Consider the following 57671-nt stretch of genomic DNA (forward strand, 5'->3'; position numbering starts at 1 on the left):
GGTAATGTAAGGCCTTTGGCCATTGAATATGGTTTGACGGGTTATCGAGGATTGCCGCCAGGCATTGCAAAGCAAGTTGGTCGGGGTAAACCACTTCCTCCAGGTATTGCCAAAAAAGCGTTACCTTCAGCTTTTTTAGCTCAATTACCCGTTTATGTTGGGTATGAATGGAAAATCAGTGGCCAAGATCTTGTTTTGGTTGCGATAGGAACAGCGATAGTCGCAGAAATTATTGAAAATGTTTTCGAATAAAAAAAACGACCTTGATTTCAAGGTCGTTGTGCAAAATAAATGCAATTAACGCTAATGATTAGGTAACTAAAAGGTCTGATTGACTAAAAAATGATTAACTCGCTTACATAAAACGTTTAGACAGTAATTCAACAACTTCTTGCACACTGCTGATAAATTCTTTGATGCTGTTCATCGATAACTCCAAATTAAAATGTGATCCAGATCACGTGAGAGCATTTTAGCCATTAACATGTTAATGTCAAGTTAATATTAAAAATAATTTTAAATATTAAATTATTTTTTAAAGGAATGTCTGGCACTTGTTTTTGACTGCAAGTTGTTACCACAAGACATGCAAAAATCCATAAATGGGCACAAAAAGTGTGAAGAATTGAAAGGTAATTTTTATAATATGGTGTATGGTTAATCAGAGGTTAGGTAATGATTTGTTTGATAAAGGAATATAACTCATGATTGCTTATGTGAACGGCCAGTTTTTACCTGAAGAAGACGCATCAGTATCTGTTTTTGACCGTGGGTTTCTATTTGCGGATGCAGTATATGAAGTGACAGCAATAATTAACGGTAAGCTCGTTGACTTTGATCGTCATATGGCTCGTTTACAGCGTTCTTGTGCTGAATTACAGCTATCACTACCTTATGATTTAGCAGAATTAAAACAAATTCATCTTCAATTAGTTCAGAAAAATAATATCGAAGAAGGGCTTGTATATCTTCAGTTGACCCGTGGTAATGCACACCAACGCAGTTTTTTATATCCGGATAAACAGACGAAGCCAACATTAGTCTTATTTGCACAAAAGACACAGATTGTTGAAAATGAAAAATCAAAATATGGAATAAAAGTTGTCACTGTAGATGATATTCGTTGGCAGCGTTGTGATATTAAAACAGTTGCTTTATTAGCAGCTTCGATGGCAAAAGAATACGCTAAACAGCAAGGTGCAGACGACGCTATATTTGTTAAAAACGGCTATATTACTGAAGGAAGTTCCAGTAATTGTTTTATTATTAATCAACAAAACCAAATACAAACACGGGGGTTAAATAATGAAATATTGTCAGGTATTACTCGCCAAGCGATATTACAACTTGCTAGAGAACAACAAATAGACATTGTTGAAAAGCCATTTAGTATTGATGAAATGTTAGAAGCCAAGGAAGTCTTTATTACCTCGGCGACAACATTAGTTTGGCCAGTTATTATGGCGAATAACCAATTCATTGGGGAAGGTAAGCCGGGGAAACTAGCTATCCGGCTACGAGAGATATACTTGCAAAAATTAAAATAATCACATGAGATATCTAAATGTTATTTTAATTGCATAAATTCTTTAACTGAAGAAATGGTTACCATGCCATCCAATGCCTGAATACTTTGCTGGTGGAGTTCTGGCGTTGGAGCGGCACATAAATCCTCAAGTACTGTAACAAAATACCCTAAATCATGAGCCTGTCTAGCCGTGCTTTGAATGGCCTTTACGGTACTAACTCCGCCAATAAACAACTCGGTAATATCATTATCGGTAAGCCATTTATGGAAATGATTTCCTGCAAATGCAGAAACCCCTTTTTTAATCATTACTGGGTCACGAAATGCCACTTCAAGGTCATGAGCCCAATGACACCCAGTGCCACTTAATTTTAAGGCTCCAAGTTTTTTAGCTTGCTGAAACATAGGGGAGCCAGCAGGAACATCGTGATAATTGTCTGAAAACCCAACCTTAACCCAAATCACGGGAATATGATGGTTTCTTGCATATTGTGCCGCTTGATTAGCTTTTTCAACGATTTTTCGCGAGCAAGTTTGCTGGTAACTTGAATTAGATAAGCCATTTTTACCAATTATCTCTTCAATGAGATCAATAATTACTAATGCCTTGGACATTATTGCCTCTTTTAGGTGTAAGTATATTAACATATAAAAGGCGTATACTATCTGGAAAAAAGCGTGAATGCTGTTAACTCAATAACATTATTCGATTTAGGGTAAGTCAATAATAAAACCAATACCTTGATTGTCTAATCCATCAGTAACTCTAATTACAGCACCGATTTTATGGGCTAAATTCTGGGCAATTGATAAACCTAAACCGCTTCCGGTTTCCATTGTTCCAGGTACTCGATAAAAGCGAGAAAATATAAGCTGGCGACTGTCTTCTGGAATTCCTCGGCCGTTATCTTGAACAGAAATAGTCCCACCAAATGGGGTAAGGTCTTTCAAAATGACCTTGATTTTCCCTTTTTCAGGGCAATATTTAATCGCATTTTCAAGCAGATTAGTAAAAATATTACTTAATGCGAGTTTATCTGTGAGGATATAAAAAGATTTTGGGCTTTGGAGTTCGACATCAATATCTTTGTTAATGGCGTAAGGTATGTGTGAAGATATTAAATGGCTGATTAATGCAGGCAGGTCAACTTGTTCTTTATTTAGCAAGAAATCTTCAGTTTCTAAACGAGCTAAGTCAATTAATTGATGTGATAGAGAGGCCGCACGATTTAAAGTTTCTTGCATATCATTAATAATTTCGCCTTTTTCTTTTGGATTATCAATTTGCATTAACAAATGCAATTGAGCAATAACAGCCGCAATCGGCGTCCGTAATTCATGTGCGGCGTCTGCCATGAAGCGCTTTTCACGTTGATTCGCAGCATCAACACGAGACATAAGGTTATTTATTGCAGCAATAATAGGCCGAATTTCTTTATATTGCTCTTTTGTTTCTATAGGAGTTAAATTACCCGGCTGACGGCTGGAAATGAGTTTTGCTGATTGTCTTAAAGGCCGCAAACTAAAATAAGCGGTAATTAAAATTGCTAGCAACATAATACCTAAAATGAAAGCGAGGGGAATGGCTGTTCCTTCGGCTGGATTACCTAATAAGGATTTACGAACACTATAAGATTCAGCAATGACAACCTCAAAGGTTTTTTGATCATTCCATGCAGAAGTAAAGTGCCAGTCTTTATGTAATGCAGCGAGCTCAGAAACGGATTTAAGGGAGGGAACATGTAATTTGTCGCTGTTCCGGTAATAGACATTCCCTTGTTTATCTCTGACAACCATAAAAGGCCGATAACTAATATTATCGCCACTTTCCATTGCGCTAGAATAAAGTTCTTGTAGGTTGTCGGCTATTTTATTGAAATATTCAGGTTTATCAGCAACCACATCAAGTGTTTTAGCAAACCCTTGAGTGACGATATTCTGTTGTGCATTTAACTCATCATGAATTGATGGCCAATAAAAAAACTGGAGCCAGCCAACTAATAATAACCAAAGAAAAATAACGGAACTGATTTGTAGCCCGAATGTATAAATAAAAAATGATTTAACTTTCACTTAGTGGCACTTCTTTTTTTAATAAATAACCAATGCCACGGATAGTAATTATACGGTCTTTACCTATCTTTCGGCGTAAATTATGAATATGAACCTCTAAAGAGTTACTTTCTACATCATCCAATCCAAATAGACGCTGCTCTAAATCCGTTTTTCTGACAACATTATCTGCATTTTTTATTAATTCATAGAGTAATAGGTATTCTTTCCCGGATAGCAGTAGCAATTGCTCATTAAGGGTTACTTGATGATTAAGTGGATTTAATTGCAGGTTACCCAATTGCCATATTTCAGATGAAAACCCAGCCATACGGCGACTAACGGCTTTCACTCGGGAAATAAGTTCAGGCATAGCAAATGGTTTTGTTAAAAAGTCATCAGCACCTGAATCTAAACTAGAAACTAAGTTATCCATTTGGTTTCTTGCCGTGAGAATGATTATTGGAATAGTTTCGCCCATATTACGCCAAGCTATGAGCTCGTCATGACCATCGCCATCAGGTAAGCCCAAATCTAAGAGCATTAGGTCAAAATTGCGAGATGCGAGTTGTAACTTTGCATCAGCAAGTAGCCTTACCCAACAAGGATTAAAACCTGCAAGCTCCAGCCCACGACATAGTGCTTTTCCCAATTGAAGATCATCTTCGACTAATAGGATATTCATATTATCACCTCTACTAGCCAGTATAAGCAGGCAGTGAGCGTCAGACAATATGAACAGTTCAAGTTTGAAGCGTATTTAAGCATATCTTAAGGTTGGTTTAACCCATCTTTAAGGTACAAAAAAATAGACTGTTTATTATCGTTTTATCATTCAAGCAATAAGAGCATTGATAATGAAACACGCATTTTATGAGGTGCCATTGTTTATAGTCGCAATCGCGCTTGCTTTAATCTTTATTGGAAAAGATTTTAATAATACGTCCACAGTTAGTTTATCACCCCTAAAACTAAATGAAATTTCTACTTGTGCAAATATTACTAACTGTATTTCGCAGGTTAGAACAACTAATGAAGAGAATGAAAAGTTGAATCCAGTGAAACAAATTAAAACCTTTCTTAGGCATAAAATCTATTAATTAAAAATGAGTAAAATTTAGATATAAGAAATTTAAAACAACTAGCTGCTTTAATAATCAGTGTGTTACCTTGCAGTTGTTCTCTGGCTGATGAAAGTACTTTTGTTGTTGGAGGGGGGAGTCAATATTGCGCCAGTTTATGAAGGTGTAAAAAGCCTCACGTATTAGTAAAAAAGGAATGTCATAGGGTAAAACATTCCTTTTAAGTATTTGGTTAATCCTCTGTTGTTTCTTCTGGGACCCAACCATCATCCATCCATATTTCTTCCAGTATTTCTTCAATACGAGTTTTATCCTCCGCTATTTTTGTTCCTGAAATATTAACGCGTTGTTGTGAGCTAAACCCAACCCGAGTTACCATATCAGGATATTGGTTCTGAAGTTTGCGTAAAATCTCAGTTTCAAGAGCTTGTAAAACCACTGAACTGGGTTTTTGCGGAGCGTTTTTATCAAATAATACTTCGATACGTAACATGATAGCCTCTAGTAAAGACTGTATTAATATACAGTATTTTTAGAACTATTAGGCAAAAAAGTCAATATAGAGCTGCAAATATTTTTATCAGTAAATTGAGTGAAAAAATAATATCAATATAAAACAAAAAGTTAATCTTATGAGCGTTTGATAAAATAATTGTCAGAAAATTAAAAATAGGTATTCTATAAAATATATTTTATGAAGGTGAGTTTCGATTAAATGTTACATGCTTTAAGAATTAAAAGTGAAGATAGCCAAGCGATAGCAATGATTAACCAGTTATATGACACCGCTTTTCCGTTATATGAACAAAGAAGCTATCAGGGAAGAAAGGCAATATTGAATCATAGCGATTATTATTTGCTCAATTTCAAAGAAAATGACATTTTCATTGGCTTTATTGGTTGTTGGAAAATCGAAGGTTATTATTATATTGAACATTTTGCTATTTCCCCCGTATTAAGAGGGCAAGGTTATGGGCAAAAGGTACTAAAACAGTTTTGTCATGATGTAGGTAAAGTGATTCTAGAAATAGACCCTATTATTGATGAAATCAGCCAAAAACGTTGGTCTTTTTATCAGCATTGTGGTTTTCAACAAAATGAATACGTCCATGCTCATCCAAGTTATTACCCAGAAAATAAGCCGCATGAGCTTAGGGTGCTAAGTTATCCAGAAGAGATTGCTCAAGAAACGTATCAGCAATTTAATCACATCTTACAAACGGTTGTGATGGATAAAACGATATTATAGTTCTTCATATCGATGGTGTTAATCAGGTATATAGCAATAGATAAGTTCGGGATCATTATCATCTAAATTTTCAATGTAGCCACTAGGAACAAAGCCAGCTTTTATTAAAAGCTGTTGAGTGGCTGTATTTGATTGATTTGTAGAAGTAAAAATCTTTTGGGGTTTACTCTTCATTTTTAGTTTATTAATTAAAATGAGGCCAAGGCCTTGTCGACGATGGTTTTTATTTACCATTAATAGCTCTATAAAGGCATGGGAATAGAAATGATAATGTAGAACGCCATAAGCCAATATTTCGTTGTTGGATTCCAGTACATAACATATTCCTTGCTCGCTCCATTGGGTAATGTCTTTATAGCGTTCTGCGGTCGCAATGGTATCTATGGAAAATATAGCATTTATATCAATTGGTGTTGCTACTCTAAAGTTAGTTTTCATTATTAATCAGTTAGTTGTCAATGCTAAATGTATTAATTCAAAAATATTATAGTATAGGATGGTTTAAATAAAAGGTTAATATGAAAACTTAAAGTAAGCTCATTACAATTATTGGTTTTTAACCTATTGAATTAAAACAATTTTAATATTATGGGTGGTTAACTAAAAATCTACCATAAAGCTCGCTCTTTGCTATCATTGAGTCGTTGTTAATCTATACAGTGGTAATTCTTATCAAATTTAAGAAATATAGAATATGATTAGCCTAATTTTCTTATTATTGGGGAATAAACCATGTCTCAAAATATTTATGATGACCCTGATTTTTTTGCAGGCTATGCAACATTGCCTCGCTCAGTTGAAGGGCTAAGTGGTGCACCAGAGTGGGATGCAATACAACGGTTATTACCAGATTTAAATGGGAAATCTATTATAGATTTAGGTTGTGGTTATGGCTGGTTTTGTCGGTGGGCAAGTGCTCAAGGGGCAACACAGGTAACAGGCGTTGACCTCTCAGAAAAAATGTTAACAAAGGCGATTTCAATGACAGATGATTCCGCTATAACATACTTACGTGCTGATTTGGAAAAGTTGAGCTTACCTACTGAACAGTATGATTTAATCTATAGCTCGCTGGCTCTACATTATGTGGTCGATATTTATTCTCTATTAACTAAGTTATATCAAGCTCTAAATCAAGGTGGGAGGGTGATTTTTTCTGCAGAACATCCAATATACACCGCACCACTTATTCAAGAATGGTGTATAGATAAGTATGGTAATAAAGCCTGGCCGGTTAATCAGTACCAGCAAGAAGGCAATAGAATTAGCCATTGGTTTGCTGATGGTGTCGTAAAGCAACACAGAAAATTATCCACTTGGATTAACTTATTAATTTCTGCTGGGTTTGAAATAATTGAACTGGATGAGTGGGGGCCATCGTGCGAGCAAATTATAAAAAATCCAACATTAGATGAGGAAAAAGAGAGACCAATGATATTTATTATTAGTGCTCAAAAGCCATAATTAAAACCTTATGTTTTGGTAAAGTTTAATACACATCACAAGGCGATTTATTATGGTTCAATGAATCGTTAAAGACTGTTGTTGGTATAATGCACGCAACGGCTTATGACTAGTTACTATGAGAAATATAGTCATGGGTAGTAATTGGCAGGTATGTGTAATGATTGTTTGTTAGTAAGAGTAGTAATAGCGGATATAAAATGAAAAGAGAAATGTTGTCACCTGCCTACACGACAAATTTTGATGAATTAGCAGTGGTTAAAGTTAGAAAATAAGTTGGATTTTTCCCCGACTTTTGCCCGCTCAAAATTTAGGCACAAAAAAACCAACCGTAACAGATTGGTTTCTCTATAAAAAGTTGGTCGGCATGATAGGATTTGAACCTACGACCCCCGACACCCCATGACGGTGCGCTACCAAGCTGCGCTACATGCCGAACTTTGATTAATACTACTCAATTTGCTTCTAAAAGCAATAGACTTATGATGCGACTGGTTGATATTTAAGCACTAATTTTCATTAAAACGCTTTAATTCAGTAAAGATTTTCAACAACTCAGCCAAATCAGGTTTTTCATTTCGTTCTATGGCACCTTGTTTATCGTAGATATTAAACTGGCCATTTTGATCCATGTAGAGAGTGGCATTATCTGTGGTAATGACAACATCGTCGTTGTCACCCGTGATCACCCATGGGTAAGTACGTTTAACACTAAATAAATCTTCACCTTGGCTGTAATCATCAGGTGGATTACTGACATGTAATAAACGCTGCATCAGTGTTGTCATCACATCTTGATGGCTTGTTAGCTTATCTATCTGCTGTGCAGGTGTGTTTGGCCAATAAATAAACAGTGGTACCTGCATATTATCACGGTTGAAGCGTTTACCATCTAACCATTCGTTTTCTGCTTTTCCTTGGTTATTGTAATTTGCCGTCACAATAACAATGGTATTTTGCAAGCGATTATCACGCTGTAATGCGGCCATTACGCGATTGATTTGTTCATTCGTTTTTGCACTTCCAGGTGTTCCTTTAATATTCAGGAAAGAGAACCAAGGCGAGCCGTTCTTAAGGTTATCTAGCCAGTTATTCCACTGTGTAACTGTTAAGTTGTCATTATCTGCAGTTTTTGCAGGTAATGAGTAATCAGCTAAAATAGCTTGTCTGAATAATGGAGAATTAAAGCCATCTGTTGAGAATAAACCAAACTGATACCCTTGATGTTGTAAGGCTTCAATTAGCGCTGATGGATGGCGGCCATTGAGAATATTATCGAAATAAGTCGATGAAATACCATAGAATAGGCCAAATAGCGCAGTATCGTTACGTAGCCCAGCCGTGTAGTGATTCGTAAACTGTGTACTGATTTCTTTAAATTCGTTTAACGCCCGCATAGAATCTTGTTGAGATTTATCCCCTAGATCATCAATGACCAACAATAATAAGTTGTAATCAGCGCCTTGGTCATAATAACTTAAAGGTTTCAATGGGTAGTTTAATTTAAGTGCCGTTGGGCTACCTTGTTGGAATACACGATTTTGATGTTCGGTTAAGTCTAATAGGCCATACCTATCAAGGAGCTTGCGAGCTGTCATGGGTTGCGACAATGGATAATTGTAGCGTTGCATGGTGATAGGGCGATAAAAATTAGCGTCCGCCCATGCATACATCAGGTGTGACATAATAAAAGTCACAATAAAAATAGCCGCCAGAGGTTTGCCGAATGTTTGGCGGTTTAAACTACGTAGTTTTTGCCAACTCCAAGTCGCAAATAACATTTCAACAAGAAAGATAATGGGAATACTGATAAACATCAGTTGCCACTCACGAGCCATTTCCCCCTTAGTTGGGTTGATGACCAAGTCCCAAACTTGCGGTGTTAAATGCAAACCGAATTGACTAAAAACACGGATATCAAAGATTAATAGTGTTATTCCTGCCGTTGCAAGGGCAACACAAAGTAGCCTCAGCAACCGCTGAGACATAACAATAAAGGTCAGTGGAAAAATAATTAGCAAGTAAGTCGCAAAGACCACAAAACTAAAGTGACCTAACCAACTGACGAAAGCATAAATTCGGCCAGTTAAGGTATCTGGCCAATCAAAAATAAACAGATAGCTGCTACTTAACACAAGGCTAAGCAGTATATTGAATAGTGCAAACCAGTGCCCCCAACCAATCATGTTAGAGACTTTGTCACGGTAGCGCAGGTGGGTGACCATACTGTTTATTTCATTAATCAATTAGTGTGATTGATCTTCTTTAACAGAAGAAAGTAATGCATTTGCGAATGATTCTGCAATCATTTTACGTTGCGCAGGCGCAACCGACGTATTCAGCAGATTCGTTACCATATTGCCTAACACCATGAGGGAAAGGTCAACAGGGGTGTGATTTTTTTCTAACACACTCACGAGGTCAGAAAGTAAACCTTCAACTTTTTCATCACTATAGCGAGATGATTGTGGCATAAATTGAGACATCCTAAATTAATGAAAGCTACATATCATAGCGTATCACAGTTGGTTTTTCTTCTTTCTTCGCAACAAATTTTTGTTTAAATGGGAATAATGTTAATTCAGATTCATAAAGTGCGTATTAGTTCAGCGTAATCAGGCTAAAAATAGAACAAATGATGGTTTCTGTTGCAGATGAATAATATCAATGTTTGAATACGCGCAACATTATTTTCGCTATAACGAAGGAGCCAACAATGAGTCTGGAAATTAACCAGATAGCTTTACACCAGCTAATTAAAAGAGATGAGCAGACCCTAGAGGTGATGTTGCGGGATTCTTTATTGACAGCAGATGGTGTCGTACAAGACATGATGGCAGAATTACACCGCGTCTATAGTGCTAAAAGTAAAGCATTTGGTGAATTTAACGAAGAAAGTGAACTTGCTGAAGCGTTAAAGTTATTGCGTAAGGGCGAAGAAGAATTTTTAGGTTTCAGCCGTGCGATGACGGTTCGCTTGAAAGATGAATTAGCCAAATATCCTTTTGCGGAAGGGGGCGTGGTTCTCTTTTGTCAATACCGTTACCTCGCGGTCGAATACTTATTAATTGCGGTGCTCAATAGTTGTGACAGCATGTTTGTCACAGAATCATTGGATTTAGGCACGACACATTATTTAGATATTCCTCATGCAGATATTGTCGCACGTATTGATTTAACCGAATGGGAAACCAATCCTGAGTCAAAACGCTATTTAACTTTCTTAAAAGGTAGAGTGGGGCGGAAAGTTTCTGATTTCTTTATGGATTTTCTGGCTGCATCTGAAGGGTTAAACGCAAAAGTTCAGAATAAAGGCTTGGTTCAGGCACTTGATGATTTTTGTGACAATGCACAAATGGACAAAAATACGCGCCAAGCTTATCGCCAGCAAGTACATAGTTATTGTACAGAACAATTACAGTCTGGAGAGGAAATAGAGCTACAGGCGTTGGCAAAAGAGCTGCCAATGGTTGAAGAACAAAGCTTTGACGATTTCGCTCGCCAAAATGATTATCAACTCGAAGAAAGTTTCCCTGCCGATAGAGGAACGTTAAAGCAATTAACGAAGTTTTCGGGGAGTGGTGGCGGGATCACGATTAGCTTTGATGCGATGCTCATGGGGGAGCGTATCTTTTGGGACCCTGTCACTGATACGTTAACCATTCGTGGCACACCACCTAATTTGCGTGATCAATTACAACGCCGTGGTACTAAATAGGTTGTGGTGTTGAAGAGGTAGAAATAAATAACGCCGCAATTGCGGCGTTATTTACTCGGCGTCCCGAAAATTTCTAAAGCTCGGCTGTGGGCTTTAATTAAGCGCGCAGGAAGTCAATGTGCGTCACTTTTGGCTTAAATGGGTGACGTTGAACAGCCTGAACTTTTACTTTTGTTTCTTTACCATCGATAACCAGATTCAGAACTTCGTAAAATTCTGCTTTGCTTTCTTGGTTGATGATTTCATCGTGGTTAAGAGTTACAGAGATAGCTTCTTGGTTGCCACCGTAAACGATAGCTGGAAGCTGGTTATCTCTGCGCAGGCGGCGGCTCGCACCCTTACCCTGCTCTTTACGTTCAATTGCATTGATAGTTAACATTACTATTTCTCTATAAAAAGAAAATATAAATTCCTGCTACAGGCGACCCAGCAGCAGGTTCGAGATTTGGCCTAGGATAATCTATTCATAGAACAAGATATCGGAAGGCGGGCGGCATTTTAACGAAAAATCGGCCATCCAGCAATCATTATGATCATTTTCGCGTTATGACAGGGGAGCAGCAACGCGAAAACGCCCTTGATAATCGAAGATTTTCTCTCGAATTTCCCAAAAGCGTTCTTTTTTGCGCGCGACAATAAATTGGGGATATCGTAATAAAGATTGTTGCACTAATATATCATTTGCATTATTCCACTTAAACGGAACACCTGGGGCACGCTGATGCTCACGTAAAAAACGATATTCGAACACGCGTTTTTGTGCGGGAGTGGCTAGGCGAAAACGTTCTGAAACAGAAGTTCCGTCTTCATCATAATAATTGATTTTAATCCATTCACCTTTGTTATCACTCCCTGTTATGAATTGCATACCACCACAACGAATAATTAACGCATCTTTGAGTTTTAAGGCGGCTTTTAGCATATCGTCAGGGTCGGTAAGCACTTCTTGGCATTTTTGACAGCGACGAGCCGCTATATCATTTTCTGTACCACAGTATGGACATTGTTTAAACCGAAAACGAAATTCACATTGTTTTTTCTGCTTATTTTCATCTTCTTCCCAGCCTTGGCAGCGCCGGCCGTAATGTTCAATAATTTGCCCATCAGAGGTACATTTTCCCCAAAAAATATTCGCAAATTGGCATAATGGGCAAAAAACTTGCACAGGCACACTGGTTGAATTTGGTTGACTTGAACCCACTTCAGGCCGAAATAAATCGTGTGGATTACCTGCGTAATCTAAGATTAAACAGCGTGTTTTTCCCTCATAAAGGCGTAATCCTCTGCCAACAATTTGTTGGTATAAGCTGACTGACTCTGTTGGCCGCAAAATAGCAATCACATCGACATGAGGCGCATCAAACCCTGTTGTTAATACTGAAACGTTAACGAGATAATGTAATTCTTTATTTTTAAATTGCTTAATAATTGCTTGCCTATCAATTGCTGGGGTTTCAGCCGTCACTAATGCCGCACTATTCTTCGGTAGATAACTCAGAATTTCTTTGGCATGCTCGACCGTCGCAGCAAAGATCATGCAGCCTTGTAACGGTGTTGCATATTCAATAACTTGCTCAATAATTTTAGGCGTAATGCGTTGTTGTTTTTTTAATGACAAATTAAGTTCTTGTTCGTTAAAAATACCCGATGATGTTAGTGAAACTTGGCTAAAATCATATTGTAAAACAGGCATGTCTAAGCGTTCAGGTGGAACTAAGAATTTGTTTTTAATCATATAGTGTAGGGGGAGTTCATAAATACACTCTCGGAAAAAACAATTTTCATCACCACGTACCATGCCATGGTAATGGTATTGGTAAATCCAGCCACTGTTAAGGCGGTAAGGGGTGGCTGTTAATCCTAAAATACGTAATGAAGGGTTATTAGCTTGTAAAACTTGAATAATTTGTTGGTATTGGCTCTTATCATTCAAACTTATACGGTGACACTCATCAATAATCACTAGGGAAAAATGTGCGTCAAATGCCTTAAGATTGCGAGCAACGGATTGCACACTACCGAAAACCACTTTGCTTTGAGATTCTTTGCGGTTCAGGCCTGCGGCAAATATATCGGCTTGTAGGCCATATGCGAGGTACTTAGCATGGTTCTGCTCAACTAATTCTTTCACATGGGCTAATACCAACACTCGCCCACGAGCAAGCCGAGCCAATTCGGCAATCACTAAGCTTTTACCTGCTCCTGTTGGTAAGACAATCACGGCAGGGGCAGTCTGCTTGCGGAAATAATCAACTGTCGCATCGACAGCTTCTTGTTGGTAAGGGCGTAATACAAAAGGCATATTATTCAGTATTATGTAATTAAATCAGGTGAATGACGTTAAATTTAATTTAAAACGATGACTCTGTCTAAAGATGTAAGTTGCTGCGGTGAAACTATCACTTCACAGGGGTTATTGTTATAATGAATTATGTGATAGCAATCACAACAACCTTTCACTCTATATTCTGACAGTTGAGCGTTATTGTACGCTTCGCTGGCATTCCATCAAGTTAAGAGAATCTATGCGACTGGATAAATTTTTGTCCCAGCAATTAGGGATAAGCCGAAGTTTGGTAGCGCGAGAATTGCGCGCAGGGCTCGTAACGGTTGATGATGAAATCGTTAAGTCAGGGGCCTTTCAAGTTACGATTGATCATGAAGTCGCTTATGATGGTAATGTCCTCGTGCAAGTTACTGGGCCGCGTTATTTTATGTTACATAAGCCACAAGGCTATATTTGCTCAACAGATGACCCAACACATCCAACAATTCTTTTTTTTATTGATGAGCCTCTCGCACAAAAACTGCATTCAGCAGGGCGTTTAGATATCGATACAACGGGGCTTGTCTTATTAACTGATGATGGTCAGTGGTCACATCGCATTACTTCACCGAAGCATCATTGTGAAAAAACATACCGAGTTCAATTGAGTGACGATATCGCCAATGATGTTGCCGAGCAGTTTACTCAGGGCGTTATGCTTAACGGGGAAAAACACCTAACTAAACCAGCAAAACTGGAAATTATCAGCCCTAGAGATGTCAGGTTGACGATTAGTGAAGGGCGTTATCATCAAGTGAAACGCATGTTTGCTGCGGTGGGGAACCATGTTTGTGGGTTACACCGTGAACGCGTTGGTGAAATTTGGCTCGATGAGACTCTTGAGCCCGGAGAATACCGTCCACTGACGGAAGAAGAGATCAACAGTATTAACGTACCACGTAAATAAATAGCAGGAGTTTAAAGAGTGCAACAGCAGCGTTCATCCTATTTGGGGCTGATACTAATTCTAGGTTTATTATCGATGTTAATGCCGTTGGCCATCGACATGTACCTGCCAAGCTTTCCGACGATGATGCATTATTTTAATGTAGATGAAGGGCGCATTCAAATGACGCTCAATAGCTACATTTTTGGTTTTGCTATAGGGCAATTATTTTATGGGCCGATGGCAGATAGCATTGGTCGTAAACCTGTTATCTTGGGGGGAGTCGTTGTTTTTGCAATTGCTTCAGCGGCTTGTGCTATCACTGAGTCGATTGACTCACTGATTTGGTTGCGTTTTTTACATGGTTTTGCCGCGGCAGCTGCAAGTGTTGTGATTAATGCACTTATGCGGGATATGTTTACCCGTGATGAATTCTCAAGAAGTATGTCTTTTGTTGTCTTAGTGATGACAATCGCACCGTTATTAGCCCCTATTTTAGGGGGAGAGCTAATGCGCTGGTTCTCATGGCATGCAATTTTTTGGAGCATCGCTATTGCTGCGGTTATCGCCGTTATTTTAGTGAGCTGTTTTGTGCGGGAAACACTCCCCGTTGCCAAAAGGCAAAAATTTCATGTTGGAACAACATTAAGGCAATTTGCGACTTTATTTAGAGCAAAACAAGTATTGTTCTATATATTAGCGAGCTCATTTTCCTTTGCAGGGATGTTTTCGTTCTTAAATGCAGGCGCTTTTGTGTATATCGATTTAAATGGGGTATCTCCACAGAATTTCGGCTACTATTTTGGTATCAATATCATCTTCCTGTTTATTATGACGACCATTAATAGCCGTTATGTAAGGCATTTTGGCGCGGAGAAAATGCTTTACTTTGGCATTATTATTCAATTTGTGATGGGCGTGTGGTTGCTTGTTACAACGGCATTTACATTAGATTTTTGGACATTGGTTATCGGTGTTGCAATCTATGTTAGTGGAATAGCGATGATCACTTCTAACGCAATGGCAGTGATCTTGGATAATTATCCACATATTGCAGGAACCGTTTCTTCATTGGCAGGAACAATAAGGTTTTCAATTGGCGCACTCGTTGGAACTTTGTTATCACTAATACCTGCTCAGAGCGCATGGCCAATGGTCGGCTCTATGGTTGCTTGCGTGGCGCTCTCAATGTTATTTGTTTTACTAGCCAAAAAAACAAAATAAATCATATGTTTTCAAGTTTCATGGATGAAACTGAGAACACTCAATTATCTTCTTCATTATTTATAACGGACTAATCAAAGTTTGTTCTAGTTACTTTCCCATATAATTCATTTATCTATTAGAGATAAAAGTGATTGCTCGATAAAGCCGAGTGATAACGCAGTGGTATTAATAATCTTTGGTGAAAAATGATCTAAATCAATTATCATTACAGCTGAATTTGTTAAATTTATGTTTTGTGATTTGATATGCATTGCAACATTATTCATTAATAAAAATTTGGATTTACTTCAAAAATAAACTGTTTTTTACTATTTTCTTTTCACAAATGTAAAAAAAAGTTAAGTGTTTTATGCAAGATGTTAGGATGTAGCGATCAAAATTAGTTTATATTTTAAGATATTTGCTATTAAAATGAATATGCAATGATTTATGTCACAAAAATTTAACGACATTTTGTTTTTTTAATGTTATATTTAAGATTCGATATTTAACATTCATGTTACTTTTTGGATAACTTAAAGTTCGGTTTGAACGATGAATGAGCGGCTTAAGCCCATGTTAGGTCAAGTAAGAAATTAAATATCAATACTTGGCAAAATACTAGAATGTATCAATAGGATATCTTTGTGGAAAAATTAGGTCTTTCGGTGGTGCACAGGCTACCGCAAAGCTACCGCTGGTTATCAGGCAAAATAGGTACGGATGTTGAAGTTGTACCTATGAATGATGCCGATAGCGATAAGCTTGTGGGGCTGAAATTACTTAGCCATGACTGTGCGACAGATTGTATTGCAATGCAACAATTGTCTGAATCATTATCAGATATGCAGATTGCCAACGCGATCTTAGAGTGGCAAAAAGAAATTTGCCTATTTATTCATGCTAATGATGAGTTGGCAGCTATGTGCCGTTTAAAAGCCTCTGGCGTTGCTATTGCAGAACTTTCTTCTGGTTTTTATAGTGCTTAGTTTTGAGTATATTTAATATTTTATTAGTTGTTATAGTGGCTTGATTACTTATTATTATTTTAGTTACAGGTTTTATTCGGTTACGTGTTTAAAGCTTGTTTTTGAATGAGTATTATCGCGAGGTGGGCTTGGTGTTTTAGTTGTTTTTTACCTAAAAATCAAATAGCTATCACTAAGTTTAGTCAAAAAATTCCCAATAAAAAAGCTTCCATCAAATGGAAGCTTTTTTATTGGGAAGGGATATAGGATATTATAAAAACTTATGAGCCATTAATAATGCGCCTGCTGGCATAATATCTTTTGCTCCAGTATGAGTTAGTCATTTCAGAAACGATAACACCACTACTGGTTGATGCATGGACAAATTTTTGGTCACCAATATAAATGCCAACATGCTTCATAGTACGGCCTGTTTTAAATAAAACAATATCACCGACTTTTAGATTATTACGTTTTACGCTTTTGCCGGAGGATTCTTGTTCAGAGGTCGTACGAGGGAGTTCAACACCAAATTGTTCAAGAAATGTTCTCTGTACGAAGCTTGAGCAATCAACACCTTTCTTTGTTGTGCCGCCAAGACGATAAGCTACGCCTTTCCAGCTTGCGTATTGATCCATTATTTTAGATTTAGTATCAACACTTTGTACTAACTCTTCGAATTCATCTTGAGATGCCATCGTCAACGAGTCACCCGCAGAACCATTTAGCATACGAGTATCTGATTTAGCAGTATATTGTGTGTTTTTAGCTGACTTTGGGTTGGTACATGCTGTGAGCGTTACGGCGATTGCAATTGCCGGAACAATGCGCCAAGCATAGCGCTTAAGTTTTTCAGAGGTTAGCATTCTTATATATATCCCTTACCATTTTTCTTTTTAGTACTTTATTGTGTAAAAAGACACAAAAAAACTAAACTTATCCCTGTGAAAAACGCATTATAGATGGCAAAACTGTGTTTTTCGCAGAAAGTGTTTATCGTAGTACCACTAAACTTCGAATGTACTAGTCATATTTAATGACTTATTGAGTATAGGAGATAAGTCAATATTTACTAAATTTACTAAGACATTCTTTACATTTTTTTGTTTAGAAGATTCAGCATCGTAGTAGTACCAAATCAAACCTTTAAGAGCATACATAAACAAAAGCAAAATGGCGAGTTAATAGGGGTGAAATTTACAAAACATTAGATAAAAGTGCCTATTTGCCATTGGTTTATGTGACAATTGTCTACAATGAAGGATATTACTTATAAAGATGGTATTTTTAACTAGTAAAATATGAACTAAATCACACTTTTCTATGTGTTATTTCAGTGAATTTGCATAATTAAGGACTTTTCAAACTAGAAGTGTAAAGAAGTTTAAGTTTTTATTTAGAGGGAGTGTGTTTGTACTCAAATAAACAGCTCAATTTTTGTTAAGAAAGTCCATTAGAATAAAAAACGCTCAGAAAATAATTTAAAAAATAAAAGTACTGTATGTATATCAGTATTTTTTGGTTGTATTTATTAGCAATTCTCCACAATATTAATATCGACTAGTGAGTAGCATTCTACCATAACCATTCATAACCAATGTATTGTTAGAGCAACTCTAATAATACGTCAATATAACTAGATATTTAATGGTGACAGCAAAATAGGGGGCGAGGAATGTGTCTATATCTTAAGATTATAGTCACGATAAAGTCGTTGTTCGAAATCAGCAAACCGGCGATTTAGGGTGGAACGAGCAATTCTAGTTGAGAAATAATCAATGGGGATTAGGTTAGATGAGCCAAGGTTATCTATAATAATAAATTGACCATAAGGTTTATAGCCTAGTTGATAAACGATGTTATAAGTTTTGAGCGCCATCGTGGTAATAGCCTCTTTGTATATGTTCTTTTTAAATTGCTCATAAGCAATTTTCATGTTTCTTTTATGTTTCAAAAAAACTTGTTTATTTTTTAGATAATAATCTAAAGTATTTGAAACATTTCCTGTCTTATCTTTGATTAATTGGAATACGTACCCTAGCCCCCGATCAGTTTGCTGGGTGCCATAGTAATGAGAAATCGTTTTTACGGTAAGATTCCTTTTATACAAGCGTTTATAATAGCGAACCTCTCTTAATGTTTCTTTATCATCTCGCCCACTTAAATGAACTTTTACACATAGGTGATTATACTCAGGATGCTGATAACAAGCACGTTGCCTGCCTGATGCGATCAAGTTTTCAGAAGGTAATAAAATTTTTTTATCTAAGTTCATATTAATGATAATAAACACTTTTTTTAACAAGTTTAAGGTGTTTGATATATAGATATACCTAAAATGGCATAGCGACGATTTTTATAAATTAATTGACCAATGCTAATAGATTATATTTATAAAGTGTTGCATTTTGTGTGGTTAATTAAGTGTGAGGCAAGTCATATATTTTGTTTTGATAAATAATAAAACAAAAAATAAAAAACTACGGCTATAAATGAAATTATTAATATCCCTTTGGAATTAGTATGTCGTCCTCAGGCAATTCAGCCAAATAAATACTTTAACTGTAAATAAATTACAGGAAGTGACGATAACATAATTTTAAACGGGAATTTCGTTATGAATAGCTCAGTAAAAAAAATGGTAATGGCTTTTTTAGCAGTAACAGCATTGAACTCAAGCTTTTCAGTATTTGCATCTGAAAACAGTGAGGTAAAACGCAGCAATACAGGCGTTATTCGATTTACTGGAGCTATTGTAGCAGCGCCTTGTATTGTCGAAGCCAATGCGAATAAAGTAGAAACCAAATGCTGGAATGATAGTGGTAAGTTGGAAACCGCATCTGCAGATATTCGTAAACTAAAGAATCAAGAAATGTTGCTTCCGAATCAAAAAGGTACTCAACAATTCAACTGGATTAATAAAGATAAAACCCTAGGTATTTACACAATAAAATACGATTAATTTTGAGACGAACACAAATTGAATATAGCAAACTAAGATGAGAAGGTATGCAATGTTTAATTTTAATGACATATGCCTATGAACAATAAATTCATAGGCATATAAAGGCTTATTTCTTTCAAATCAAAAGCAGAAATTAATCACAACGGCCCATATAACGACGCTCAGCGATATGAATACGAATTTTTTCACCGGTTGTTAAATATTCAGGAACCTGAACTGTTAACCCTGTAGCCATCGTTGCAGGCTTAGTTCGTGCGCTAGCCGAAGCCCCTTTAATTGCTGGGGTTGTCTCAATAATGACCATATCAACCGTTTGCGGTAACTCTAAAGCAAGAACTTGCCCATCCATTGTTAACACTTGCATTCCTGGTAACCCTTCTTCAGGAATGAAAAGTAATTCTTCTTCAATATCGGCTTTTTTGAAAAGGTAGGGAGTATAGTCTTCATTGTCCATAAAGACATATTCATCACCATCAATATAAGAAAAGCTCACTCCACGACGGGTTAGGGAAATTGTTTCTAAAATATCATCGCCTTTGAAACGCTCTTCAACTTTCTGGCCCGTTTTGATATCAGTAAAGCGCATTTTATATAATGTACTCGCTCCACGAGCACTAGGTGCTTGAATATCAATGTCTTTTACAAGTAATAATTTGCCATTGTAGTTAATTGCTAAACCACGTTTGATTTCGTTGGCCTTGGCCATAAATAACCTTCTTTAGGGTTGTCAAAAAGAGTGCGACAAAATTACTCGCAGATAAAGAATTAGGCAAGATGCTGAAGTCAATTTTCAGTGAAAAATTTTTAGGTGACATATCAGTGTGGATATAACCAGAGGGCGATATCCACACTGAAAGGGTTAATAAATAGGTAGTAAGCCAGATAGTGACAATAAATGAGCAACCGCATTAATTAATCCAAAGAGGATCACAAAGCCAATAATAAAGCTCCCACCTGGTGCTTTGTAGCTGTTGTTAGGGTAACGTTTACGACTTGCTTTCGCCATCAGCGCAGGGACAATGACTGCCCAAATAGTAGCTGCCAACCCTGCAAAACCAATCGCATAAATAAACCCATTAGGAAAAATCAGTGCGAGTATTGTTGGTGGTAAAAAAGTGACTAAGACAGATTTAAGGCGCCCAAATTTGTTATCTGCAAATTTGAAAAAATCAGCAATAAAATCAAATAACCCTAAAGACACGCCTAAGAAAGAACTCGCTAGAGCCATATAAGAAAACAGGTTCAAAAATTGAGATATAAAGCTGCTCTGGGTAGAAATATTCATTTGAGCCAGTAATGCATCAATATTGTTGCCATTTTCTCTGATTTCAATAAATGACGTTCTTGGAATATTTCCTTGGATCGCATACTGCCACAAAATATAGATAACAACGGTAATGGTAGCCCCATAAACTAGGCTCTTAACAACACTACGGCTATCTTTATTATAATATTTAACTAATCCAGGAACATTACCGTGATAACCAAATGAGGTTAATAAATAGGGTAATGCGGCTAAGGCATAAGGAAGATATTGGCTTTCACCATGCTCAGTTTGGTTGAATAGGATAGCTGGTGATGCGGTTGAAATCATTCCACCGATTGACATAACAAAGGTGATGACCATCCCGCCAATTAAAATGGTACTTAACCTATCGACAGCACGAGTAGAAAGCCACACAAAAAAAGCCACAATAAATGCAAAAATAAAGCCTGCACCCGCTTGTGGTATTTGTATTTTTTCTGACAAATTCGCGGTGATGATAGAGCTTCCTGCAGAAATATAGGCGTAAGTAAGAATATAAAGCACAAAAGTAACGGATAAACTGTTAATAGAATTCCATGTCGTGCCTAATAAGTCTTTGACCATAGTATGGAAACTGGCGCCAGCTGGGTAATTCATATTGGCTTCTAAAATCATTAACCCAGAAAGTAACATGCAAATAAAGGTATAAATTAACAGTATGACAGAGCCTGTGAACCATACGCCGGAAGTCACCATAGGAATTGAAAACATACCTGCACCCACCGCAGTACCGGCAATGATCATCGCACCTCCTAATATAGAAGGATTTTTTTGTTGTGTTGTTCCATCAATAGCCATGGTGGCTCCTAAATATATCGTTTCACTGTACTAGCTAAATGATACGGTAAGAGTGCAGTATTGTAAATATAGTAAATGGAATAAAATAGGGAAAAATGAGTAATTAGAAAGGGATGGATGATAAACGTACAAAAAGAGGATGTTGTACGTTTACACTTGATTAGGCTTTGTGGTGATAGAAACGTTGTGTAAGCCAGAGGTCAACAGCATTGCGGCTAGCTTCAAAATGAGGCTCTGGGAGCTTATCAGGTGAAACCCACATTAAGTTTTCACATTTATCTGCTTCCATAATTCGAGGTTCAACCTCACCGTTATATTCAACATGCATACAAATAGAAACGGTATGTTTACCTTCTTGTTGATAAGTCTGTAAATTATTGCTGATACCAAAAACAGTCGGAGCTTGGATATCAATACCAATTTCTTCTTTTATTTCACGAATGGCACAATCTTCAAAGGACTCACCAGGGTCCACATGTCCCCCGAAAATGGACCAATAGGGCGCATGTTTACTACTGCGTTTGCCCATCAAAATTTGTCCCTGTTTATTAGTGATTAGAACACCAACACCGGCGACGACATGAGTATGCTGAGACATATATTCTCCTTATTATTTTATTTTTCAGCGCGCTGATCCTGACATAATCTTGTAGAAAAACAAGCAGGAAAAAGTACAAATATCACTGAAAACAATATGCTTTAATGTTATAACTATAATTAAATTTAAAGACACGATAATCATGATAAGGGAGATTAGTGGTTATGACTCGCCGGGTTGCTACAATTACATTAAATCCTGCTTACGACCTTGTGGGCTTATGCTCTACTATCGAAGTTGGTGAAGTCAATTTAGTCAAAACCGCTAGCCTCAACGCGGGTGGTAAAGGTGTCAATGTCGCAAAAGTGCTCCGTGACTTAGGTATTGATATCACTGTTAGTGGTTTTATGGGAAAGGATAACCAAGAAGAGTTTCAACATTTTTTCAGTGAAAATGGCATGGCGAACCGTTTTAGTATGGTGCCAGGGCGTACACGGATTAACGTGAAACTCACGGAAAATAATGGGGAGTCAACGGATTTTAACTTTTCAGGCTTTGAGGTCAGTAAAGAAGATTGGAACCGTTTCTCTACCGAATCACTTAATTGGTTAGGCCATTTCGATATGGTCGTTGTCAGCGGAAGTTTACCAAGTGGTATTGACCCAGAAGAATTCACTCGTTGGATGACTCGCCTTCGCCAATTATGCCCATGTATTATTTTCGATAGTAGCCGAGAAGCCTTAAAGGCAGGTTTGAAAGCGTCACCATGGCTAGTAAAACCTAATCGTCATGAATTAGAAAGTTGGGTTGGCCGAAAACTGCCAGATTTACAAGATGTTGTAGCCGCAGCGCATGAGTTAAGAGACAAAGGAATTTCTCATGTTGTTATTTCATTAGGAGAAGAAGGGGCTCTGTGGGTTAATGCTTCGGGTTCTTGGCTGGCGAAACCGCCACATTGTGAAGTGATAAGCACGGTTGGGGCTGGTGACTCGATGGTAGCAGGGCTAGCTTATGGGTTACTCAATGGTGAGTCCAGCGAGCATACATTACGTATGGCGACCGCAATTTCTGCACTATCCGTTTCTCAGCCAGATGTCGGTTTAAAAAATAGAAACAAATTAGCGGATATGATGGCAAAAATTGAAATGAAATCGTTATAGTTAATGAATTTCAAACGACCCCCACATGATAATGCGGGGGTTTTTATATTAGAAAGCCAATAATTAGCTACTTTGCTGTGCTTTCAACCATGCAATTTCTTGCGGCCAAATATCGGGGTTAATGGTTTCTAAAATCAAGGGGATACCATCGAAACGGCTATCTTGCATAATATACGTGAATGGGACAAAACCAATATTCCCTTCACCTAAACTATGGTGGCGGTCAACACGACTGGCAAATTCACTTTTAGCATCATTAAGGTGCATTCCCTTTAGAAACTCAAAACCAACAATGTCTGCAAATTGGCTAAATGTGTTGTCACAATCTTCGGCTGTGCGTAAGTCATAACCTGCGGCAAATGCGTGGCAAGTATCAATACAAACGCCTACACGGCTTTTATCTTTCACCCGTTCAATAATTTTTGCAAGATGCGTAAAGTCAAAGCCTAAGTTAGTGCCTTGTCCCGCCGTGTTTTCAATTACAGCGGTCACGCCTTCGGTCTCAGCAAGGGCAATATTAATAGATTCAGCAATGCGAGCTAAACAATCGTCAATCTCAATTTTCTTTAAATGACTACCGGGGTGAAAGTTAAGTAAATCAATACCTAATTGTTCACAACGCTGCATTTCATCGATAAAAGCGACACGAGATTTCTCTAGAGCCTCAAATTCGGGGTGACCTAAATTGATCAAATAGCTGTCATGAGGAAGGATTTGGTGTTTACCGTACCCATATTTTTTGCAGTTATCTTTAAATTTCTTAATTACGTCTTCGCTTAGTGGCGCAGCTTTCCATTGGCGCTGATTTTTTGTGAACAAAGCAAAAGCGGTTGCATTGATTTCATGTGCGCGAATAACAGCTTGGTCAACCCCACCAGAGGCGCTGACATGTGCTCCAATATATTTCATTTTTGACTCCTTTTTGTTGGAGTATGCCATTAATAAGCAAATAAATGAAATCAACAAAAAAGCCACCCATTGAGGTGGCTAAAAGTGAGGAGAATATATGCTAAAAAATGCTTTGAATCAGTATGTTAATTAAGAGCCCACCGACAATCAACCAAACAAACAGGATAAGTGCCATTAGTAATGGCTTAATACCCGCTTGGCGAATAGCACTAACATGGGTAGTTAACCCTAAAGCAACCATTGCCATAGCCAGTAAAATCGTATCCAAGGCTATGATTTGTTGTACGAATACATGGGGCAGTAAATTGAATGAATTGAAACCTGCGACAACAATAAAAAATACGGCGAACCAAGGAATCGTAATTTTACTTTTCTGAGTGTTTGTTGTTTGGTTTGCGGCTGTTTTACGGCTTAAGAAAGCCGATAAAATAATCAAAAAAGGCGCAAGCATCATTACACGGATCATTTTGGCGATGACAGAGGCATTTTCTGCCTCAGTACCAATAGTGTGGCCTGCTGCAACAACCTGTGCAACTTCATGTACTGTTGAACCGATATAAATCCCAAAAGTTTCTTCTGTTGCAGGAAACCAGCCAAAGTGCGCATTTAATTGGTAAATCCAAGGATAAACAAAAATACAAATAGTCCCAAAGATAACAACCGTTGATACGGCAACTGCAACTTTACTTGCAGAAGCTTTCACAACGGGTTCAGTAGCCATGACTGCGGCTGCGCCACAAATACTACTACCTGCACCAATCAATAACGTGGTTTCTTCATCAAGACCGAACACTTTTTTACCTAGCCAATATGCTAATAAAAAAGTTGAGGTTAATGTTAAGGCATCAATGATAACCCCTGTAGCACCTACATCCGTAATTTGTTGGAAAGTAAGGCGAAAACCATACAAAATTATACCCGCACGGAGAAAATAGTGCTTAGCAAATTTAATGCCGGCATCACAAGATTGACTGGCTACGGGGTAAAAAGTATTCCCTACAATAATTCCTAATAAGATTGCGAGGGTTAATGCACCTAAGCCGATATCCATAAACCAGGGTTGGTCACCTAGGTAAATTGCAATAGCAGTCAGAATACCGGCTAAAATAATACCGGGTATCAGTTTTAATATAGGATTTAGGTTATTCCGCTCAAGGGTGCTGGTGTCACTTTTATTCATGATAATGCTCTTTATTACCGCTTATAAGATTTAGTAATAAGGATATAACAAAATCAATAATAATTTAAATTGATTATCTTCATATAATCTACCACTAAAATAGATTAGAAAGTTTCTTCTGGAATATTGCAAATAAATCGTTAATATTAACATTATTATTACAAATACTAAAAATCACGTTGGGGCTTACCTTTATGCGAATTACACTTAGGCAACTTGAGGTTTTTACGGAAGTATTAAAGAGTGGCTCCACGACGCAAGCATCTCAGTTATTAGCGCTTTCACAATCTGCAGTCAGTGCGTCGCTAACGGATTTAGAAGGTCAATTAGGCGTTCAATTATTTGACCGTGTGGGTAAACGACTTGTTACTAATGAGCACGGAAGGCTTTTATATCCAAAAGCGTTAGCGTTATTAGAGCAAGGGTTAGAAGTTGAGCAACTCTTTAAAAAAGAGATGGGCGCCGTGCGTCTTGCTGCCAGTACAACGATTGGTAATTATATTTTACCCGAAGTCTTAGCGGGGTATCGTCATGACCATCCTGATATTCCTTTAGAGCTTTTTATTAGTAATACAGAAGAAATTATTAAGGCAGTCATGGAATTTAGGGCGGATGTTGGGTTAATTGAAGGTGTTTGTCATAGCCCTGAATTAATTTCTAAAGCATGGTTAAAAGATGAGCTCGTTATTTTTGTTTCTCCCCAAAACCCATTAGCGAATAAAAAAGTCTCTTTAAAAGATTTGCGTGACGCGCCTTGGATTTTGCGTGAAAGGGGGTCAGGTACACGGGATGTCCTTGACCAACTATTATTTGCACATCTTCCGGGCTTTCATATTTTGATGGAGCTAGGAAATTCAGAAGCTATCAAGCATGCAGTTCGTTACGGAATAGGTATAAGCTGTTTATCACGCCGAGTGATCGAAGAACAATTAGAAAATGGCTCTCTAGTCGAATTAAAAATAGACGAACTTCATTTAGAAAGAACGCTATATTTGATTTATCACCGTCAAAAGCATATTTCGAGTGCGATTACTAATCTTCTGTCTTACTGTAATTAAAAATCCTCGTCATCTTTTAACCTGTCGCGTTGTTGGCTGCAATCGACGACCCAAGTCACATACTAATGTATGCTCCTTGGATAGTCTCAATTGCCGCCTAGCGACACGCTAAAAGCTATAGAGGATTGCAGTGAATGTGTTGCACTTGTGACAGGCTATCGCGTTGTTGGCTGCAATCGACGACCCAAGTCACATACTAATGTATGCTCCTTGGATAGTCTCAATTGCCGCCTAGCGACACGCTAAAAGCTATAGAGGATTGCAGTGAATGTGTTGCACTAGTGATAGGCTATCGCGTTGTTGGCTGCACTTTTTATGTGCCTTGAACAGTCACATTTGCCGCTACAGACACGATAAAGAGAATAAAACGTCGTCCTCTTATTAAGAGGGTATACTGAATTTTTTGAGATAACGCGTTTTACTTATAATTTTGTATGAATTATGAAGGTATCTTATAACAGTGAAGAGTTGCTTAGTTCTCACAGTCTATTTTGCTAGAATCCATGCGATATTAGCTGAATAATAAAATACAGGGAACAAATGTCAGAACAACATACCAATACTATCTCGCAGGGCGGCCCACAAAGACTACGCCGTGAGTTAAAGGCGCGCCATCTTGCGATGATTGCTATCGGTGGATCTATCGGTACCGGTTTATTCGTTGCATCCGGTGCAACGGTTGCACAAGCAGGCCCCGGTGGAGCACTCCTTTCTTATGCTATCATTGGCTTAATGGTCTATTTTTTAATGACCAGTTTAGGTGAATTAGCCGCTTATATGCCTGTCTCAGGCTCATTTGCAACCTATGGTGCAAAATATGTCGATGAAGGTTTTGGTTTCGCACTAGGGTGGAACTACTGGTACAACTGGGCTGTAACAATTGCAGTTGACTTAGTTGCTGCTCAATTGGTGATGACCTATTGGTTCCCAGATACCCCAGGTTGGATTTGGAGCGCTATTTTCCTTGCGATTATTTTCTTACTGAATTTCATCTCTGTGAAAGGGTTTGGTGAGGCGGAATACTGGTTCTCATTAATAAAAGTCACCACAGTCGTTATTTTTATTGTTGTTGGCGTATTAATGATTTTTGGCATCATGAGCGGTGCGGAAAATGCCGGGTGGCATAACTGGGAAATTGGTGATGCACCTTTTGCGGGTGGTTTTTCAGCAATGATTGGCGTGGCAATGATAGTTGGGTTCTCATTCCAAGGAACTGAATTAATCGGTATTGCTGCGGGGGAATCGAAAGATCCTGCCAAAAATATTCCCAAAGCAGTACGCAAAGTATTTTGGCGGATATTGTTATTCTATATCTTTGCAATCTTAATTATTAGTTTGATCATTCCTTATACTGATCCAAGCTTACTGCGTAATGATGTAAAAGATATTAGTGTGAGTCCATTCACTTTAGTATTTGAAAATGCAGGTTTATTATCTGCTGCTGCGGTGATGAATGCGGTTATCTTAACGGCAGTATTATCGGCAGGTAACTCGGGTATGTACGCATCAACGCGTATGTTGTATACCTTAGCGCGTGAAGGTAAAGCACCACGTATTTTCGCTCGTTTATCTAAAGGTGGCGTACCTCGTTATGCGTTGTTAGCAACGACGGTTATTGCGGGCTTATGTTTCTTGAGTTCCATGTTTGGAAACCAGACGGTGTACTTGTGGCTATTAAATACATCGGGGATGACAGGGTTTATTGCTTGGTTAGGTATTGCAATTAGCCATTATCGTTTCCGTAGAGGCTATATTGCACAAGGGAAAGATCTTAATGACTTACCTTATCGTTCAGGTTTCTTCCCAATTGGTCCTATTTTTGCCTTTATTTTGTGTTTAACAATTACATTAGGCCAAAACTACCAAGCCTTTTTAGAAGATAAAATTGATTGGGTAGGGGTTACGGCAACTTATATTGGAATTCCGCTGTTTTTAGCAATTTGGTTTGGTTATAAGATAGTGAAGAAAACAACGTTTATTCGCTATAAAGATATGAGCTTTCCAAGTTACCGAGAAAATTTAGATAAATAATATTCTTAGAATATCTATCATAAAAAACAGCACTCTTTATAGGGTGCTGTTTTTTTATATATAGCGCAACAAACCTGCATTTTGGCGGTAAAATAGGCTGAATGTTTGGCTTTACGATAATGGTCACAGAATTCCATTGATGAAAGTCATGATTAAACTAATAATCGTATTGATAAGTATTCTTATTTGCTTTATTGTTACCGCATAAAAAAAAGGTAAGTCAATGAGGTTAATAGTGGAGCTTAATACTATGTCGTCGGTAGCCAAGAAGTCTGTAGCTAGGTCGGTAGTAAAAGGAATAGGTTTAGCGTTATTAGCAAGTGCCAGTATGAGCGCTTGGGCTGCAACAGTGACTGATATTGCAGGCCGTACTGTTGAGGTTCCTGATAATGTTAATCGCATTTTATTAGGTGAAGGGCGCCTGTTTAGTGCAATAGCTCTGCTGGAAGGTGATAAACCTATTGACCGAATTGTCGGTTGGCAAGGTGACCTTCGAAAACTAGACCCTCAAACCTACGCTGTTTATAAAGCTAAATTCCCTGAAATTGACAATATTCCACTGATTGGTAATACCAGCGCAGATAGCGTCAGTTCAGAAAAAGTATTAACCCTAAACCCTGATATTGCGATTTTTGGTTTGTCAGGCCATGGGCCGGGTAAAAACAGTGAATTAGTTAACCAGCTTGAGAAAGCCGGCGTGCCTGTCGTATTTGTGGATTTCCGTGATAAACCACTGGAAAACACATTACCAAGTATGCGTTTACTTGGTAAAGCGTTGAACCGCGAACAGGCAGCAAATAAATATGTCGATTTTTATGAAAGAAACCAAAAATTAGTCACTGATATTACTTCTAAAATACCAGAAGATAAAAAACCAAGTGTTTTTATTGAGTTACGTGCAGGAGCATTTGAAGATTGCTGTGGTACCGCTGGCGATGGAAATATGGGGAACTTTATTGATTTAGCTGGTGGTAAAAATATTGCTAAAGGCGTTTTGCCGGGCGCGCTTGGTACGATGAACTTAGAGAAAATCATTGCTGCGGACCCAAATATTTACATTGCATCTGGAGCAAAAGCACCGGGAAGTAAAGATGCAGGCGTTCAATTAGGGGCGCAAAGTTCATTAGCTGATGCGAAAGAAAGCCTGAAAAAAATAACTGAACGTAAAGGAATTAGCTCGCTATCAGCTATAAAAGATAAGCAAGATTATGCTATCTGGCACAATTACTATAACTCTCCATACAATGTGATTGCGACACAAGTTTTCGCCAAATGGTTTTACCCAGAACGATTTACCGATCTTGAACCGCAAAAAACACTGGATGAATTACATAGAGAGTTTCTCGCTATCGAACCAACAGGTGTATATTGGGTCAGCGAAAAGTAATGAAAATGGGTAAGAATTGATGAGTATCACGAGCGAGCCAATAGTTGCGGCTGAAAAAGCAGCGATTCAGGCTGACAACAATGTAAAACAACATTATCAAAATATGTTGCGTCGTCGATTGACATGGATAGCTGTTATCGTCGCTGCGATTTTATTATCACTGGTTATTGATTTCACCTTAGGTCCTTCAGGGTTATCCCTTGAACGCTTATGGCAAACCTTAATGACCCCAGAAGCAGTTGATGCAGGAACTCGAGTCATTGTTTGGGATATCCGTCTGCCATATGCATTGATGGCCGTGGTGATTGGTATGTCATTAGGACTTGCTGGTGCTGAGATGCAAACGATCCTTAATAACCCGTTAGCGAGCCCATTTACACTAGGGGTATCTAATGCGGCGGCTTTTGGTGCCGCATTGGCGATTGTTTCAGGGATTGCAATTCCAGGCGTGCCTGACCAATGGGTAATATCAGCCAATGCCTTTATTTTTGCATTATTAGCAGCCTTGATGTTAGACGCGGTAACTCGCTGGACGCGTGTAGCAACCTCAGGTGTCGTATTGTTCGGTATTGCACTTGTGTTTACCTTTAATGCATTGGTTTCTATGATGCAATTCATCGCAACAGAAGATACCTTGCAGGGTTTAGTCTTTTGGACGATGGGCAGTTTATCAAAAGCAACATGGGTAAAACTTGGTGTGATGGCATTGGTTTTCGCGCTTGTTTTCCCGGTTGCCATGATGAGTTCATGGAAATTAACGGCTTTAAGGTTGGGTGAAGATAGGGCGATCAGTTTCGGTATTGATGTGCGCCGTTTAAGGCTAACAACATTATTACGTATTAGTATTTTATCGGCTTTAGCGGTGGCGTTTGTGGGGCCTATCGCCTTTATTGGTTTAGTCGCACCGCATATTGCAAGGTTGATTTTTGGTGAAGATCACCGTTTTTATCTGCCAGCAAGTGCATTAATTGGGGCGTTAATCTTATCAATGGCCTCAATAGCGTCGAAGAATATTATTCCGGGTGTGATTATTCCTGTTGGGATTGTGACATCGTTAGTGGGTGTGCCGTTCTTCTTAAGCATTATTTTACGTCATAGAGGGAACGTATCATGAGTGGCCTGATTATTAACCAATTTAATGCAGGTTACCCAAAACGCCCCGTAATTGAGAACCTATCGACGGATATCTTACCTCGCGGCAAGATCACGGTATTACTTGGGCCCAATGGTAGTGGCAAATCCACATTATTGCGTTCTTTGGCGGGGTTAAATAAAGCTACAGGGCAGCTGTTACTGGATGGCCAGGACTTAACTCAACAGAGTTTTGCCCAGCGAGCACAAAATGTGGTGTATTTACCGCAAACGTTACCTGCTGGTGTACATCTGTATGTTTTAGAGTCAGTGATTGTTGCTCAACGTGCTTCAGGCGGTTTGAGCAATGAGAATAGTAAAGACGAAGTGATGGGGTTATTACGTCAATTGGGTATTGAACATTTGGCGTTAAGTTATTTAGACCAACTTTCAGGTGGTCAAAAACAATTAGTGGGTTTGGCACAATCTTTAATTCGTCAACCCAACTTATTGTTATTAGATGAACCTTTAAGTGCACTGGATTTAAATTACCAATATCATGTGATGGATTTAGTCGCGAAAGAAACGAAGCGTCGAAATATAATCACGGTTGTGGTGGTTCATGATATTAATATTGCACTCAAACACGCAGAACATGTATTAATGCTGAAGCAAGGTAATTTAATTGCTCAAGGTGAACCTGCTGAGGTAATTACCCCTGAAAGCCTTGCTGAGGTCTATGGTGTACGCGGTCGTATCGAACGTTGTTCGCAAGGTGTTCCGCAAGTCCTAATAGATGGGCTGGTTGATAAATTAGCAAGTTAATATCGTAATGGAATAATGTGCTTGCAGCACTCGGCAAGCACATTAAATAAAATGAGAGGATGTAATATTAAAAAAAACAAATTAAATATTAATTAATAGTAATTACCCACAGGAAATTTAATTGAATTATATAATGGTTTTTTACCATGGATTTCCTATGGGTATTTAAATACCCCAATAATAAAAAATATTTTTTGATTCAATGAAATCAATGTGAGCAAATCAATTCATATATAAAACAAAATATCTCTTGGAGAGTTGGGAATGGTTGTTTTTAATAAAAGAAAAGTGGCAATTAGCATTATTGCGGCTATTGCTGCGGCACCTGCATTTGCTGATGACAGTAAAGATAAAATCTATGTAACAACAGCATCAGGTTATCAACAGAAAATTGAAGATGCACCTGCGTCTATTTCTGTAGTAACTCGCGAACAACTCGAAACTAAAGCTTATCGTGATGTGACTGACGCATTAAAAGATGTACCGGGTGTTTTAGTCACTGGAGGCGGCAGTAGCTCAGACATCAGCATCCGTGGTATGGATGCTAAATACACCATGATTTTAATCGACGGTAAACGCGTTGATACACGCAGCACTCGCCCAAATAGTGATGGTTCTGGTATTGAACAAGGTTGGTTACCACCATTACCCGCCATTGAGCGTATTGAAGTAGTACGTGGCCCAATGTCATCGCTGTACGGTTCAGATGCGATGGGAGGGGTTATCAATATTATCACTCGTCGTGTTCAACAAGAGTGGACGACCAGTTTACGTGCAGACGCAACAATTACGGAACGTAAAAATTCAGGTAATACAGGGCAAGGCAGCTTTTACACCTCAGGTCCATTAATTGATGGTCTACTGGGTGTGAAACTACAAGGACAATATTCACATCGTGGTGAAGATAAAATCATTAATGGTTTTAACCGTCAAATCATGGCGAGTGGTGGAGCAACGGTATCGTTGACTCCAGATGACAAAAATACCTTCGACGCAGAATTTAAACGTGATAACCAACATCGTGATGACCGTGAGGGTTATACCAGCAAAAGAGGCGACGGTAGCGGTTTTAGCAAATATGAGTTGACTCATATGGCATTAACCCATACGGGTATTTATGATATTGCATCAACAGATACCTATGTTCAATACGATGAGACAAAAAACCCAGGCCGTAAAATGACGGCAGAAGACCTTGTTTTCCGTAATCAAAGTGTCTTTTTATTGGGGGATCATAGTTTAAGCCTTGGTGGTCAATATCGTAAAGAGAAGTTGAAAGACGAAGGTAATAAATTTAAACAGTATAATCAGCTTGAACGATATAGCTGGGCGTTATTTGCAGAAGATGAATGGTTAATGACCAATGATTTTGCGTTAACCGGTGGTATTCGTATGGATAAAGACGAAAACTACGGTTCACACTGGACTCCACGTTTATATGGTGTGTGGCATGCTGATGAACAGTGGACAATTAAAGGTGGGGTAACTACAGGTTATAAAGCACCAAGCTTGCGTGAATCGTCCGCAAACTGGGGACAAGCAACAGGCGGTAGTGCAGGAAATGCCGTTATTTATGGTAATCCTGATTTAAAACCAGAGAAAAGTATTACTGAAGAAATTGGTGTTATTTGGAACAATCAGGATAATATTACTGCTGGGATAACTATCTATAACACTGACTTTAAAGATAAAATTACTGAAGTTAGGCGTTGTGAAGAAAATAGTAGCACAGTAAGAGCATGTACAGTAGCTCAAGATGGTGAAGGTGACAAGCCTAACAAACCGTATCGTTTCATCAGCGATAAAGCGAACGTTGATAAAGCAAGAATGCGAGGTGTTGAACTAACGTTCAACTGGCGTATTGTGGATGACTTAAGCTTTGCAGCTAACTACACCTATACTGATACTGAACAAAAAAGTGGTGTAAATAAAGGTAAGCCATTAAATAAACAGCCTAAACATATGGCTAACTCCACTCTGACATGGCAAACTACTGAAGATTTAGAAACATGGACGCGTATGAATTTCCGTGGTAAAACCTCTGAATACCAAGGTCGTGGACAAAAAATGTCAAGTGGTACAGCATCTTATGCTTTATTTGATTTAGGTGCGAGTTATCAGCTTAACAAAAACGCGAACATTGTTGGTGGTGTCTATAACGTCTTAGATCGCCGAATCGATAATGCGACTTACGGTGCCGAATTAGAAGGCCGTCGCTACAATATCGGTATCAACTACAACTTCTAATCGAATAATTAATCTCGATTAATCCAAACCCTTTGGCTTCCACCAAAGGGTTTTTTGCTGATTAAAACGCGATAAAAACGCTCAGAAAAAAAGATATAAGCAGATAGGGGAAAAAGTCAGAAATAATCAAAATTTCTCATGGAAAATAGGGTGATTTGTTAACAATTTAACTTGCTATTTGTGGTTATGGCGTGCAAAATGCGCGAACTAAAAAATAACTGATGCTTAATCAAATGAAGCATCGGTTTTTTTGTTTTTAGGAACGTTCATTCTAGCGGGGCCGGACATAGAGCCGGAGAGATAATTTTAATATTTACGTGTAGCAAACATTTTACGCTACCGATTTGAGGAATGCTTTTATGGCTTACTTTTTCGCATTCGCAGCAGGGCCAGGCGCTGGCGGCTGCCGTATCGATGACTACGGGGCTCTCGGTGGCTTCGCTCACACGCCTTTCTCCCTCTCTTCGTTTTTCTCTGCCTATAGGCAGATGCAAAGTCTTCCCAGTAACTGTCGATTAAGCCGAAGTAGTATGCAATCGAAAGTTATGGGAGGGCTTAGACGTGCAAAATAACACACCAATTCCATTAGACATCGGTCACAATCAAACGGGTGCGAATAACCGCGTACAACTTGCAAAAACCTTAACATTGGTGCAAGTGGTCATGATCGGTATTGCGTATATCCAGCCAATGACGATATTTGATACCTTCGGAATGGTGTCAGATAAAACCGGTGGACATGTTCCAACTTCATACATTATTGCACTTGCTGCGATACTGTTTACTGCTCTGAGCTATGGTAAATTGGTGAAACGTTTCCCATCAGCCGGTTCAGCGTACACTTATGCCCAAAAATCAATGAGTCCACATATTGGCTTCTTGGTGGGTTGGACATCCTTGTTGTCCTATATTTTTATGCCAATGATCAACATCTTATTGGCTAAAATTTATTTACAAGATATCTTCCCTAATGTTGAGCCAGCGATTTTTGTTGTGGGATTAGTCATATTAATGACAGCAGCAAACTTACGCGGTATCAACGTGATAGCGAATTTAAGTACTGTGATTGCGATTATCCAAATTGGGGTAATGGCGGTCTTTACGGGCTTAGTGATTCACGGCGTTTCAAATGGTGAAGGTTCAGGTGAGATTTGGACATTTAACCCATTTGCTAATGAAAAAACCGAAGTGATCCCGCTTATTGCTGGGGCAACAATCCTTTGTTTCTCATTCTTAGGTTTCGACGGATTAAGCTCACTGTCAGAAGAAACACCTAATGCAGGCAAAGTGATCCCACGTGCTATTTTCTTAACCGCGTTAATCGGTGGAATTATTTTTATTACTGTTTCTTTCTTCTTACAGCAGTATTTCCCTGATGTTTCACGTTTTAAGAATATTAATGAAACACAGCCAGATATTATGCGTTTTGTTGCTGGTGCATTCTTCCAGTCAATCATTCTGGTTTTCTCATGTGTTACGGTATTAGCGTCAGGTATGGCGGCTCACGCAGGTAGCGCACGTTTAATGTACGTTATGGGGCGTGATGGGGTATTCCCAGAAAAAGTGTTTGGTTATGTAAGCCCAACATGGCGTACTCCGGCATACAACGTATTAATGGTTGGTTTCTTGGCATTAGGCGCTATCTGGTTTGAAATGGATTTTGCAACCGCGTTAATTAACTTTGGTGCGTTAATCGCGTTTACCTTTGTTAATATTTCGGTTATCAGCCAATTCTTTATTCGTGAACGCCGCATGACAGGGTTCAAAAATATCCTGAATTACTTGATTTTGCCTGTTATTGGTACACTGACAGTGTGTGTGTTATGGCTGAATATCGAAGAAGACTCAATGGTTTACGGGTTGGTTTGGACGGCAGTTGGTTTGGTCTATATGGCTGTACTGACACGTATGTTTAAGCGGCCTATGCCGCAAATGAGCGACGTTTAACAATATTCTTCATATTTCGCGCTGTAGCTGCGTTGCGTTCTCAAAACGACATGGGTCACATACTTATGTATGCTTCCCATGATCGTTTTGCTCGGCGCCTTGCTACAACACGAACTATTTTGAATATGTCCAGAATTAGATTCAAAAATAGCGCCTTGAGGCGCTATTTTTTTACCCGTTAAGAATTATTTAAGATAAAGCGTGTAGCCTATTAACATCATAATATTATGTGATATTGTTGTTACAACACATAATGCAGAACTATGATAATCACGAATTCGATTAATAAGGCACACAAATGAATGATGCAAAGAAACCTGAGAATCAACGGTTATTACTGACGCTTAGGAATATTGTTGGCAAAAAAAATATTTTAACAGAGCCACATAAAACAGAACGTTATCGTAAAGGCTTCCGCTCTGGTATGGGGGATGCAATCGCGGTTGTATTTCCAACAACATTGCTCGAACAGTGGTATGTTTTCAAGGCGTGTGTTGAAGCAGACAAAATTGTCCTGATGCAAGCGGCGAATACAGGGTTAACCGAAGGGTCTACACCGAGTGGCTATGACTATGATCGCGATATCGTCATTATTAGTACGTTGAAATTAAACCAAATTCAAGTTTTACCGGAATTTAACCAAGTCGTTGCGATGCCGGGGAGTACTTTGTACGATTTGGAGAAAATCTTAAAACCATTAGGGCGTGAACCGCACTCTTTGATTGGCTCTTCTTGTATTGGAGCTTCAGTTGTGGGTGGTATTTGTAATAGTTCTGGCGGTTCATTAGTGCGTAGAGGCCCCGCCTATACTGAGCTTGCTCTTTATGGCCGAGTCAGTGACGATGGAAAAGTGGAGCTTGTCAATCACCTAGGTATTGATTTAGGTAACACACCAGAAGAAATCCTGACGAATTTACAAAATCGTGGCTATAGTAGTGAAGACGTACAAGTTAGCGATAAACTCGCTTCTGACCATGAGTATGCAGAACGCGTTCGTGATGTCGATGCAGATACACCATCACGCTTTAACGCGGATGAACGTCGTCTATTTGAAGCGTCAGGGTGCGCAGGAAAATTAGCCGTGTTTGCGGTTCGTTTAGATACCTTCCCAGCCGATAAAAAAACACAGGTATTTTATATCGGTTCAAATAACCCTGACGTTTTGGAAGATATACGCCGTTATATTTTAAGTGAATTTAAAAACCTGCCAGTTGCAGGTGAATATATGCACCGTGGTTGCTTCGATATAGCAGAAGTTTATGGTAAAGATACCTTTTTAATGATTGATAAATTTGGCACTGACAAAATGCCAATGTTTTTCACTATTAAAGGGCGTATTGATGCAGTATTAAATAAAGTCCCATTCCTGCCATCAAATCTGATCGACCGTACTATGCAGGTTCTCAGTAAATTATGGCCTTCTCATTTACCACCACGCATGAAAGAGTTCCGTGATCGTTATGAACACCATTTAATGTTAAAAATGGCTGGAGATGGCATTGATGAGGCTAAAGTTTGGCTAAAATCTTATTTTGCAAGCGCCGATGGCGGCTATTTTGAATGTACACCAGAAGAGGGGGCAAAAGCATTTTTACACCGCTTTGCCGCTGCTGGCTCCGCTGTTCGTTATCACGCTGTTCATAATAAAGATGTGGAAGATGTATTACCTCTCGACATTGCTTTACGTCGCAATGATAGAAATTGGTTTGAAACATTACCACCAGAAATTGAAAAGCTATTAGTTCATAAATTATACTGCGGTCATTTTATGTGCCATGTTATGCACCAAGACTATGTCTTGAAAAAAGGCGTTGACCCGAAAGAACTAAAAGAAAAAATGTTAGCTTTATTAGATGAAAGGGGGGCTCAATATCCTGCGGAACATAACGTAGGGCATTTATATAAAGCCCCAGAACAATTAAAATCATTTTATAAACAATCTGACCCTACAAATACAATGAACCCCGGTTTAGGTAAAACAACTAAACGCAAAAATTGGGAAGGGGATTGTGGCTGCGCTCATACTCATGATCATTAATGAACGCGTCATATAAATAACAAAAGGCAGGTATTGGGAAACGTTTCAATATCTGCCTTTTTTATTACTAAATTAACTGGCGAGATCTCTCGCATAGCTAATCAATGCTTTTAATTGTTGGCAACGCTTTTCATCATGTTGATGCTCTACAAGTAATAGCTGTATTTGTTGCATATATTCTGTTAAACGCTCTTCACTAAAGTAGTCTCTACGGTGCTGTAACCAGTGTTGCTGCTCATCATAAGACAAGGTGGCAGGGTAGTTACGTGCTTTATAGCGAAAGAAGAGCTCTTTCATGCGCTTATCTTCAAAACTGAGTTCCAATGCAGGCAAGTTCTGTGGCGATGTTTCACGAATAATATCCATGGTTGAGCGGTCAGAAGGACTAAAGAATCCATTATAAATTTGTGTATCGACATCATCCGACTCTGTAAATACTTGTGGCTCGCTAAATAACTCAATTAATTTATTACGAATTTCAGGGTTCTTGCGTAAAGTTTCCAGATTGCGCATACACAAGTCACGGTCAACACCGGTTCGTTCCGCATCTTCAGGGCGCAGTGTTTTTTCTGGTGCTAAAATAGGGCACTTATTAATGTGAACGAGTTTTACAGGAACGGGAGAAGCGCCTGCCAATTCAGCTTTAGGTGTATATAATCGGGTACGCAATTGTTGAACATCTAACTCAACTAATGGTGAGATATCAGCAGATAAATCACACATAATAACGGCATTTTTGTTGTCAGGGTGCCAAGCAAGAGGAGCGACTAAGCTGACATAAGAACGTAATGCACCAAACATACCAGACACATGAACTAGTGGTGTTATTTCTACAATATCAATAAGTTGACTTATTTTGTTTTTATTTCTTAATTGATAAAAATAATCAAACATTCTGGGTTGAGCGGCTTTCAACAGTTTGGCCATGTTAATGGTGGCTAAAACGTCAGACATTGCATCGTGAGCATTTTCATGAGCAACACCATTCGCTTTAGTTAAATGTTCTAAACGCATACTCGGCAGGCCATCTTCATTCTCTGGCCATTGAAGACCTTCAGGGCGAAGCGCAAAACAGGCACGCAAAGTGTCGAGTAAATCCCAACGTGAATTTCCTTGCTGCCAACTATAGGCATACGGGTCATAAAAATTTCGATAAAAAATATTACGGGTAACTTCATCATCGAAACGAATATTGTTGTAACCCATAATGCAGGTATTGGGGACACTAAAAGCCGCATGAATTCGTTTAGCAAACTCGGCTTCATTAACGCCTTGAGATAATGCGACCTGTGGGGTGATCCCAGTGATCATGACGGCTTCAGGTTGCGGCAAATAGTCATCAGCTGGAGCGCAATAAAAAACCTCTGGCTCTTCAATGATATTAAAATCAAGGTCGGTGCGGACGCCTGCAAATTGCGCTGGCCGATCAAGAGCAGGGCGCTTACCAAAAGTTTCATAGTCATGAATAAAAAAAGTAGGTTGTTTTTTATTATCTTGCAACGTTTTCACCATTTCGATGGTTATATAGTAGATTGATAGTGGTTAATTTATTGGCATTCACTATACATTGTTGATTAATGATACCTTATCTACTGTGAAAGCTAAACCAAGGCTATCTGATATTGAACTGGCGCGATTGATAGTAGTTTAATTTGATAACTCGATAGAATATTTTACCCTGCAGGAGGTCGTTATCTTAAGTTATAAGTATTGTGATAAGCGTCACATATATTAATTGTTAACGTTAACATTGGTGATTAACATCACAATTAATAGGTGATTTTGTGGTTTGTAATTAATGTTAACCTTAACATTTCATCAGGATAATTTTTGTTAGGTGATGAAATATGAATCGTGGTTCAAGAAAGTATTATGCCTCTTTGAGTGCATTATTGTTTTTTTTCTTTTTCACCTGGTCATCAACATTTTCTGTCGTTGCAATCTGGCTGCGTAAATATGTTGGTTTAGATGGCGCAGATACTGGGGTTATTTTCTCTTGTATTTCGATTGTGGCGCTTTGCGCGCAACCACTTTATGGATTCATGCAGGATAAATTAGGGTTACGAAAAAATTTACTATTATTTATTGCAGTATTACTGATTGCATCAGGGCCATTTTTTATGGTTTTTGGTACGTTGCTAAAATGGAATGTATTTTTAGGCAGTGCAATTGGTGGCTTATTTATTGGTATGACCTTTCACGCAGGGATTGGGGTGCTTGAGTCTTATACAGAGAGGGTCAGCCGATTACGTAATTTTGAGTATGGTAAAGCGAGGATGTGGGGCTCATTGGGTTGGGCGACAGCTACCTTTTTTGCCGGGCGTAACATTAACGTGAACCCTGATTACAATTTTATTATGGCAACTGTTTCAGGCCTATTATTTTTAGTTATTCTATTGAAATTAAAAACGGCAAATACGGATGCTTATAATAGCCTTGAACATGGCAAACCTTCTACGATAACCGTGAAAGACGCTCTACAATTGTTTGTACAACCTCAATTTTGGGCTTTAATATTATTTGTATTAGGAACCTGTATATACAGTGTATATGACCAGCAATTTATGGTGTATTTTGCTCATCAATTTCAGAATGAACAATTAGGTAATGAGATGTACGGTTATCTAAACTCATTGCAGGTTTTCTTGGAAGCAGGGGGGATGTTTTTAGCACCATTTATCGTCAACCGGATAGGTGCTAAAAATGGGTTATTATTTGCGAGTTCAGTGATGGCGTTACGCATTATTGGTTCAGGCTTAGTTGATGGTGCAATTATGATATCGATAATGAAATTACTGCATGCCGTTGAACTCCCGATTCTTTTAGTCGCGATTTTTAAATATAACAGCCTTCATTTTGATAAACGTTTGTCATCGACACTTTATTTGGTTGGCTTTAGCTGCATGAGCTCTGTAGTTGCAAGTATTTTATCGCCATTAGCTGGCTGGGGATACGATCAAATTGGTTTTGCTCATACTTATCTCGTCATGGGGGGATTTGTGATTATTACGACAATATTATCTGCATTTTGTCTCAGAGGTGACGGGACAGGTAATCAAGAAATCGGAAGTAAAGATCAGAGAAATAAGTTTGATAAAGATCACTCCGATAATTTGGTCGTTAAAGTATAAAGTGAAATCAAGTTTCAGCGGAATAATTTGATAAATATGCGAAACGGGCTTGTAACACGATAGGATTAGAATGTATTGTGTTAATAGATAATGCGTTTTGAATATTGACTAGAGGGTTTTAAACATGGACAACGCTAACAAGCCGTCTTTCCAAAATGTTCTGGAATTTGTGCGTATGTTTCGTCGCAAAAATAAAATTCGTCGTGAAATCACCGACAATGAGAAAAAAATTCGTGATAACCAGAAGCGTGTTTTGCTACTGGATAACTTGAGTGAATATATAAAACCAGGCATGTCGATTGAGGATATTCAGGCAATTATTGCGAACATGCGTAGCGATTATGATGATCGTGTTGATGATTATATTATCAAGAACGCTGAGCTTTCCAAAGAGCGCCGTGAAATTTCTAAAAAACTCAAAGAAATGGGTGAATTGCCTCGCATCGATGTAAAATAATCAACTAATAAAGCCGAGATAATCTCGGCTTTATTGTTTTTGAGTTATTATCATGAAGGTTTGTTGTTATAAATTTAGTTTATTAACTTGTTTGATTAATGCAGTTGCTAATCTTTCCATTTCATTTTCTGCAATAAATCCCATCGTCACTGCGGCAGCAACAAGCTGACCTTCGCCATTAAATACAGGACAAGCAATAGATTGCGCTCCGGGAATACCTTCTGTTGGTTGGTAACGGATAGCATAACCTTGTTGGGTCACTTTATTAATTTCGTCTTGTGAATAGGAATTGGAGCCAAATTGGCCATCAAATGCTGAATAAACCAGCCCTGCCGCACTTTTTACGACAGGCAATGGCGTGTTAGGTAAAAAGTCAATTTCAATATTTTTAAAGCTACGATTATATTTAACCAAAGAAAGTGCTTTCCCTAAGCGGGTGGCAACACCTGTTGAGACATTTTGTTCATCACGAAATTGAATCAAAGCATTATTAATAGTGTCGATATAAGAGTCTTCAGGTTTAACAAAATTGGCTAAGAAGGTTAAATTTCGGCCTAAGCCATAACGGCTAGTTTGAATGTCTTGATACAGCATTTGTGTACGGCATAGTGAAACAAGATATTTATGTAGCCGACTTTTTGATATCTCACAGCCTTTTGAAATATCCGCTGCGCGCGCAATACCTCCATTCTGAGCAATATAATTTAAAATGCTTACGGCTATATCAACAGAATTAACACCTTGCAGAGTAGACATACATAAACCACCTAAATTTAACAAGTTTGGGTATTTTACCATGAGTTGCCTTGTGCTGCTAACGACCCGACGTGACAAACAAATAATCTGAAAGCGGTAGTACGTTATTACCTATAAATAGATAGAATTATTGATGCTACTCAAGTTCACTTTTGGTGAATGAAGTATATATATAGTGAACTTTAAAAAGCAATGTCGAGGTTTACTATAATGAAAACTATAAATTCACTACGTTTGAAACGCCGAACTCTGCTCAAAGGGCTTGGTGTTGTGGGGTTGGCGAGTATTGCTCCCTGTTCTTATACACAAGAAAACAGCAATCAACCCTTACCTAAGGTGCGACTAAAATTGTCGGACTACAAAACATTTCGGTCAACTTGTGCAATGGAGTGTTTACATTGCAACCTAACTGCATATACCTATCAAGGTAAGCTGATGAAAATACAGGCGACTGAAGGGTTTAATGTCAAATGTTGCTTGCGAGGTATGAGCCGGACTAAATGGGTCTATCATGAGCAACGCATCAAAACCCCATTACTGCGAGTCGGCGAAAAAGGTAAAGCGGAATTCAAACCGATAAGCTGGGATGAAGCGCTGGATCTTATCGAAAAAAATATCAGAGAAACCATTGATAAATATGGTAATGAAGGGTTATTTATTTCCACGCATGCAGGGAATATGGACTCTATCAAGAATGATATGGGAAAAGCCTTTTTTGATTATTTAGGCGGAGCAACGAAACAGGCGGGTTCATTGTGTTGTTCAGCGGTAACAGCAGCGATGATCCCAATGCTAGGTTTAAGGTATGCAGATACCCGAGATACGATAGCCGACAGCCGCTATATCTTATGTTGGGGAAATAATCCTGCTGTTACCATGCAAGCCTATTTTAAAAATTATAACCAAGCGAGAAGAAATGGTGCTCGACTAGTGGTTATTGACCCGCGCTATAGTGAAACCGCTGCAAAAGCAGACGAGTGGATCTCGATTATTCCAGGGACGGATACGGCTTTGGCATTGGGAATGATCAAAATCATTATTGAAGAAAACCGAATAGACGAAAACTTCCTTAGAACACATACAGGCGCTGTTTATTTAGTTGACGCCAATCAGAAACAAGTTAGGCAAAATAATGACGATAAGGACAGTTATTTAGTTTTCGACATATTAAGCAAAAAATTAGTTCGTCATGATTCATCGGGTATTAAACCGGCACTATTCCAACAGGAGCTTCCTGAAGATTTGGGGTATACCACGGTTTTTGAGCAAATTTATCAACAAGCCAAAGCATGGGATGTTGCTCGAGTCAGTGAAGAAACCGATGTTCCAGCGGAAACTATCGTACGTCTTGCTCGGGATTACTCATCAATAACACCTTCAATGATTGTGCAAAATATGTCAGGAGCACAGCGAACTGAGCACGGTGCTTATGTTGCAGGAAGTCAATTCTACCTTGCATTACTCACTGGCAATATCGGTAAACGAGGGGCGGGGGTTTGTGATGCCGGTGGAGCTCGGCAAATGGCTAACTTTAGTCCAATCGTTCCTCCTGCTCCGAATGTGAAAAATATTCCACCTATTCCGGTGGCTAAAGTTGGTGATTTTATCGTCAATAAAAAGCCGCATCCGATTAATTTTTGGTGGATTATGACAATGGGGGTTATGACCCAATTACCGAATACTAACAAGGTTAGGGAGGCTCTGAAGAAAGTTCCATTTGTAGTGGTGGCTGATAATCTCATGAGCTCAACAGCGTTATATGCAGATTTAGTCCTACCTGTTACAACGATTTTTGAAGATACAAGTTTGATGGCGGGGGTACGTAGCCAATATGTTCAATTAATGGAACAAGCCGTTGAACCTGTTGGTGAAGCAAAACCCGATTATTGGATTTTCGCCCGGTTAGCAGAGCGTTTCGGCTTTGGAGATGTATTCAATAAGCCAATAGAACACTACATTGATGCCTGTTTAGTCGGTTCAGGCATCACTCGTCAAATGTTAGAAAAAGGCCCAGTACGTCCCGTAGAAGGAGACTGGATTCCTTTCAAAGACGGTATTTTTAGAACATCGACTAAAAAAGCGCACTTGTTTGTTGAAGATTGGCAAAAGAAAAATTTCTCACCTGTCGTCGCTTACTACCAAGTGACCGAGTCTGTTAAAGGTTCACCTGAATTAGCCAAAAAGTATCCATTAATGGCGGTTCAGCGCAAGTTAGCGCGTAGTGTGCATTCAAGTCATGGAATGAATGAATGGATTCTGGAAGTACAACGAAATCAGCCGAATGTTTTAATTCACCCAGAAGATGCTAAATCTAGAGGTATTCAGAATGGGGAATGGGCAATCACCTTTAATGACCGAGGAGAACACAGAGCCATTGCTGTTGTGACAACGCATATTAAAAAAGGCGTGATTTCACTAGATAACGGCTGGTGGGAGCAGCAGGGGGGAAGCAGCAGTCATGTCACGAATGACCAAGTTGAACATTTGGGAACAGGGCACTGCTGTAATAGTACGTTAGTTGATGTCAGAAGGGAGGCGTAATCATGGTTAAGCAATATGGTTTTTTGATAAATACAAAAGATTGCTATGGTTGCCGTACTTGTTCAATGGCCTGTAAATCCGAAAATGTCACCCCACCAGGGGTTTTGTGGCGTCGAGTTCGCGAATTTAATGATGACTCACCGAATGCCCAAGCATTTATTACGATGTCTTGTAATCATTGTGATGATCCTCAATGTTTGAAAGTCTGCCCTGCTGACACCTATACCAAACGGGCGGATGGCATAGTCGTTCAAGACCATGAAAAATGTATCGGTTGCCAGATGTGTATCATGGCTTGCCCATATCATGCTCCTGTTTTTGATCCTGCTGAAGGGAAAACGAGCAAGTGTAATATGTGCGCAGAACGGTTAGATGAAGGGCTACTACCAAGGTGTGTGGAGTCTTGCCCGACGGGCGCTATTGAGTTTGGTGATATTACCGAGCTACGTAAAAAGCACACGACAAATTGGGCGGTACTGGAGCAGCGCTATAATATGCCCGATCACACAATTAGTAATCCAAATATTGTGATTATTGGGATGGAGGACTAATCATGGATATTAAACATATGGAACTCCCTCTGGTATTTTTTACAGTGATGAGCCAGTGGGGGATCGGGGCAGTTCTCGCATTAACTATTTACCAAATGAAAGCCAGTCAAGAGTCCCTATTATCAGGGCCTGTATTGCGTCGAGCAGTGCTATTGATATGGTTGATTGAAGTTATTGGCTCATCGATGTCAATGGGGCATTTAGGTGTGCCTCTTGAAGCATACCGTTCCGTTTTGGGGTTAAGCCATTCATGGTTAAGCCGCGAGGCCGTGACATTTGTATTATTAAATGGCGTTGTCACGTTATGGGCTCTATCTTGCTGGTTGCAGCCCACAGTAAACATGCGCAACACGATATTAGGCTGGATAAGTGGGATTGGTGGATTAGCCGCTATACTTGTCACGGCACAAGTCTATTATCAAATGGTCGCTCACCCATTATGGCATACTCCGGCAACACAAATCGCATTTATAGGCAGTGCAATTGTCCTTGGTTTTAGTCTAGTGGCCTTATTTGTTATTGGGCAAGGAAAGCCATTACCATCGTCAATTAAAGTCGGTGTGCTTATAGGCGTTGCATTGGTATTAATCGCGCAAATCATTCGCCTGCAATTACCTGCAAGCCAAGGTGGAAGCTATTTGCTGTGGTGGCAAGTTGTGATGAGTATGCTATTGCCTTGCATTGTGGCGATGAAAGGATATAAGAAACCGCCATCGGCGATTTTAATTGCCTTAGTGATATTAGCCATATTTAGCGGTGAATTAGCGGGTCGTGCCTTGTTTTATGGAGCGGTTATGATCCAAGCTCCTTGGTTCTAAAAATCCTCGTCATATTTCGGCCTGTCGCGTTGTTGGCGTCGCACACTCGCCCTAGTCACATACTTATGTATGCTCCTAGGGCCTCGTTTAGCTTGCCGCCTAGCGACAGACCGAACTATTTAGAGGATTGATATAATTGTATTTGTTTAGGGTTATAGAGAATTAAATCCATTAATAAAAACAAGCAATTTATCAAGTAGTTAGATTTTCGTAAGTTTATAGACAAAGCTAATCACTCAAAAGCACATTCATAAACTTAAAGGTTGGTGCGGCTTTTTGATACTGGTTAATGAGCGGAACTAGGCGCTGGAAATGTTCACTAGCACAGTGGATATCTAATGCTTCTTGATTCGGCCACTCCTCGATAAAAATAAAGTGCCCCGGGTCTTTTTGGTCAACGTAAAGGTTGTAGCTGATGCATAAAGGTTCTTGCTTGGTTGCTGCGACTAATTCACGATATAGAGGCATAACTATTTCAATCGCCTCAGTTTTAATAAAATCTTCCGCAATGACTTTTAACATAATACCATCCTTTGTAATGAATAATAGATAATCACACATTAACATAAAGTAATTATTAAGTACTAATTAATCAGCAACTTTAAGATATCAATGCATACTAATAACTAGAGTTAATATGAGTTCTCATTCTCATATAGAGTTTGCTATCATATTTCATAGAAGAATAAGGAAATAGTTAATGAATAAAAAATATTATATTCAAAATATGTGTTGGGGTTGGTTTATGGGAGCCCTGTTTTTATATTCTTATTTGGGGAGTGAACTCAAATATAAGTCACTGATGTTATTTATTAGTGTTGTTGGTATTATTATTTTCCCATTTGCGAAATGGGCAGTTGAAAGCTTCTTTCTCATGTTTACCACTAGAGAATTTTGGAATAGAGGCTTATTTATGGACACAGCGGGTAAGGCTGGAGGATTAGCCATATATGGTGGTGTCGTATTTTTATTATCTATTCCAATTACGTTGGTTTTTATTATAACTCTATTTATAAGAAGATTGTCAGCAAAGTAAATAGCATCTATTTTATGGCTAAATACCAATCAAATTATTTGCTTCTTCGACTAAACTATCATTAATTAATGCGCCTATCCCTGCAATAATTAAGCCATATCCTAGTATACCAATAGGCCCGCCAAGCAATGCACTAAAAGCGAATCCAGCAAGAGCTGTAGCTGCCATTCCAGCCGCTATTGTTTCTGTTTTAACAAAAAAAGGTCTCCAATTATTAGTGTCGATTGCTTTTATTAATTCATTTGACCAATCAATAAAGTCAATTGCTCGGCTTGTGTATAACATACCCTTACTAAATTTCTTGAAATTTTTTGCAATATCTTCAGTTTTAACTGATTCTAATGCTGCTGTAATGGCTTTGCGATCTTTTGCATCAATTTTCCTACTAATATTATTGCTATACTTATTATAAGCTTTTAATGCATCCTCAACATTACGGATCTTTTTTCCTTTAGCTTGTTCTGCCATAGCTTTAGCCAATTTCTCTGCTTTTTCACCGTAAGTATTAAAAGCTTCTTTATAAAAATCAGCTGCAAATTTAACTGAACCTTTAATTTCCTCTGCTTCTTGTTTCTTTATCTCATTTAAATCCTGCTCTATTTTGGGCTTCATCATTTTGTATAATCCGCCAAAAGAGCGCCAATAAATGATAAACATTAACTCGAGCTTTCCACTTTGGTAGGCACTTAACATCTTTTTATAAGGAGATGTTTTTTCAAAACGGCAGTTACTAACCCCACAAACTCCACATATTCCTTTTGCCATCGCATTCAGAATATGGTCTGGTAAAATTCTATCAGGGGTTACATGAAGAGTCGGGAGTAGTAATACACCATCGCTTGTATATGCATGACCATTTTCCCAGCGGTCTATTTGCCTATAGTCATAATCCATAAAATTTCCTCAGTTAGTGTGCGGAATCATTAAACGTATGTACTTTGTACAGATATACGATGCATTTATTAATGACTACCCGTCAAAGGCTTTAGGAGGGTAAATTTTATTAGTATTTAATGAATTACAATAAGTTAAACGTTTTTATAGCCATAAAAAAAGCCCTGATAGTTTCCTATCAAGGCTTCTGTGTTTTAAAACTATTTAGTTTTAGTGACTAGATGGTTTTGCCATTGCAGAGGTTGCTACGTTTGAAGCAACATGACCACCTGCGCCGCCTTTACCTTCAAAGGTTGAGGCTTCACGCTGATACTCAGTGATCTCAAATGGTGCAGCAGCACTTGCAGGTGCGGGCGCTTTTGTCATTGGAGAATAAGCATGACGTTTATGTAAGCTGACCGCTGGGCTGCTTACTACCGTTGCTGGTTCAGCTACGGCAACAGGTTCGATAACTTCCTCGACACTGACTACCTCGGCTGATGCCGTGACAGAAACTTGAGGAAGTTGTATTTCTTCAACGACTTCATTGACAATAACAGGCGTTGTTTGTTCGCCCGCAATAGAAACGCTTTCAACCACTTCTGTTTGAGCTATTTCAACCTGTGGCTCAATAACTTCAGCCACTATTTCTACAGTCTCTTTTACAGCTTCGACGGTTTCAATTCCTTGCGAAACATCAGTTTTCTCTTCGACAACAACTGGAGTTGGTTCGACAATGCGTTCAACAACTGTTGCTTCGTTAACTAATGGGGTTTCTTCTACATTAACCATTTCTGTAGTGGTGTCTTGTACCTCGTGTTTAACCTCTTCAGCCACGACTGGAGAGACAATTACGTGGCTTTGTGACGCGGTAACATTTGAGGTTTCAGCTACAGAAGCTTCATTAACACTTTGTTGTTCAAGCATTTCTTCATTGGTGATGATTGCCATGCTTTCTTGTTGAGGCTGAGCAATCGGGTAATGAATAAATACTTTGCCAGACGCAAGCTCTGGTGAGGCAACGGCAGCGATTAATGGCATTGGTGATTTAGTTAAATGGCGCTCATCACGGTAGCGACGACGACGTTGACCACTGACACGCAAGTGACGAGGTGAACGACGAGAACGACGTGGAATGATGGTGTCTTGTTTTTCTTCACCATCAACTTGAGCCACGGCTTCTTGACGCTCTTCAGTTTGTACTTCACCTTCAGTTTGGTTCACAGATACCGTTGGTGCAGGTAATGCTGCAACTGGCTCAGTGGTTACTTCAGGTGCCGTTTCAACAGGAGTAATGATTTGTTCGCTATCAGTAACACGGATTTTTTGTGCTAATTGGCGACGTTGACGACGTGGGGCAACCGGACGTTGTTCTTCTTCCTTTTCCACCGCATCTTCGACATGACTTTGCTGAGCATCTTGTTGAGTTTTGGCCACTTGCTGTTGACGTTTTTCGTCTTGGCGACGACGACGCTCAGCACGTTGTTCGCGACGTTGCTGCTGGTTGTCACGATTGTTAGACTCAGTTGCTTGCTCATCTTGCTGGCTCGTATTTTTATTATTACGGCCTTTATTACGAGTGTTCGCATCATCCGATGACGTATTACGGTTATTGCGATTATCACGGTTGTCACGATTATCGCGTGTTTCATTTTCATCGCGATCACGACGATTATTATTACGGCGATTATTATTGCGACGATCATTGTTACGGCGGCGGTCATTATTATTGCGGTTTTTCGGCGCTGGTTTCTCAACCACTTTTTCTTCTTCACCAAATAGGTTCTTGAAGAAAGCCGCAATTTTGCTGAACAAACCTGGGGATGCAGGTTCAGTTGCCACTGATTTTACTGGTGCTTTTGTTGCAGTTTCTTTTGGCTTCACTGTAGACATGTCTACAGGCTCTTGCAGTGCAAAAGCTGAAATTGCAGGTTGCTCAGGGATTTTACGCTCAGCGGTAGTCTCGTCACTTTGTGTCAAAGTGACGGTTTCGTGATATTGAGCTAAGTTATAGCTTAAAGTATTTACCTCTTCACCTTTACGAATGCGGATCACATGGAAGTGAGGCGTTTGCATTTGGTCATTAGGGACAATCACAACGCGAACATGGCTTTGGCGTTGTTCGATATCACTAACGGCTTTACGCTTTTCATTCAATAGGTAAGATGCAATTTGTACAGGAACAATGGCATGCACTTCGTGAGTATTTTCTTTCAGTGCTTCTTCTTCGATAAGGCGAAGAACAGACAGGGAAAGTGATTCGTTATCACGAATGGTTCCCGTTCCTGAACAGCGAGGGCACACGTGATGGCTGGATTCACCTAACGATGGGCTCAAGCGCTGACGTGACATTTCTAATAAACCAAAACGAGAGATGCGTGCAATTTGAATGCGAGCACGGTCTTGGCGTACAGCTTCACGTAAGCGGTTTTCTACTTCACGTTGATGCCTAACTGGCGTCATATCGATAAAATCGATAACAATCAAACCACCTAGGTCACGTAGACGTAATTGACGTGCAATTTCATCAGCCGCTTCTAAGTTAGTATTGAACGCAGTTTCTTCGATATCGCCACCACGTGTTGAACGTGAGGAGTTGATATCGATAGCGGTCAGAGCTTCAGTGGTATCAATAACTAATGCACCACCTGATGGCAAACGAACTTCGCGTTGGAACGCAGATTCGATTTGTGATTCAATTTGGTAGTGGCTAAAAAGTGGAACATCGCCACTGTAGTGTTTGATTTTGCTTGCAAAATCACCACGGCCGATAGCTTCGATATGGTTGCGTGCCATTTCGACAACTTTCGGGTTATCTATTAGGATCTCACCGATATCTGGGCGTAGATAATCGCGGAATGCACGAACAATAACGTTACTTTCTTGGTGGATCAAGAAAGGTGCAGGGCGGTTTTCAGCGGCTTTTTGAATCGCTTCCCAGTGACGTAAACGGTAGAGCAAATCTTGTTGCAGTGATTCTGCAGATTTACCCACACCCGCGGTGCGAACGATTAAGCCCATGCCGTCTGGAATTTGTAAAGAAGACAGCGCTTCTTTTAGCTCAGTGCGGTCTTCGCCTTCGATACGACGTGAAATGCCCCCCGCACGTGGGTTATTTGGCATTAAAACGAGGTAACTTCCTGCCAAGCTAATGAAGGTGGTTAATGCGGCACCTTTATTGCCACGCTCTTCTTTATCCACTTGAACAATAACTTCTTGGCCTTCTTTTAACACATCTTTAATGTTAGGACGGCCTTGGGAGTGATAGTTGCTTGGGAAGTATTCACGAGCGATTTCTTTGATAGGAAGGAAACCGTGTCTTTCAGCGCCATAGTCAACAAAAGCAGCTTCAAGACTAGGTTCGATGCGAGTGATTTTACCTTTGTAAATATTGGCCTTTTTTTGCTCATGACCGGGACTTTCAATATCCAAATCATAGAGGCGTTGCCCGTCAACAAGGGCAACACGCAACTCTTCCTGTTGAGTTGCGTTTATTAGCATTCTTTTCATGTTATTACTTACTCATTATTTTCTTTTAAATAAAGAGCAGCGAAAGAAAGAGCTACTGTAAACCGATGGCCTCGTGATTTTTACAAAACCGTCTGCCTCGCGGCAGTCGTTCGTATAGAGACGCGCAGTATTCGGTGAACCTGATTTTTAGATTAAAAATTCAGCGTTCTTAATCAGGATGCCGTAAGTTATTAAAGAAAACGGAAGTTCCTAACCCAATAAGCCAAAATTCGTTGCTCGCTAATTTATTTGATGTTGCTAAATGTCTTACGCCATTGCTGCACTGTTACGCCATCAAATAAGAAATCCTATAAAACGTTAACTTTCGTTTTTTAAACATCTTAGCAACTTCATATTATTCCATTGCCATAGGCATTATAGCAAGTCGATACGGAAGTTATATGGAAATTTTATTTAGAAATAGGATAAATCATGCAGAAAATAACCAAATTAAAAAAAAAGATAAAAAATTTTGTGGAGTCGGTATGATAGGGAAAGCGAATAAGAGCATATTTTAATCAATTAGAGTTAACGCATTCCCGAATGAATACACAAAATCAAGTTCAATTTATTGACATCAGCGATGACGAAGCTGGGCAACGTATCGATAACTTTTTGCTCACTAAACTTAAAGGTGTACCAAAAAGTATGATTTATCGCATTATCCGCAAAGGGGAAGTGCGTGTTAACAAGGGGCGGATAAAGCCTGAGTATAAATTAGTCGAAGGGGACCAAGTCCGCGTTCCTCCCGTTAGGGTTGCTGAACGGGAAACTACACCGGTTTCGGCTAAACTGGATAAGGTCGCTGCATTAGCGAATTGCATTTTATTTGAAGATGACGTTCTCTTAGTGCTGAATAAACCATCTGGTACTGCTGTTCATGGTGGAAGTGGTTTAAGCTTTGGCGTTATCGAAGGCTTGAGGGCTTTGCGACCCGAAGCGCGTTTCCTTGAATTAGTCCATCGCTTGGATAGAGACACTTCTGGGATTTTGTTAGTGGCGAAAAAACGTTCTGCACTTCGCGCACTACATGAACAATTGCGTTTAAAACAAATGCAAAAAGATTATTTAGCACTCGTAAGAGGTAATTGGCAGTCCCACATGAAAGTTGTTCAAGCTCCTTTACTGAAAAACATTCTACAAAGTGGTGAACGTGTCGTTAAAGTTAGCAGCGAAGGGAAGCCATCAGAGACACGCTTTAAAGTGGAAGAGCGTTTTGATAATGCAACTTTAATAAAAGCGAGCCCTGTCACAGGGCGTACGCATCAGATTCGTGTGCATACTCTCTATGCAGGGCATCCTATTGCATTTGATGACCGTTATGGTGATAAGCAATTTGATAGCCAACTGGCCGGAACAGGTTTAAACCGCTTATTTTTGCATGCGAGCGCACTGAAATTTACACACCCTAAAACGGGTGAAGAGATGCGTTTGCAAGCTCCATTAGATAACCAATTGAATCACTGCCTAAAAATATTACGTAGTCGTAAAGCAGAAAAGTAGGTTATTTAATTAACTGGCAGGTATTTCCTGCCAGTTAACTGATTAATTATCAAACAATGGGCTAACTTGGTGTTGTCGTAACATTTCAAGTAATAGAATAAGTGGAAGCCCCACTAACGTATTGGGGTCACGCCCTTCCAAACGTTCAAATAAGCTAATCCCTAATCCCTCTGATTTAAAACTTCCAGCACATTGATAAGGCCCATCTTTAAGTAAGTAATTAGTTATTTCGGCGTCAGATAGTGATCTAAAATGAACGTGAAACAATTCACACTCGACATTAAACTTACCTGTTTCAGTATCGAGTAAACATAGGCCAGTATAAAAAGTGACCTTATTGCCTGACGCAGATTTAAGCTGTTGAAAGGCATTATCAAAATTATGCGGTTTGCCCATAATTTTATTTCCAATTACACAAACTTGGTCAGAACCAATAATCAGGTGCTGAGGGTATTTAGCAAAGAGTGCGTTGGCCTTTTCATGAGATAAACGCATGACTAAAGCCTGAGCGGACTCATTCAATATGGGCGATTCATCAATATTGGGAGCCACTGCTAAAAAAGGCAATCCCAGTTTTTTTAGTAGGGCTTGTCGGTATGTTGAAGTTGACGCCAAAATAATCGATTTCATGATTTTTCTCGAAACTCGTAGCCAAAAGGGTTAACTCATTTTAAACTATAAAACGTAAAACCTACGGTTTTTTGGTGAAAAGGCGAGTTTACCCCGCCTTTTTCTTTGACTATAGCTCATTACAAAGTTAATATGCGCGCCTTATGCAAAAGGTAAAATTACCCCTGACTATCGATGCGCAGCGTGCAGCTCAGAAAAACCTCGACTATGTTGGGAGTTATACATCTGAGCAAGTTACACGAATTGCCGAATCAGTAGTCAGTGTAGATAGTGATGTAGAAACCGAATTATCATTTAAAATTGATAATCAGCGTTTGACTGTCATCGAGGGGAAATCCCAAGTGGATGTCACCTTACAATGCCAACGTTGCAGAACTGATTTCAAACATCATGTCTACGTATCGTATTGTTTTAGTCCTGTCGTCAATGACGAAAAGGCCGAAGCATTACCGGAGCTCTATGAACCGATTCAAATTGATGAATTTGGTGAAATAGATTTGCTGGGAATGATAGAAGATGAAATAATTCTATCCTTACCAGTGGTTCCGGTTCATGATTCTGAACACTGTGAAGTGTCCGAAGCGGACATGGTGTATGGTGAACTGCCTCCTGAGGCAGAAAAACCAAACCCATTTGCCGTATTAGCCAGTTTAAAGAAAAGTACTTAAGGAGTAAGGTCAATGGCCGTACAACAGAATAAACCAACTCGTTCAAAACGCGGTATGCGTCGTTCACATGATGCACTGACTGCTACCCTAGTTTCTGTAGATAAAACTTCCGGTGAAACTCACCTGCGTCACCATGTGACTGCAGATGGTTACTACCGTGGCCGTAAGGTTATCAACAAGTAATTTGTTGTTACCTTGGCTAATCTAACCATCGCGTTAGATGCTATGGGCGGGGATGTTGGTCCCCGCGTCACGGTGCCTGCTGCATTGCAGGCACTGGCATCTAATCCAGCACTCAAATTACTGCTTGTTGGTCAACCCGAAGCCATTCAACCTTTGCTTGCACAACAAAGTGCTGAGCTAATTTCGCGCGTCGAAATTATTCCTGCTGACGGCATTATCGCAAACGATGCAAAACCATCAAACGCGATAAGACAAAGCAAAGGAACGTCGATGCGAGTGGCCTTAGAGTTAGTGAAGACAGGGCAGGCACAAGCGTGCGTGAGTGCGGGAAATACGGGTGCGCTGATGGGCTTAGCGAAATTAATGCTAAAGTCTATAGAGGGGATTGAGCGCCCAGCGCTAATGACAATCCTACCTAATCAGCAAAAAAGTCAAACAGTAGTGCTAGATTTAGGCGCTAATGTTAACTGTAGTAGTGATATGCTAGTCCAATTTGCCGTAATGGGTTCCGTGATGGCTGAAGAAGTGGTTAACATTTCTAAACCGAGAGTTGCGTTACTGAATATTGGCGAAGAAGAGAGTAAAGGGTTGGATAATATCCGCGAAGCCGCCTCAATATTAAAAGAAACGACATCAATTAACTACATTGGTTATGTAGAAGGTAACGAGTTACTGACAGGTAAAACCGATGTGTTAGTGTGTGACGGCTTCGCAGGTAATGTCTCATTGAAGACAATGGAAGGTGTAATACGCGTCATCCTTTCATTGATAAAATCGACCGGCGATCAACATAAAAAAAGCAGTTGGTTTATGCAACTGGCGAAAAAATGGTTAAAAAAACGTTTAATGAAACGTTTTGGGGACATGAACCCCGACCAGTATAACGGTGCGACTCTGTTAGGATTAAAAGGTATTGTCATCAAGAGTCACGGTGCAGCGAATGAAGGCGCTTTTAAAGCGGCTATTGACCGCGCAGTACAAGCTGTTGAAAAACAAGTCCCAGAAAGAATAACAGCGCGACTAAATATTGTTTTACCCAGGAGTGATCAATAACCTATGGCTATGTACAGTAAAATCTTAGGAACAGGCAGCTACTTACCAGCACAAGTACGTACCAATGCTGATCTGGAAAAAATGGTTGATACTTCTGATGAGTGGATTGTGACACGCACTGGCATACATGAAAGAAGAATTGCTAACGAAGAAGAAAGTGTTTCAGTGATGGGTTTTCATGCGGCCAAAAATGCGTTGGACATGGCACAAGTCGATGCAACAGACATTGGTTTGATTATCGTCGCAACCACATCAGCAACTCACGCTTTCCCTAGTGCAGCTTGCCAAATCCAACAAATGCTTGGTATCCAAGATTGTGCGGCATTTGATGTTGCAGCTGCATGTGCAGGTTTTACTTATGCGATTAGTATTGCTGATCAATTCGTTAAAACGGGCATGACTAAAAAAGCATTAGTTATTGGTGCAGATGCATTATCTAAAACATTAGATCCCGAAGATCGTGGCACAATTATTTTATTTGGCGATGCGGCAGGGGCTGTGGTTATTGGCGAATCTGAAGAGCCGGGTATCATTTCGACGCATTTACATGCAGATGGCCGTTATGGTGATTTACTCACATTACCTAATCGTAGCCGTTGCTCTGAAGACCCTGCCTATTTGACCATGACAGGTAACGAAGTCTTTAAAGTTGCAGTGCGTGAATTAGCGCATATTGTCGATGAAACATTAGCACAGAGCGGCATTGCCAAAGAAGAACTTGATTGGCTAGTCCCACATCAAGCAAATTTAAGAATTATTTCTGCGACGGCGAAAAAATTAGATATGACGATGGATAAAGTCGTTGTCACATTAGACCGTCACGGTAATACTTCAGCAGCATCAGTTCCTACAGCGTTGGATGAAGCGGTGCGTGATGGCCGTATTCAGCGTGGTCAACTTGTGCTTTTAGAAGCCTTTGGTGGTGGTTTCACTTGGGGCTCTGCATTGGTTCGTTTTTAATTAACTGAGAAAATAGACATGACACAATTTGCTATGGTATTTCCCGGACAGGGTTCTCAGTCTTTAGGTATGTTAGCGGCACTAGCTGAAGAAAATCAGCTGGTTGAGCAAACATTCGCTGAAGCATCGGAAGCATTGGGTTACGATCTCTGGGCGTTAGTACAAAATGGGCCAGAAGAAGAATTAAACAAAACATGGCAAACACAGCCTGCGTTATTGGCAGCTTCTGTGGCTATTTTCCGTGTTTGGAAAGACAAAAATGGCGCAATGCCAACGATGATGGCGGGTCACAGCCTTGGTGAGTATTCTGCTTTAGTTTGTGCGGGTGTTATCGACTTCAAACAAGCGATTAAACTGGTTGAATTGCGCGGAAAACTCATGCAAGAAGCCGTTCCTGAAGGAACTGGTGCGATGTATGCCATTATTGGTTTAGATAATGAATCAATTGAAAAAGCTTGCCAAGAAGCTGCTCAAGGCCAAGTGGTTTCACCAGTTAATTTTAATTCGCCAGGCCAAGTCGTCATTGCGGGTGAAAAAGCGGCAGTCGAACGTGCGGGTATCGCATGTAAAGAAGCGGGGGCAAAACGCGCATTACCATTATCTGTTAGCGTCCCTTCTCATTGTGCATTAATGAAGCCAGCTGCTGATAAATTAGCCGAAGCGTTAGAAAAAATTGATTTTTGTGAGCCAGACTATCCAGTTATTAACAATGTTGATGTTAAAATTGAGAAATCGGCACAAAATATTCGTGATGCTTTAGTCCGTCAACTGTATAATCCAGTACGCTGGACGGAAACAGTAGAATTAATGGCAGATCAAGGTGTTGAACATCTTATTGAAGTAGGTCCAGGGAAAGTATTGACTGGTCTTACCAAGCGAATTGTCTCTAATTTAACTGCCGTCGCAGTCAATGATCCTGTATCATTAAGCACTGCTTTAGAAAATAGCTGAGGACGACATGAGCTTTGAAGGAAAAATTGCACTGGTAACAGGCGCGAGTCGTGGAATTGGTAAAGCGATTGCTTTAACATTAATTGCTCGTGGTGCTACTGTTATCGGGAC

At 39.3% G+C, this 57671-nt stretch carries 55 protein-coding genes and 1 tRNA gene (2 of these 56 running past the window's edge); 33 read left to right on the plus strand and 23 right to left on the minus strand.

Features of this window, described 5'->3' with window-relative positions; all coding sequences use genetic code 11:
* Together P3L40_RS09465 and P3L40_RS09470 are read left to right on the plus strand one after the other, a co-directional pair.
* Nucleotides 1–252, plus strand: partial view of an anti-virulence regulator CigR family protein gene (locus P3L40_RS09465; RefSeq protein WP_168697643.1) — the final stretch only. Its footprint begins 273 nt before the window's first position; the window shows 252 of its 525 coding nt (coding positions 274–525); the start codon falls outside the window, past its left edge; it ends in the stop codon at nt 250–252.
* A gap of 452 nt (nt 253–704) precedes the next feature.
* Nucleotides 705–1547, plus strand: coding sequence for a D-amino-acid transaminase (locus P3L40_RS09470; RefSeq protein ID WP_004260013.1), 843 nt, complete (start codon nt 705–707; stop codon nt 1545–1547).
* 20 nt (nt 1548–1567) lie between these two features.
* Here the strand turns inward: P3L40_RS09470 and P3L40_RS09475 are convergent, their stop codons facing one another.
* The 4 genes from P3L40_RS09475 to P3L40_RS09490 all read right to left on the minus strand — a co-directional run bounded on the left by P3L40_RS09475 (nt 1568) and on the right by P3L40_RS09490 (nt 5155).
* Nucleotides 1568–2143 carry a cysteine hydrolase family protein gene (locus P3L40_RS09475; RefSeq protein WP_004260017.1) on the minus strand — a complete coding sequence of 192 codons (576 nt, stop codon included), beginning with the start codon at nt 2141–2143 and terminating at the stop codon, nt 1568–1570.
* 96 nt (nt 2144–2239) lie between these two features.
* On the minus strand, nt 2240–3601 hold the full coding sequence (locus P3L40_RS09480; RefSeq protein ID WP_272515339.1) for a sensor histidine kinase: 1362 nt from the start codon (nt 3599–3601) through the stop codon (nt 2240–2242).
* Nucleotides 3591–4265 (minus strand): response regulator, encoded by a 675-nt coding sequence (locus P3L40_RS09485; protein WP_004260024.1) that lies wholly within the window; start codon nt 4263–4265, stop codon nt 3591–3593. The genes P3L40_RS09480 and P3L40_RS09485 overlap by 11 nt, the downstream gene beginning before the upstream one ends.
* 629 nt (nt 4266–4894) lie before the next feature.
* The gene (locus P3L40_RS09490) at nt 4895–5155 is read right to left on the minus strand and encodes a DinI-like family protein (RefSeq protein WP_004260032.1); all 261 of its coding nucleotides are present in this window, start codon (nt 5153–5155) and stop codon (nt 4895–4897) included.
* A gap of 222 nt (nt 5156–5377) precedes the next feature.
* Between P3L40_RS09490 and P3L40_RS09495 the strand changes: the two genes are divergently transcribed.
* A complete protein-coding gene (locus tag P3L40_RS09495; RefSeq protein ID WP_136134364.1) occupies nt 5378–5911 on the plus strand; it encodes a GNAT family N-acetyltransferase in 534 nt (177 codons plus the stop codon).
* Between the two features lie 18 nt (nt 5912–5929).
* Here the strand turns inward: P3L40_RS09495 and P3L40_RS09500 are convergent, their stop codons facing one another.
* Nucleotides 5930–6349: a GNAT family N-acetyltransferase gene (locus P3L40_RS09500; RefSeq protein WP_210853228.1), complete on the minus strand. Its 420-nt coding sequence runs from the start codon at nt 6347–6349 to the stop codon at nt 5930–5932.
* Nucleotides 6350–6643: 294 nt separating this feature from the next.
* On the opposite strand from P3L40_RS09500, the gene P3L40_RS09505 reads away from it, so the two are divergent.
* Both P3L40_RS09505 and P3L40_RS09510 read left to right on the plus strand, forming a co-directional pair.
* Nucleotides 6644–7375: a class I SAM-dependent methyltransferase gene (locus P3L40_RS09505; RefSeq protein ID WP_004260042.1), complete on the plus strand. Its 732-nt coding sequence runs from the start codon at nt 6644–6646 to the stop codon at nt 7373–7375.
* Nucleotides 7376–7587: 212 nt separating this feature from the next.
* The gene (locus tag P3L40_RS09510; RefSeq protein ID WP_231135993.1) at nt 7588–7650 is read left to right on the plus strand and encodes a DUF4113 domain-containing protein; all 63 of its coding nucleotides are present in this window, start codon (nt 7588–7590) and stop codon (nt 7648–7650) included.
* A gap of 84 nt (nt 7651–7734) precedes the next feature.
* Here the strand turns inward: P3L40_RS09510 and P3L40_RS09515 are convergent.
* From P3L40_RS09515 to P3L40_RS09525, 3 genes are all read right to left on the minus strand, one after another.
* Nucleotides 7735–7811, minus strand: a tRNA-Pro gene (locus P3L40_RS09515).
* 73 nt (nt 7812–7884) lie between these two features.
* The gene (yejM, locus tag P3L40_RS09520; RefSeq protein ID WP_210853231.1) at nt 7885–9600 is read right to left on the minus strand and encodes an LPS biosynthesis-modulating metalloenzyme YejM; all 1716 of its coding nucleotides are present in this window, start codon (nt 9598–9600) and stop codon (nt 7885–7887) included.
* Between the two features lie 21 nt (nt 9601–9621).
* Nucleotides 9622–9849, minus strand: coding sequence for a YejL family protein (locus P3L40_RS09525; RefSeq protein ID WP_004911940.1), 228 nt, complete (start codon nt 9847–9849; stop codon nt 9622–9624).
* Between the two features lie 242 nt (nt 9850–10091).
* On the opposite strand from P3L40_RS09525, the gene yejK reads away from it, so the two are divergent.
* Nucleotides 10092–11093 (plus strand): nucleoid-associated protein YejK, encoded by a 1002-nt coding sequence (yejK, locus tag P3L40_RS09530; RefSeq protein WP_136134361.1) that lies wholly within the window; start codon nt 10092–10094, stop codon nt 11091–11093.
* Between the two features lie 97 nt (nt 11094–11190).
* Here the strand turns inward: yejK and rplY are convergent, their stop codons facing one another.
* Nucleotides 11191–11472, minus strand: coding sequence for a 50S ribosomal protein L25 (rplY, locus tag P3L40_RS09535; protein WP_004260060.1), 282 nt, complete (start codon nt 11470–11472; stop codon nt 11191–11193).
* A gap of 165 nt (nt 11473–11637) precedes the next feature.
* Nucleotides 11638–13395: a DEAD/DEAH box helicase gene (locus tag P3L40_RS09540; RefSeq protein WP_136134360.1), complete on the minus strand. Its 1758-nt coding sequence runs from the start codon at nt 13393–13395 to the stop codon at nt 11638–11640.
* 223 nt (nt 13396–13618) lie between these two features.
* Here P3L40_RS09540 and rsuA point away from each other — a divergent pair, with 223 nt between their 5' ends.
* The 3 genes from rsuA (at nt 13619) to P3L40_RS09555 (ending at nt 16500) form a co-directional block, all read left to right on the plus strand.
* On the plus strand, nt 13619–14326 hold the full coding sequence (gene rsuA, locus P3L40_RS09545; protein WP_110591852.1) for a 16S rRNA pseudouridine(516) synthase RsuA: 708 nt from the start codon (nt 13619–13621) through the stop codon (nt 14324–14326).
* 75 nt (nt 14327–14401) lie between these two features.
* Entirely contained in the window at nt 14402–15529 is a 1128-nt protein-coding gene (locus P3L40_RS09550; RefSeq protein WP_004260068.1) for a Bcr/CflA family multidrug efflux MFS transporter, read from the plus strand.
* Between the two features lie 629 nt (nt 15530–16158).
* Nucleotides 16159–16500 (plus strand): hypothetical protein, encoded by a 342-nt coding sequence (locus P3L40_RS09555; RefSeq protein WP_004260080.1) that lies wholly within the window; start codon nt 16159–16161, stop codon nt 16498–16500.
* A 260-nt stretch (nt 16501–16760) separates the two neighbouring features.
* Here P3L40_RS09555 and mepS read toward each other — a convergent pair whose 3' ends face one another.
* Both mepS and P3L40_RS09565 read right to left on the minus strand, forming a co-directional pair.
* Nucleotides 16761–17345, minus strand: a complete 585-nt coding sequence (gene mepS, locus P3L40_RS09560; protein WP_004253117.1) for a bifunctional murein DD-endopeptidase/murein LD-carboxypeptidase — start codon at nt 17343–17345, stop codon at nt 16761–16763.
* 815 nt (nt 17346–18160) lie between these two features.
* The gene (locus P3L40_RS09565; protein ID WP_210044577.1) at nt 18161–18754 is read right to left on the minus strand and encodes a YrbL family protein; all 594 of its coding nucleotides are present in this window, start codon (nt 18752–18754) and stop codon (nt 18161–18163) included.
* A gap of 342 nt (nt 18755–19096) precedes the next feature.
* On the opposite strand from P3L40_RS09565, the gene P3L40_RS09570 reads away from it, so the two are divergent.
* Complete coding sequence (locus tag P3L40_RS09570; RefSeq protein WP_004253122.1) at nt 19097–19441, plus strand: hypothetical protein; 345 nt, start codon at nt 19097–19099, stop codon at nt 19439–19441.
* Between the two features lie 136 nt (nt 19442–19577).
* On the opposite strand, the gene yeiP is transcribed toward P3L40_RS09570, so the two are convergent.
* The 3 genes from yeiP to P3L40_RS09585 all read right to left on the minus strand — a co-directional run bounded on the left by yeiP (nt 19578) and on the right by P3L40_RS09585 (nt 22146).
* Entirely contained in the window at nt 19578–20150 is a 573-nt protein-coding gene (gene yeiP / locus P3L40_RS09575; RefSeq protein WP_004253124.1) for an elongation factor P-like protein YeiP, read from the minus strand.
* Nucleotides 20151–20303: 153 nt separating this feature from the next.
* Complete coding sequence (gene mtr / locus P3L40_RS09580) at nt 20304–21548, minus strand: tryptophan permease (RefSeq protein ID WP_196724964.1); 1245 nt, start codon at nt 21546–21548, stop codon at nt 20304–20306.
* Between the two features lie 160 nt (nt 21549–21708).
* Nucleotides 21709–22146, minus strand: coding sequence for a nucleotide triphosphate diphosphatase NUDT15 (locus P3L40_RS09585; protein ID WP_096863847.1), 438 nt, complete (start codon nt 22144–22146; stop codon nt 21709–21711).
* A gap of 164 nt (nt 22147–22310) precedes the next feature.
* Between P3L40_RS09585 and fruK the strand changes: the two genes are divergently transcribed.
* Nucleotides 22311–23246: a 1-phosphofructokinase gene (gene fruK, locus P3L40_RS09590; RefSeq protein WP_004253135.1), complete on the plus strand. Its 936-nt coding sequence runs from the start codon at nt 22311–22313 to the stop codon at nt 23244–23246.
* A 63-nt stretch (nt 23247–23309) separates the two neighbouring features.
* On the opposite strand, the gene nfo is transcribed toward fruK, so the two are convergent.
* Both nfo and P3L40_RS09600 read right to left on the minus strand, forming a co-directional pair.
* Complete coding sequence (nfo, locus tag P3L40_RS09595; protein WP_036957604.1) at nt 23310–24155, minus strand: deoxyribonuclease IV; 846 nt, start codon at nt 24153–24155, stop codon at nt 23310–23312.
* Nucleotides 24156–24255: 100 nt separating this feature from the next.
* A complete protein-coding gene (locus P3L40_RS09600; RefSeq protein ID WP_136134358.1) occupies nt 24256–25335 on the minus strand; it encodes a YeiH family protein in 1080 nt (359 codons plus the stop codon).
* A 194-nt stretch (nt 25336–25529) separates the two neighbouring features.
* Here P3L40_RS09600 and yieE point away from each other — a divergent pair, with 194 nt between their 5' ends.
* From yieE to dld, 9 genes are all read left to right on the plus strand, one after another.
* Nucleotides 25530–26393 (plus strand): DNA-binding transcriptional regulator YeiE, encoded by an 864-nt coding sequence (gene yieE, locus P3L40_RS09605; RefSeq protein WP_096863849.1) that lies wholly within the window; start codon nt 25530–25532, stop codon nt 26391–26393.
* 540 nt (nt 26394–26933) lie between these two features.
* Nucleotides 26934–28424 carry an amino acid permease gene (locus tag P3L40_RS09610; RefSeq protein WP_004253146.1) on the plus strand — a complete coding sequence of 497 codons (1491 nt, stop codon included), beginning with the start codon at nt 26934–26936 and terminating at the stop codon, nt 28422–28424.
* 250 nt (nt 28425–28674) lie between these two features.
* The gene (locus P3L40_RS09615; protein WP_172974367.1) at nt 28675–29811 is read left to right on the plus strand and encodes an ABC transporter substrate-binding protein; all 1137 of its coding nucleotides are present in this window, start codon (nt 28675–28677) and stop codon (nt 29809–29811) included.
* 19 nt (nt 29812–29830) lie between these two features.
* Nucleotides 29831–30925, plus strand: a complete 1095-nt coding sequence (locus P3L40_RS09620) for a FecCD family ABC transporter permease (RefSeq protein WP_004253151.1) — start codon at nt 29831–29833, stop codon at nt 30923–30925.
* Nucleotides 30919–31707 (plus strand): ABC transporter ATP-binding protein, encoded by a 789-nt coding sequence (locus P3L40_RS09625; RefSeq protein ID WP_094960415.1) that lies wholly within the window; start codon nt 30919–30921, stop codon nt 31705–31707. Before P3L40_RS09620 ends, P3L40_RS09625 begins: the two co-directional genes overlap by 7 nt.
* A gap of 264 nt (nt 31708–31971) precedes the next feature.
* Nucleotides 31972–33954, plus strand: coding sequence for a ligand-gated channel protein (locus P3L40_RS09630; protein WP_096863852.1), 1983 nt, complete (start codon nt 31972–31974; stop codon nt 33952–33954).
* A gap of 359 nt (nt 33955–34313) precedes the next feature.
* On the plus strand, nt 34314–34526 hold the full coding sequence (locus P3L40_RS09635; RefSeq protein WP_004253162.1) for a hypothetical protein: 213 nt from the start codon (nt 34314–34316) through the stop codon (nt 34524–34526).
* Complete coding sequence (locus P3L40_RS09640; protein ID WP_004253165.1) at nt 34516–35901, plus strand: APC family permease; 1386 nt, start codon at nt 34516–34518, stop codon at nt 35899–35901. Before P3L40_RS09635 ends, P3L40_RS09640 begins: the two co-directional genes overlap by 11 nt.
* 298 nt (nt 35902–36199) lie before the next feature.
* Nucleotides 36200–37939: a D-lactate dehydrogenase gene (gene dld / locus P3L40_RS09645; protein ID WP_004253168.1), complete on the plus strand. Its 1740-nt coding sequence runs from the start codon at nt 36200–36202 to the stop codon at nt 37937–37939.
* A gap of 72 nt (nt 37940–38011) precedes the next feature.
* Here dld and sbcB read toward each other — a convergent pair whose 3' ends face one another.
* Nucleotides 38012–39439: an exodeoxyribonuclease I gene (sbcB, locus tag P3L40_RS09650; protein ID WP_136134354.1), complete on the minus strand. Its 1428-nt coding sequence runs from the start codon at nt 39437–39439 to the stop codon at nt 38012–38014.
* Nucleotides 39440–39786: 347 nt separating this feature from the next.
* Between sbcB and P3L40_RS09655 the strand changes: the two genes are divergently transcribed.
* The gene (locus tag P3L40_RS09655) at nt 39787–41070 is read left to right on the plus strand and encodes an MFS transporter (RefSeq protein ID WP_004253175.1); all 1284 of its coding nucleotides are present in this window, start codon (nt 39787–39789) and stop codon (nt 41068–41070) included.
* 124 nt (nt 41071–41194) lie between these two features.
* Nucleotides 41195–41527, plus strand: coding sequence for a PTS system regulator TmaR (gene tmaR / locus P3L40_RS09660; RefSeq protein WP_004253179.1), 333 nt, complete (start codon nt 41195–41197; stop codon nt 41525–41527).
* 66 nt (nt 41528–41593) lie between these two features.
* Here tmaR and P3L40_RS09665 read toward each other — a convergent pair whose 3' ends face one another.
* Entirely contained in the window at nt 41594–42283 is a 690-nt protein-coding gene (locus P3L40_RS09665; protein WP_036958098.1) for a helix-turn-helix domain-containing protein, read from the minus strand.
* A gap of 210 nt (nt 42284–42493) precedes the next feature.
* On the opposite strand from P3L40_RS09665, the gene P3L40_RS09670 reads away from it, so the two are divergent.
* From P3L40_RS09670 to P3L40_RS09680, 3 genes are read left to right on the plus strand one after another with little or no spacing between them, the layout of a single operon-like run.
* Nucleotides 42494–44824: a molybdopterin-dependent oxidoreductase gene (locus tag P3L40_RS09670; protein WP_136134353.1), complete on the plus strand. Its 2331-nt coding sequence runs from the start codon at nt 42494–42496 to the stop codon at nt 44822–44824.
* Between the two features lie 2 nt (nt 44825–44826).
* On the plus strand, nt 44827–45375 hold the full coding sequence (locus tag P3L40_RS09675) for a 4Fe-4S dicluster domain-containing protein (protein ID WP_172412196.1): 549 nt from the start codon (nt 44827–44829) through the stop codon (nt 45373–45375).
* Nucleotides 45376–45377: 2 nt separating this feature from the next.
* Nucleotides 45378–46193 carry a dimethyl sulfoxide reductase anchor subunit family protein gene (locus P3L40_RS09680; protein WP_136134352.1) on the plus strand — a complete coding sequence of 272 codons (816 nt, stop codon included), beginning with the start codon at nt 45378–45380 and terminating at the stop codon, nt 46191–46193.
* A 228-nt stretch (nt 46194–46421) separates the two neighbouring features.
* Here P3L40_RS09680 and P3L40_RS09685 read toward each other — a convergent pair whose 3' ends face one another.
* The gene (locus tag P3L40_RS09685; protein WP_136134351.1) at nt 46422–46715 is read right to left on the minus strand and encodes a putative quinol monooxygenase; all 294 of its coding nucleotides are present in this window, start codon (nt 46713–46715) and stop codon (nt 46422–46424) included.
* Nucleotides 46716–46893: 178 nt separating this feature from the next.
* On the opposite strand from P3L40_RS09685, the gene P3L40_RS09690 reads away from it, so the two are divergent.
* Nucleotides 46894–47229, plus strand: coding sequence for a colicin E1 family microcin immunity protein (locus tag P3L40_RS09690; protein ID WP_136134350.1), 336 nt, complete (start codon nt 46894–46896; stop codon nt 47227–47229).
* Nucleotides 47230–47247: 18 nt separating this feature from the next.
* Here P3L40_RS09690 and P3L40_RS09695 read toward each other — a convergent pair whose 3' ends face one another.
* Both P3L40_RS09695 and rne read right to left on the minus strand, forming a co-directional pair.
* Entirely contained in the window at nt 47248–48123 is an 876-nt protein-coding gene (locus tag P3L40_RS09695) for a colicin-like pore-forming protein (RefSeq protein WP_136134349.1), read from the minus strand.
* A 210-nt stretch (nt 48124–48333) separates the two neighbouring features.
* Nucleotides 48334–51612, minus strand: a complete 3279-nt coding sequence (rne, locus tag P3L40_RS09700; protein ID WP_210853233.1) for a ribonuclease E — start codon at nt 51610–51612, stop codon at nt 48334–48336.
* Nucleotides 51613–52155: 543 nt separating this feature from the next.
* Here rne and rluC point away from each other — a divergent pair.
* Nucleotides 52156–53115, plus strand: coding sequence for a 23S rRNA pseudouridine(955/2504/2580) synthase RluC (gene rluC, locus P3L40_RS09705; RefSeq protein ID WP_094960422.1), 960 nt, complete (start codon nt 52156–52158; stop codon nt 53113–53115).
* A 42-nt stretch (nt 53116–53157) separates the two neighbouring features.
* On the opposite strand, the gene P3L40_RS09710 is transcribed toward rluC, so the two are convergent.
* Nucleotides 53158–53745, minus strand: a complete 588-nt coding sequence (locus P3L40_RS09710; protein WP_210853235.1) for a Maf family protein — start codon at nt 53743–53745, stop codon at nt 53158–53160.
* A gap of 143 nt (nt 53746–53888) precedes the next feature.
* On the opposite strand from P3L40_RS09710, the gene yceD reads away from it, so the two are divergent.
* The 6 genes in view from yceD to fabG are tightly spaced (at most 18 nt apart) and all read left to right on the plus strand, a layout consistent with a single transcriptional unit that may run on beyond the window.
* Nucleotides 53889–54413, plus strand: a complete 525-nt coding sequence (gene yceD, locus P3L40_RS09715; protein ID WP_004253206.1) for a 23S rRNA accumulation protein YceD — start codon at nt 53889–53891, stop codon at nt 54411–54413.
* Between the two features lie 12 nt (nt 54414–54425).
* Nucleotides 54426–54596 carry a 50S ribosomal protein L32 gene (rpmF, locus tag P3L40_RS09720; protein ID WP_004253223.1) on the plus strand — a complete coding sequence of 57 codons (171 nt, stop codon included), beginning with the start codon at nt 54426–54428 and terminating at the stop codon, nt 54594–54596.
* A gap of 12 nt (nt 54597–54608) precedes the next feature.
* Complete coding sequence (gene plsX, locus P3L40_RS09725) at nt 54609–55649, plus strand: phosphate acyltransferase PlsX (RefSeq protein WP_094960424.1); 1041 nt, start codon at nt 54609–54611, stop codon at nt 55647–55649.
* 9 nt (nt 55650–55658) lie between these two features.
* On the plus strand, nt 55659–56609 hold the full coding sequence (locus P3L40_RS09730; RefSeq protein ID WP_094960620.1) for a beta-ketoacyl-ACP synthase III: 951 nt from the start codon (nt 55659–55661) through the stop codon (nt 56607–56609).
* A gap of 18 nt (nt 56610–56627) precedes the next feature.
* Nucleotides 56628–57560, plus strand: a complete 933-nt coding sequence (gene fabD, locus P3L40_RS09735) for an ACP S-malonyltransferase (RefSeq protein ID WP_096863860.1) — start codon at nt 56628–56630, stop codon at nt 57558–57560.
* A 7-nt stretch (nt 57561–57567) separates the two neighbouring features.
* Nucleotides 57568–57671: the start of a 3-oxoacyl-ACP reductase FabG gene (gene fabG / locus P3L40_RS09740; protein ID WP_004253233.1), read on the plus strand. Its footprint extends 631 nt past the window's final position; only the first 104 of its 735 coding nucleotides appear in the window; its start codon is at nt 57568–57570; its stop codon lies off the right edge, out of view.

Source organism: Providencia sp. PROV040, assembly GCF_032706145.1.
GTDB lineage: Bacteria > Pseudomonadota > Gammaproteobacteria > Enterobacterales > Enterobacteriaceae > Providencia > Providencia hangzhouensis.

Coding starts and splice junctions, on each gene's coding strand:
- P3L40_RS09470 (WP_004260013.1), top strand. CDS start 705: ATGATTGCTTATGTGAACGGCCAGTTTTTACCTGAAGAAGACGCATCA.
- P3L40_RS09475 (WP_004260017.1), bottom strand. CDS start 2,143: ATGTCCAAGGCATTAGTAATTATTGATCTCATTGAAGAGATAATTGGT.
- P3L40_RS09485 (WP_004260024.1), bottom strand. CDS start 4,265: ATGAATATCCTATTAGTCGAAGATGATCTTCAATTGGGAAAAGCACTA.
- P3L40_RS09490 (WP_004260032.1), bottom strand. CDS start 5,155: ATGTTACGTATCGAAGTATTATTTGATAAAAACGCTCCGCAAAAACCC.
- P3L40_RS09495 (WP_136134364.1), top strand. CDS start 5,378: ATGTTACATGCTTTAAGAATTAAAAGTGAAGATAGCCAAGCGATAGCA.
- P3L40_RS09500 (WP_210853228.1), bottom strand. CDS start 6,349: ATGAAAACTAACTTTAGAGTAGCAACACCAATTGATATAAATGCTATA.
- P3L40_RS09505 (WP_004260042.1), top strand. CDS start 6,644: ATGTCTCAAAATATTTATGATGACCCTGATTTTTTTGCAGGCTATGCA.
- yejM (WP_210853231.1), bottom strand. CDS start 9,600: ATGGTCACCCACCTGCGCTACCGTGACAAAGTCTCTAACATGATTGGT.
- P3L40_RS09525 (WP_004911940.1), bottom strand. CDS start 9,849: ATGCCACAATCATCTCGCTATAGTGATGAAAAAGTTGAAGGTTTACTT.
- yejK (WP_136134361.1), top strand. CDS start 10,092: ATGAGTCTGGAAATTAACCAGATAGCTTTACACCAGCTAATTAAAAGA.
- rplY (WP_004260060.1), bottom strand. CDS start 11,472: ATGTTAACTATCAATGCAATTGAACGTAAAGAGCAGGGTAAGGGTGCG.
- P3L40_RS09540 (WP_136134360.1), bottom strand. CDS start 13,395: ATGCCTTTTGTATTACGCCCTTACCAACAAGAAGCTGTCGATGCGACA.
- rsuA (WP_110591852.1), top strand. CDS start 13,619: ATGCGACTGGATAAATTTTTGTCCCAGCAATTAGGGATAAGCCGAAGT.
- P3L40_RS09550 (WP_004260068.1), top strand. CDS start 14,402: ATGTTAATGCCGTTGGCCATCGACATGTACCTGCCAAGCTTTCCGACG.
- mepS (WP_004253117.1), bottom strand. CDS start 17,345: ATGCTAACCTCTGAAAAACTTAAGCGCTATGCTTGGCGCATTGTTCCG.
- P3L40_RS09565 (WP_210044577.1), bottom strand. CDS start 18,754: ATGAACTTAGATAAAAAAATTTTATTACCTTCTGAAAACTTGATCGCA.
- P3L40_RS09570 (WP_004253122.1), top strand. CDS start 19,097: ATGAATAGCTCAGTAAAAAAAATGGTAATGGCTTTTTTAGCAGTAACA.
- yeiP (WP_004253124.1), bottom strand. CDS start 20,150: ATGGCCAAGGCCAACGAAATCAAACGTGGTTTAGCAATTAACTACAAT.
- mtr (WP_196724964.1), bottom strand. CDS start 21,548: ATGGCTATTGATGGAACAACACAACAAAAAAATCCTTCTATATTAGGA.
- P3L40_RS09585 (WP_096863847.1), bottom strand. CDS start 22,146: ATGTCTCAGCATACTCATGTCGTCGCCGGTGTTGGTGTTCTAATCACT.
- fruK (WP_004253135.1), top strand. CDS start 22,311: ATGACTCGCCGGGTTGCTACAATTACATTAAATCCTGCTTACGACCTT.
- nfo (WP_036957604.1), bottom strand. CDS start 24,155: ATGAAATATATTGGAGCACATGTCAGCGCCTCTGGTGGGGTTGACCAA.
- P3L40_RS09600 (WP_136134358.1), bottom strand. CDS start 25,335: ATGAATAAAAGTGACACCAGCACCCTTGAGCGGAATAACCTAAATCCT.
- yieE (WP_096863849.1), top strand. CDS start 25,530: ATGCGAATTACACTTAGGCAACTTGAGGTTTTTACGGAAGTATTAAAG.
- P3L40_RS09610 (WP_004253146.1), top strand. CDS start 26,934: ATGTCAGAACAACATACCAATACTATCTCGCAGGGCGGCCCACAAAGA.
- P3L40_RS09615 (WP_172974367.1), top strand. CDS start 28,675: ATGTCGTCGGTAGCCAAGAAGTCTGTAGCTAGGTCGGTAGTAAAAGGA.
- P3L40_RS09620 (WP_004253151.1), top strand. CDS start 29,831: ATGAGTATCACGAGCGAGCCAATAGTTGCGGCTGAAAAAGCAGCGATT.
- P3L40_RS09630 (WP_096863852.1), top strand. CDS start 31,972: ATGGTTGTTTTTAATAAAAGAAAAGTGGCAATTAGCATTATTGCGGCT.
- P3L40_RS09635 (WP_004253162.1), top strand. CDS start 34,314: ATGGCTTACTTTTTCGCATTCGCAGCAGGGCCAGGCGCTGGCGGCTGC.
- dld (WP_004253168.1), top strand. CDS start 36,200: ATGAATGATGCAAAGAAACCTGAGAATCAACGGTTATTACTGACGCTT.
- P3L40_RS09655 (WP_004253175.1), top strand. CDS start 39,787: ATGAATCGTGGTTCAAGAAAGTATTATGCCTCTTTGAGTGCATTATTG.
- tmaR (WP_004253179.1), top strand. CDS start 41,195: ATGGACAACGCTAACAAGCCGTCTTTCCAAAATGTTCTGGAATTTGTG.
- P3L40_RS09665 (WP_036958098.1), bottom strand. CDS start 42,283: ATGTCTACTCTGCAAGGTGTTAATTCTGTTGATATAGCCGTAAGCATT.
- P3L40_RS09670 (WP_136134353.1), top strand. CDS start 42,494: ATGAAAACTATAAATTCACTACGTTTGAAACGCCGAACTCTGCTCAAA.
- P3L40_RS09675 (WP_172412196.1), top strand. CDS start 44,827: ATGGTTAAGCAATATGGTTTTTTGATAAATACAAAAGATTGCTATGGT.
- P3L40_RS09680 (WP_136134352.1), top strand. CDS start 45,378: ATGGATATTAAACATATGGAACTCCCTCTGGTATTTTTTACAGTGATG.
- P3L40_RS09685 (WP_136134351.1), bottom strand. CDS start 46,715: ATGTTAAAAGTCATTGCGGAAGATTTTATTAAAACTGAGGCGATTGAA.
- P3L40_RS09690 (WP_136134350.1), top strand. CDS start 46,894: ATGAATAAAAAATATTATATTCAAAATATGTGTTGGGGTTGGTTTATG.
- P3L40_RS09695 (WP_136134349.1), bottom strand. CDS start 48,123: ATGGATTATGACTATAGGCAAATAGACCGCTGGGAAAATGGTCATGCA.
- rne (WP_210853233.1), bottom strand. CDS start 51,612: ATGAAAAGAATGCTAATAAACGCAACTCAACAGGAAGAGTTGCGTGTT.
- rluC (WP_094960422.1), top strand. CDS start 52,156: ATGAATACACAAAATCAAGTTCAATTTATTGACATCAGCGATGACGAA.
- P3L40_RS09710 (WP_210853235.1), bottom strand. CDS start 53,745: ATGAAATCGATTATTTTGGCGTCAACTTCAACATACCGACAAGCCCTA.
- yceD (WP_004253206.1), top strand. CDS start 53,889: ATGCAAAAGGTAAAATTACCCCTGACTATCGATGCGCAGCGTGCAGCT.
- rpmF (WP_004253223.1), top strand. CDS start 54,426: ATGGCCGTACAACAGAATAAACCAACTCGTTCAAAACGCGGTATGCGT.
- P3L40_RS09730 (WP_094960620.1), top strand. CDS start 55,659: ATGTACAGTAAAATCTTAGGAACAGGCAGCTACTTACCAGCACAAGTA.
- fabD (WP_096863860.1), top strand. CDS start 56,628: ATGACACAATTTGCTATGGTATTTCCCGGACAGGGTTCTCAGTCTTTA.